This window comes from Pseudomonas huaxiensis, from assembly GCF_003231275.1.
Taxonomy (GTDB): domain Bacteria; phylum Pseudomonadota; class Gammaproteobacteria; order Pseudomonadales; family Pseudomonadaceae; genus Aquipseudomonas; species Aquipseudomonas huaxiensis.
In genome coordinates this window covers 1-56292 of the sequence record NZ_QKVL01000015.1, presented here as the reverse complement: position 1 = coordinate 56292, position 56292 = coordinate 1, and the positions used below count along the sequence as shown (strand labels likewise).

Annotated in this window: 52 protein-coding genes, 1 tRNA gene and 1 pseudogene (1 of these 54 only partly in view); 32 read left to right on the top strand and 22 right to left on the bottom strand. The window is 63.3% G+C overall.

The window, feature by feature from the left end; all coding sequences use genetic code 11:
- Both DM374_RS17340 and DM374_RS17335 read right to left on the bottom strand, forming a co-directional pair.
- Positions 1–1296: the 5' portion of an Lnb N-terminal periplasmic domain-containing protein gene (locus DM374_RS17340; protein ID WP_110970969.1), read on the bottom strand. Its footprint begins 558 nt before the window's first position; 1296 of the gene's 1854 nt are visible here — the first part of the coding sequence; the start codon lies at positions 1294–1296; its stop codon lies beyond the left edge, outside the window.
- 73 nt (positions 1297–1369) lie between these two features.
- The gene (locus tag DM374_RS17335; RefSeq protein WP_095158717.1) at positions 1370–1858 is read right to left on the bottom strand and encodes a DUF3015 domain-containing protein; all 489 of its coding nucleotides are present in this window, start codon (positions 1856–1858) and stop codon (positions 1370–1372) included.
- Positions 1859–2131: 273 nt separating this feature from the next.
- Between DM374_RS17335 and DM374_RS17330 the strand changes: the two genes are divergently transcribed.
- The 5 genes from DM374_RS17330 to DM374_RS17310 all read left to right on the top strand — a co-directional run bounded on the left by DM374_RS17330 (position 2132) and on the right by DM374_RS17310 (position 6825).
- The gene (locus DM374_RS17330) at positions 2132–4570 is read left to right on the top strand and encodes a Lon protease family protein (RefSeq protein ID WP_095158716.1); all 2439 of its coding nucleotides are present in this window, start codon (positions 2132–2134) and stop codon (positions 4568–4570) included.
- Between the two features lie 169 nt (positions 4571–4739).
- Positions 4740–5057, top strand: a complete 318-nt coding sequence (locus DM374_RS17325; RefSeq protein WP_110970968.1) for a PA4575 family protein — start codon at positions 4740–4742, stop codon at positions 5055–5057.
- Positions 5058–5190: 133 nt separating this feature from the next.
- Entirely contained in the window at positions 5191–5679 is a 489-nt protein-coding gene (locus DM374_RS17320; RefSeq protein WP_095158714.1) for a TIGR00645 family protein, read from the top strand.
- 136 nt (positions 5680–5815) lie between these two features.
- A complete protein-coding gene (locus DM374_RS17315; protein ID WP_110971022.1) occupies positions 5816–6121 on the top strand; it encodes a DUF6482 family protein in 306 nt (101 codons plus the stop codon).
- 86 nt (positions 6122–6207) lie between these two features.
- Positions 6208–6825, top strand: a complete 618-nt coding sequence (locus DM374_RS17310) for an FKBP-type peptidyl-prolyl cis-trans isomerase (protein WP_110970967.1) — start codon at positions 6208–6210, stop codon at positions 6823–6825.
- Positions 6826–6882: 57 nt separating this feature from the next.
- Here DM374_RS17310 and DM374_RS17305 read toward each other — a convergent pair whose 3' ends face one another.
- From DM374_RS17305 to DM374_RS17295, 3 genes are all read right to left on the bottom strand, one after another.
- Positions 6883–7131 (bottom strand): PA4570 family protein, encoded by a 249-nt coding sequence (locus DM374_RS17305; protein ID WP_042124780.1) that lies wholly within the window; start codon positions 7129–7131, stop codon positions 6883–6885.
- 132 nt (positions 7132–7263) lie between these two features.
- Positions 7264–7605, bottom strand: a complete 342-nt coding sequence (locus DM374_RS17300) for a zinc ribbon domain-containing protein YjdM (protein ID WP_110970966.1) — start codon at positions 7603–7605, stop codon at positions 7264–7266.
- A gap of 99 nt (positions 7606–7704) precedes the next feature.
- Positions 7705–8673 (bottom strand): polyprenyl synthetase family protein, encoded by a 969-nt coding sequence (locus DM374_RS17295; protein WP_110970965.1) that lies wholly within the window; start codon positions 8671–8673, stop codon positions 7705–7707.
- A gap of 251 nt (positions 8674–8924) precedes the next feature.
- Between DM374_RS17295 and rplU the strand changes: the two genes are divergently transcribed.
- The 5 genes from rplU to DM374_RS17270 all read left to right on the top strand — a co-directional run bounded on the left by rplU (position 8925) and on the right by DM374_RS17270 (position 12629).
- On the top strand, positions 8925–9239 hold the full coding sequence (rplU, locus tag DM374_RS17290; RefSeq protein ID WP_009398990.1) for a 50S ribosomal protein L21: 315 nt from the start codon (positions 8925–8927) through the stop codon (positions 9237–9239).
- Positions 9240–9274: 35 nt separating this feature from the next.
- Positions 9275–9532 carry a 50S ribosomal protein L27 gene (rpmA, locus tag DM374_RS17285; protein WP_010225698.1) on the top strand — a complete coding sequence of 86 codons (258 nt, stop codon included), beginning with the start codon at positions 9275–9277 and terminating at the stop codon, positions 9530–9532.
- 194 nt (positions 9533–9726) lie between these two features.
- Positions 9727–10950 carry an Obg family GTPase CgtA gene (gene cgtA / locus DM374_RS17280; protein WP_110970964.1) on the top strand — a complete coding sequence of 408 codons (1224 nt, stop codon included), beginning with the start codon at positions 9727–9729 and terminating at the stop codon, positions 10948–10950.
- A 93-nt stretch (positions 10951–11043) separates the two neighbouring features.
- Positions 11044–12162 carry a glutamate 5-kinase gene (gene proB, locus DM374_RS17275; protein ID WP_110970963.1) on the top strand — a complete coding sequence of 373 codons (1119 nt, stop codon included), beginning with the start codon at positions 11044–11046 and terminating at the stop codon, positions 12160–12162.
- Positions 12163–12167: 5 nt separating this feature from the next.
- Entirely contained in the window at positions 12168–12629 is a 462-nt protein-coding gene (locus DM374_RS17270) for a CreA family protein (RefSeq protein WP_110970962.1), read from the top strand.
- A gap of 30 nt (positions 12630–12659) precedes the next feature.
- On the opposite strand, the pseudogene DM374_RS34640 reads toward DM374_RS17270, so the two are convergent.
- The 4 genes and pseudogenes from DM374_RS34640 to mksB all read right to left on the bottom strand — a co-directional run.
- Positions 12660–12851: pseudogene (locus DM374_RS34640) on the bottom strand (Fic family protein); the annotation flags it as partial.
- Positions 12852–13482: 631 nt separating this feature from the next.
- A complete protein-coding gene (gene mksF / locus DM374_RS17260) occupies positions 13483–16314 on the bottom strand; it encodes an Mks condensin complex protein MksF (protein WP_110970961.1) in 2832 nt (943 codons plus the stop codon).
- Positions 16311–17012, bottom strand: coding sequence for an Mks condensin complex protein MksE (gene mksE / locus DM374_RS17255; protein ID WP_095158706.1), 702 nt, complete (start codon positions 17010–17012; stop codon positions 16311–16313). The genes mksF and mksE overlap by 4 nt, the downstream gene beginning before the upstream one ends.
- Positions 17002–18279, bottom strand: a complete 1278-nt coding sequence (gene mksB / locus DM374_RS17250; RefSeq protein WP_095158705.1) for an Mks condensin complex protein MksB — start codon at positions 18277–18279, stop codon at positions 17002–17004. The genes mksE and mksB overlap by 11 nt, the downstream gene beginning before the upstream one ends.
- 176 nt (positions 18280–18455) lie before the next feature.
- Between mksB and DM374_RS17245 the strand changes: the two genes are divergently transcribed.
- From DM374_RS17245 to can, 3 genes are all read left to right on the top strand, one after another.
- Positions 18456–19256, top strand: coding sequence for an energy transducer TonB (locus DM374_RS17245; RefSeq protein ID WP_110971021.1), 801 nt, complete (start codon positions 18456–18458; stop codon positions 19254–19256).
- Positions 19249–19701 (top strand): ribosomal protein S18-alanine N-acetyltransferase, encoded by a 453-nt coding sequence (gene rimI / locus DM374_RS17240; RefSeq protein ID WP_095158704.1) that lies wholly within the window; start codon positions 19249–19251, stop codon positions 19699–19701. The genes DM374_RS17245 and rimI overlap by 8 nt, the downstream gene beginning before the upstream one ends.
- 65 nt (positions 19702–19766) lie before the next feature.
- Positions 19767–20405, top strand: coding sequence for a carbonate dehydratase (can, locus tag DM374_RS17235; protein WP_110970960.1), 639 nt, complete (start codon positions 19767–19769; stop codon positions 20403–20405).
- A gap of 106 nt (positions 20406–20511) precedes the next feature.
- On the opposite strand, the gene DM374_RS17230 is transcribed toward can, so the two are convergent.
- Positions 20512–21663, bottom strand: a complete 1152-nt coding sequence (locus DM374_RS17230; protein WP_110970959.1) for a hypothetical protein — start codon at positions 21661–21663, stop codon at positions 20512–20514.
- Between the two features lie 83 nt (positions 21664–21746).
- Between DM374_RS17230 and DM374_RS17225 the strand changes: the two genes are divergently transcribed.
- A complete protein-coding gene (locus DM374_RS17225) occupies positions 21747–22340 on the top strand; it encodes a YcbK family protein (RefSeq protein ID WP_110970958.1) in 594 nt (197 codons plus the stop codon).
- Here DM374_RS17225 and DM374_RS17220 read toward each other — a convergent pair.
- Together DM374_RS17220 and DM374_RS17215 are read right to left on the bottom strand one after the other, a co-directional pair.
- Entirely contained in the window at positions 22288–22623 is a 336-nt protein-coding gene (locus DM374_RS17220) for a DUF2834 domain-containing protein (protein WP_110970957.1), read from the bottom strand. The genes DM374_RS17225 and DM374_RS17220 overlap by 53 nt on opposite strands.
- Before the next feature lie 44 nt (positions 22624–22667).
- A complete protein-coding gene (locus DM374_RS17215) occupies positions 22668–23537 on the bottom strand; it encodes a LysR substrate-binding domain-containing protein (RefSeq protein ID WP_110970956.1) in 870 nt (289 codons plus the stop codon).
- Positions 23538–23667: 130 nt separating this feature from the next.
- Here DM374_RS17215 and DM374_RS17210 point away from each other — a divergent pair, with 130 nt between their 5' ends.
- The 11 genes from DM374_RS17210 to DM374_RS17165 all read left to right on the top strand — a co-directional run bounded on the left by DM374_RS17210 (position 23668) and on the right by DM374_RS17165 (position 35329).
- On the top strand, positions 23668–24273 hold the full coding sequence (locus tag DM374_RS17210) for a LysE family translocator (RefSeq protein WP_110970955.1): 606 nt from the start codon (positions 23668–23670) through the stop codon (positions 24271–24273).
- Positions 24274–24337: 64 nt separating this feature from the next.
- A complete protein-coding gene (locus DM374_RS17205; protein WP_110970954.1) occupies positions 24338–24850 on the top strand; it encodes a sigma-70 family RNA polymerase sigma factor in 513 nt (170 codons plus the stop codon).
- Positions 24847–25794 (top strand): FecR family protein, encoded by a 948-nt coding sequence (locus tag DM374_RS17200; RefSeq protein ID WP_225422527.1) that lies wholly within the window; start codon positions 24847–24849, stop codon positions 25792–25794. The genes DM374_RS17205 and DM374_RS17200 overlap by 4 nt, the downstream gene beginning before the upstream one ends.
- A gap of 74 nt (positions 25795–25868) precedes the next feature.
- On the top strand, positions 25869–27122 hold the full coding sequence (locus tag DM374_RS33765) for a TonB-dependent siderophore receptor (RefSeq protein ID WP_225422526.1): 1254 nt from the start codon (positions 25869–25871) through the stop codon (positions 27120–27122).
- Between the two features lie 6 nt (positions 27123–27128).
- Positions 27129–28352, top strand: coding sequence for a TonB-dependent siderophore receptor (locus tag DM374_RS33760; RefSeq protein WP_225422525.1), 1224 nt, complete (start codon positions 27129–27131; stop codon positions 28350–28352).
- Positions 28353–28506: 154 nt separating this feature from the next.
- Positions 28507–29232: a response regulator transcription factor gene (locus DM374_RS17190; RefSeq protein WP_110970952.1), complete on the top strand. Its 726-nt coding sequence runs from the start codon at positions 28507–28509 to the stop codon at positions 29230–29232.
- The gene (locus tag DM374_RS17185; RefSeq protein WP_110970951.1) at positions 29229–30572 is read left to right on the top strand and encodes a sensor histidine kinase; all 1344 of its coding nucleotides are present in this window, start codon (positions 29229–29231) and stop codon (positions 30570–30572) included. Before DM374_RS17190 ends, DM374_RS17185 begins: the two co-directional genes overlap by 4 nt.
- A 136-nt stretch (positions 30573–30708) precedes the next feature.
- Entirely contained in the window at positions 30709–32928 is a 2220-nt protein-coding gene (locus DM374_RS17180) for a TonB-dependent siderophore receptor (RefSeq protein ID WP_110970950.1), read from the top strand.
- 184 nt (positions 32929–33112) lie between these two features.
- A complete protein-coding gene (locus DM374_RS17175) occupies positions 33113–33400 on the top strand; it encodes an iron transporter (RefSeq protein WP_110970949.1) in 288 nt (95 codons plus the stop codon).
- Positions 33397–34995 carry a PepSY-associated TM helix domain-containing protein gene (locus tag DM374_RS17170; protein ID WP_110970948.1) on the top strand — a complete coding sequence of 533 codons (1599 nt, stop codon included), beginning with the start codon at positions 33397–33399 and terminating at the stop codon, positions 34993–34995. The genes DM374_RS17175 and DM374_RS17170 overlap by 4 nt, the downstream gene beginning before the upstream one ends.
- Position 34996: 1 nt before the next feature.
- On the top strand, positions 34997–35329 hold the full coding sequence (locus DM374_RS17165; protein WP_110970947.1) for a DUF3325 domain-containing protein: 333 nt from the start codon (positions 34997–34999) through the stop codon (positions 35327–35329).
- Between the two features lie 101 nt (positions 35330–35430).
- Here the strand turns inward: DM374_RS17165 and DM374_RS17160 are convergent, their stop codons facing one another.
- Positions 35431–36906 (bottom strand): methylenetetrahydrofolate reductase C-terminal domain-containing protein, encoded by a 1476-nt coding sequence (locus tag DM374_RS17160; RefSeq protein ID WP_110970946.1) that lies wholly within the window; start codon positions 36904–36906, stop codon positions 35431–35433.
- 218 nt (positions 36907–37124) lie between these two features.
- Between DM374_RS17160 and metE the strand changes: the two genes are divergently transcribed.
- A complete protein-coding gene (metE, locus tag DM374_RS17155) occupies positions 37125–39422 on the top strand; it encodes a 5-methyltetrahydropteroyltriglutamate--homocysteine S-methyltransferase (RefSeq protein ID WP_110970945.1) in 2298 nt (765 codons plus the stop codon).
- Between the two features lie 260 nt (positions 39423–39682).
- Here metE and DM374_RS17150 read toward each other — a convergent pair whose 3' ends face one another.
- The 7 genes from DM374_RS17150 to DM374_RS17120 all read right to left on the bottom strand — a co-directional run bounded on the left by DM374_RS17150 (position 39683) and on the right by DM374_RS17120 (position 48070).
- Positions 39683–42151, bottom strand: a complete 2469-nt coding sequence (locus DM374_RS17150) for a TonB-dependent siderophore receptor (protein WP_110970944.1) — start codon at positions 42149–42151, stop codon at positions 39683–39685.
- Between the two features lie 118 nt (positions 42152–42269).
- A complete protein-coding gene (locus DM374_RS17145; protein WP_110970943.1) occupies positions 42270–43238 on the bottom strand; it encodes a FecR domain-containing protein in 969 nt (322 codons plus the stop codon).
- Positions 43214–43726 carry a sigma-70 family RNA polymerase sigma factor gene (locus DM374_RS17140; protein ID WP_110970942.1) on the bottom strand — a complete coding sequence of 171 codons (513 nt, stop codon included), beginning with the start codon at positions 43724–43726 and terminating at the stop codon, positions 43214–43216. The genes DM374_RS17145 and DM374_RS17140 overlap by 25 nt, the downstream gene beginning before the upstream one ends.
- A 205-nt stretch (positions 43727–43931) precedes the next feature.
- Positions 43932–44008 (bottom strand) — tRNA-Met (locus tag DM374_RS17135).
- 93 nt (positions 44009–44101) lie between these two features.
- Positions 44102–46525: a TonB-dependent siderophore receptor gene (locus DM374_RS17130; RefSeq protein ID WP_110970941.1), complete on the bottom strand. Its 2424-nt coding sequence runs from the start codon at positions 46523–46525 to the stop codon at positions 44102–44104.
- Positions 46526–46619: 94 nt separating this feature from the next.
- The gene (locus tag DM374_RS17125; RefSeq protein WP_110970940.1) at positions 46620–47552 is read right to left on the bottom strand and encodes a FecR family protein; all 933 of its coding nucleotides are present in this window, start codon (positions 47550–47552) and stop codon (positions 46620–46622) included.
- Positions 47549–48070 carry an RNA polymerase sigma factor gene (locus tag DM374_RS17120; protein WP_110970939.1) on the bottom strand — a complete coding sequence of 174 codons (522 nt, stop codon included), beginning with the start codon at positions 48068–48070 and terminating at the stop codon, positions 47549–47551. The genes DM374_RS17125 and DM374_RS17120 overlap by 4 nt, the downstream gene beginning before the upstream one ends.
- Positions 48071–48216: 146 nt before the next feature.
- On the opposite strand from DM374_RS17120, the gene DM374_RS17115 reads away from it, so the two are divergent.
- The 4 genes from DM374_RS17115 to DM374_RS17105 all read left to right on the top strand — a co-directional run bounded on the left by DM374_RS17115 (position 48217) and on the right by DM374_RS17105 (position 52392).
- The gene (locus DM374_RS17115) at positions 48217–49425 is read left to right on the top strand and encodes an MFS transporter (protein ID WP_110970938.1); all 1209 of its coding nucleotides are present in this window, start codon (positions 48217–48219) and stop codon (positions 49423–49425) included.
- A gap of 100 nt (positions 49426–49525) precedes the next feature.
- On the top strand, positions 49526–50890 hold the full coding sequence (locus tag DM374_RS17110) for a sensor domain-containing diguanylate cyclase (RefSeq protein ID WP_110970937.1): 1365 nt from the start codon (positions 49526–49528) through the stop codon (positions 50888–50890).
- A gap of 105 nt (positions 50891–50995) precedes the next feature.
- Complete coding sequence (locus DM374_RS34100) at positions 50996–51130, top strand: hypothetical protein (RefSeq protein WP_263854289.1); 135 nt, start codon at positions 50996–50998, stop codon at positions 51128–51130.
- Between the two features lie 104 nt (positions 51131–51234).
- Positions 51235–52392: an MFS transporter gene (locus DM374_RS17105; RefSeq protein ID WP_110970936.1), complete on the top strand. Its 1158-nt coding sequence runs from the start codon at positions 51235–51237 to the stop codon at positions 52390–52392.
- A 335-nt stretch (positions 52393–52727) separates the two neighbouring features.
- On the opposite strand, the gene DM374_RS17100 is transcribed toward DM374_RS17105, so the two are convergent.
- A complete protein-coding gene (locus DM374_RS17100; protein ID WP_110970935.1) occupies positions 52728–53312 on the bottom strand; it encodes a TetR/AcrR family transcriptional regulator in 585 nt (194 codons plus the stop codon).
- Between the two features lie 126 nt (positions 53313–53438).
- Here DM374_RS17100 and DM374_RS17095 point away from each other — a divergent pair, with 126 nt between their 5' ends.
- A complete protein-coding gene (locus DM374_RS17095; RefSeq protein ID WP_110970934.1) occupies positions 53439–54638 on the top strand; it encodes an MFS transporter in 1200 nt (399 codons plus the stop codon).
- Between the two features lie 7 nt (positions 54639–54645).
- Here DM374_RS17095 and DM374_RS17090 read toward each other — a convergent pair whose 3' ends face one another.
- The gene (locus DM374_RS17090; protein WP_110970933.1) at positions 54646–54981 is read right to left on the bottom strand and encodes an ArsR/SmtB family transcription factor; all 336 of its coding nucleotides are present in this window, start codon (positions 54979–54981) and stop codon (positions 54646–54648) included.
- Between the two features lie 50 nt (positions 54982–55031).
- Between DM374_RS17090 and DM374_RS17085 the strand changes: the two genes are divergently transcribed.
- Entirely contained in the window at positions 55032–56123 is a 1092-nt protein-coding gene (locus tag DM374_RS17085; protein WP_110970932.1) for an NADH:flavin oxidoreductase/NADH oxidase, read from the top strand.
- Positions 56124–56292: the final 169 nt, after the last annotated feature.

Genomic DNA, 56292 nt, shown 5'->3' with positions numbered 1-56292 from the left:
GTCGTTGAGGTCGTGGTAGGCCATGCGCAGGCCATATTCGGCGAAGGCGCGGTCTTCGCGGGTGCCGACGCCGAGTTGCCAGGTCCGCGACTGATGGCCGTCCTCCGGAAGTCCGGGGCGTTCAACCTGCAACGGCGGTGGTGGATTGCGGTTGATTGCGCGCAGCAGTTCGAAACTGCGTTTGGCTTGTGCCGGATCACGCTCCTGGCCGTTGGCGCGGTAACGCTCCAGGCGGTAGGCGGCATCCTGTACCAGCGCTTGACGTTCACGGGGCAGGGCGGTGAATTCATTGTTTTGCAGATGGCCGGTATCGGCGGCGAGGGCCAACACCTGCTGTTGCTCGGTTTCTTCCAGAGGTGCGGCGCGTTCCAGTAGTTCGCGCTCGCGGGACGGACGGTAGTCGGTGCGCTCCACCAGCCCGGCGTGTTTGACCGCCTTGACTGTGTCGGTCGGGATCGCCGTCAGCGGGAACTGCGACGTCAGGTCCAGGCTCGGGCGTGCCACCTGCAGCAGTTCCAGCAGGCGGTAGGAGCAGTTTTCGTCGAAGAAGAAGTAGTCGAAGCGGATCTGCTTGAGCTCCCAGATGTGTTCGACCATTCGCCCGGTTTCCTCGGGCGTGAGGTTCAGCCGGTACTCCCAGAGGTCACGGTTTTCCAGGCTACGGTACTCGGACAGTTTTTCCTGGTAGGGCACCAGCGCGAACAGCCCGGGGTAGCCGCCCATCAGGCCCTTCCAGGCATAAAGAATGCTGTTGTCGTTGCCTTCGATATAGGCACCGAAGTTGACCGCGTAGCTGAGCAGGGCGGTCTCGTTGCTTTGCACATCAGCCTGGTCGATGCGCAGCAGGGTGTGGCCGAACATCGACGACGGGCTGTTCAGGTAGGCGGCGGGGAAAATCAGCACCGCGCTGTGCGGCGAGACGTCCTTGAACCACTGCCGATACTCCTTGCAGTCCGGCGCTGGCAGGTCATTGAGTTGCAGTTGCTCGCGCAGCCAGCGGGTGCGTGCCGGGAAGACGCACTGCGCGTGCTGCTCGCCCTTGCTGACGGGGTCATAGAGCGCCTTGTACGTGGCCGCCAGTTCCCGGTCGGGGTGGTGGGCGCCGTCTTCGGCGAGGAAGAAACGCTTGTCGTCGACATAGCTGCGCCAGCCTCCGAGCTTGCCTGTTTCGTAGTGGCCAAGGCTGATCCAGTAGGGATCAGCGGCCAGCCGTTGCAGGCGCGAATCGTCCATGAAAGGTGCGGCGTGCAGCGGGGCGCAGGCACAGAGCGCCAGGTAGGCAAGGCGTTTGAGCATGTCGGGCAACTACGTCTGAATGAAGCCGAATGGGATGAACAACCCGCCCCGGTGAGGGGCGGGGTGACGCTGCTTAGGCCGGGGTAGCGTACTTGGCCAGGCGAGTGTCGGACTTGAGTACGGCGAGGGTGTTGGTGTGGACGTCTTCGGCGGTGGCGTCCGCGGTCTTGAAGATGTCCTGGAAGTGTTGATGGGTGACTGCGGCGAAGTGCGCGCGGTCTTCCGGTGCTACACCGAGAACCACGGCGTAGGTGGTCAGGGCTTCGCCCTGGCCCTTGGCCATGTCTTCGGAGAGCTCGTTCATCATGCCGTTCATGGCAATCCAGGATTTGCCGCCGTAGGTCAGCGCAGCGTTGGTCGAGCAGCCGTTGGTGCCCGAGGTCATGCCGAAGGTTGCGTTGCCGGAAGTGCCGTTGGTGGTGGATGCGAGGAAGTGAGCGGGAGTGCCGCGTTGGCCTTCGAACAGCATGTTGCCCCAACCGCAGTCCGGACCGCCTGGCGCCTGGGCCATGGCGTTGATCGAAACCGCGGTGAACAGAGTACCCAGAAGAATCCGTTTCATAGCTTTGTTCTCTTTTTGATGTGCAAACCAAAGGTCAGGGTTGTCTGGCCTGCCAGCACTGGCGGTGCCAGATCGGGTCCGGTTATCTACCCGGCCGCGCAGTGTAGAGTTTAGGCACGATCCCGCGGTTCCGTGATTAATTGCGAAATATTGCTTTAACACACGTGTGCACGGCTCATTCAGCCCTGTAGGCAAATGCGCCAAGAGCCTTGCAACGCGGGCGCGGGCGGCGCCAGAATGCTGACATCTGCCCCGCCGAAGTAAGGAAGCCCGATGCCCGATCCTGTCGCTGCGAGCCTGCGTCTTGCGCCAGAAGCCCTGACCCGGCCGTTTTCCGCTGAACAGTTCGCCTTCTCCACAACCAATGATCTGGAGCCATTTCGCGGTGTGCTGGGCCAGGAACGTGCGGTCGAAGCCTTGCAGTTCGGCGTCGCCATGCCACGTCCGGGATACAACGTATTTGTCATGGGCGAGCCGGGTACCGGCCGCTTCTCGTTCGTCAAACGCTACCTGAAAGCCGAAGGCAAGCGCCTGCACACGCCGTCGGACTGGGTCTACGTCAGCAACTTCGACGAACTGCGCGAGCCGCGCGCGGTGGAACTGCCCGCCGGCAGCGCGAACACCTTCATCGCCGACATCGGCGGCCTGATCGACAACCTGCTGGCGACCTTCCCGGCGGTCTTCGAGCACCCGTCCTACCAGCAGAAGAAAAGCGCCATCGACCGTGCGTTCAACCAGCGTTATGACCGTGCGCTGGACGTGATCGAGCGCGCTTCGCTGGAGAAGGATGTGGCGCTGTACCGCGACAGCACCAACGTCGCTTTCACCCCGATGAGCGACGGCAAGGCGCTGGACGAAGCGGAGTTCGCCCAGTTGCCGGAAGCCGAGCGCGAGCGTTTCCACGAAGACATCGCAATCCTCGAAGAGCGCTTGAACGAAGAACTCGCCAGCCTCCCGCAGTGGAAACGCGAATCGAACAACCAACTGCGCCAGCTCAACGAAGAAACCATCACCCTGGCGCTGCAGCCATTGCTGGCGCCGCTGTCGGAAAAGTACTCGGAAAACGCTGAGGTCTGCGCCTACCTGCAGGCCATGCAGGTCAACCTGCTGCGCACCGTGGTCGAGCAACTGGTGGATGACGCCAAGACCGACGCCGTGGCGCGCAAGCTGCTCGAAGAGCAATACGCACCGAGCCTGGTGGTGGGGCATCCGGCCAGCGGCGGCGCGCCGGTGGTGTTCGAGCCGCACCCGACCTACGACAACCTGTTCGGCCGCATCGAATACAGCACCGACCAAGGCGCGCTGTACACCACCTACCGGCAACTGCGTCCGGGCGCGCTGCACCGGGCCAATGGCGGTTTCCTGATTCTCGAAGCGGAGAAAATGCTCGGCGAGCCCTTCGTCTGGGATGCCCTCAAGCGCGCCCTGCAATCGCGCAAGCTGAAGATGGAATCGCCGCTGGGCGAGCTGGGCCGCATCGCCACGGTGACGCTGACGCCGCAGATGATCCCGCTGCAGGTCAAGGTCATCATCATCGGTTCTCGCCAGCTCTACTACGCGCTGCAGGACCATGATCCGGACTTCCAGGAGATGTTCCGCGTGCTGGTGGATTTCGACGAAGAGATCCCGATGCACAACGAGAGCCTGGAACAGTTCGCCCAGTTGCTGAAAACCCGTACCAGTGAAGAAGGCATGGCGCCGCTGACCGCCGATGCGGTGGCCCGCCTGGCGACCTACAGCGCGCGCCTGGCGGAAAACCAGAAGCGTCTGTCGGCGCGGATCGGTGACCTGTTCCAGCTGGTCAGCGAAGCGGATTTCATTCGCCACCTGGCCAATGACGAGATGACCGACGTCGGCCACATCGAACGCGCGCTCAAGGCCAAGGCTACGCGTACCGGGCGGGTCTCGGCGCGGATTCTCGACGACATGCTGGCCGGCATCATCCTGATCGACACCGAAGGCGCGGCGGTAGGCAAGTGCAACGGCCTGACCGTGCTGGAAGTGGGCGATTCGGCCTTCGGTGTGCCGGCGCGGATTTCCGCCACGGTGTACCCGGGCGGCAGCGGCATTGTCGACATCGAGCGTGAGGTCAATCTCGGCCAGCCGATCCACTCCAAGGGTGTGATGATCCTTACCGGTTACCTGGGCAGTCGTTACGCCCAGGAATTCCCGCTGGCGATTTCGGCGAGCATCGCCCTGGAACAGTCCTACGGCTATGTCGACGGTGACAGCGCTTCGCTGGGCGAGGCCTGCACGCTGATTTCGGCGCTGTCGAAGACCCCGCTCAAGCAGTGCTTCGCCATTACCGGCTCGATCAACCAGTTCGGTGAAGTCCAGGCGGTGGGCGGGGTCAACGAGAAGATCGAAGGCTTCTTCCGACTCTGCGAGGCCCGCGGTCTGACCGGAGAGCAGGGCGCGATCATTCCGAAAGCCAACGTCGTCACCCTGATGCTGGATGAGCGGGTGCTGCAGGCTGTGCGCAACGGCCAGTTCCACATCTACGCCGTCAGCCAGGCCGATGAAGCCCTGAGCCTGTTGGTGGGTGAGCCGGCGGGCGAGCCGGATGCCGATGGCCAGTTCCCGGAAGGCAGCGTCAACGCCCGGGTGGTCGAGCGTCTGCGGGTGATCGCCGAAATGATCAGCGAAGACGACCTCAAGGAAGCCGAAAAAGAGCTGGCTGAACAGGCGCTTGCGGAGGTCAAACCCGCCTGAGGGAAACATTGCGGGCGCCGTGTTGTCATGACCATTCGGCGCCCGCTTGCCGGCACTCGCTTGCCGGCGGCGGTTTTCTTCTATTCTTCAGGGCATGGATAGTCGTCGGTGCAGGACGGAACAGCCTTGTGGTCGAAGGTTGAACGAGATCTTTCCGAGGGTCGTCGCCATGCCGCGCAGCCTCAGCCTTACCCGCCAATGCCTGGGCCTGGTGACCCGCATTGAGTGCAGCATTCGTCCGCTGGCCGGAGACAATGGCATGTGGACGCTGCTTTTCGCCGCCGGCATGGCTGGCGAACAGCCTTCCGCCATCAAGGCCCAAGGGCCGTTTCACGGTCCGTTCGTGGCCGAGTCGGTGCTCGATGCGATTGTCGACAGTCTGACCCTCCACGGTTACACGGTGGCGAACGATCCGCAGATCTGGTGCGTTCACCTCCAGGCACAGTTACGACGCGTCAACGGCGGGCACGTGCATCACGTTGGCTGACGTCTGATCCTTCCAGATCCCGAATCCTTCGGGATCTTTCCCGTGCCTGCGGCAGCGCGTCGCGGGCTTTTTCCCACACGTCTGGCTGATATACTCCCGCTCGATTTTCCCCCGCCTTCAGGTGACTAGCTCAATGGAACGCTTTATCGAAAATGCGATGTACGCCTCGCGCTGGCTGCTCGCACCGATCTACTTTGGATTGTCGCTGGGCTTGCTGGCGCTGGCATTGAAGTTCTTCCAGGAGATCTTCCACGTTCTGCCGAATGTCTTTTCCCTGGCCGAATCCGACCTGATCCTGGTGCTGCTGTCGCTGATCGACATGGCGCTGGTGGGCGGTCTGCTGGTGATGGTGATGATCTCCGGCTACGAGAACTTCGTCTCGCAACTGGACATCGATGAAAGCAAGGAAAAGCTCAGCTGGCTCGGCAAGATGGACTCGTCTTCGCTGAAGATGAAAGTGGCTGCGTCAATCGTGGCAATTTCCTCGATCCACCTGCTGCGGGTGTTCATGGACGCCCAGAACATCAAGTCCGACTACCTGATGTGGTATGTGATCATCCACATGACCTTCGTGATTTCGGCCTTCGCCATGGGTTACCTGGACAAGCTCACCAAGCACTGATTGCTGCTGGTAAGCGCGTCATCCACCGCCCGTCCGTTGCAAAACGGACGGGCGGTTGCGTTTTTGGCTTGTACTTTGTGGCGTGCTGTACAAAAAATGAACGGTCGCTCGAATGTTCCAGTTGCGAGGTAGTGTCATGAACCTGTACGAATTGAACACGCAGGCCCGCGCGGGCCGTGTCGAGGAACTCAACCTGATCGCCATCGAAGGCGGTGATTTCCTGCTTGAAGCGCGATGCAGTGGTCACGCGCACCCGCTGACCAACATCCAGGGCACCCGTTTGAAAGTGCATTCGATGGTCGAGGCGCACCACCTGCTGGAGGGCTTGCCAGCGTTGCCGCTGAACCTCGTGCATTGGTCGGTGCAGGACGAAATGTGCGGCATGGCCGATCTCGCCGAAGAAGACCTCAAGCTGCCCCTGCCGCGTCGTTCCGCCTGGTAGCTGAACTGCTTCGCCGCAGTGTGCTAGGCTGCTGGCCCTTTTCATAAAGGGCGCAGTGGTTATGCGCCCTCCTGCGGAGCAAGCCAATGTCCGAAATCAACCTGTCCACCGACGAAACCCGCGTCAGCTACGGCATCGGCCGTCAACTGGGCGGTCAACTGCGTGACAACCCGCCACCGGGCGTCAGCCTGGAAGCCATCCTCGCCGGCCTGACCGACGCCTTCTCTGGCCAGGCCAGCCGCGTCAGCGAAGAAGAGCTGTCCGCCAGCTTCAAGGTTATCCGTGACGTCATGCAGGCCGAAGCTGCTGCCAAGGCAGAAGCTGCCGCTGCATCCGGCAAGGAATTCCTGGTTGAGAACGCCAAGCGTGACGGCATCACCACCCTGGCCTCGGGCCTGCAGTTCGAAGTCCTGACCGCTGGTGAAGGCGCCAAGCCGACCCGTGAAGACAACGTGCGCACCCACTACCACGGCACCCTGATCGACGGCACTGTCTTCGACAGCTCCTACGATCGTGGTCAGCCGGCAGAATTCCCGGTTGGCGGCGTGATCGCCGGCTGGACCGAAGCCCTGCAACTGATGAACGCGGGCAGCAAATGGCGCCTGTACGTGCCGAGCGAGCTGGCTTACGGCGCCCAGGGCGTTGGCAGCATCCCGCCGCACAGCGTTCTGGTCTTCGACGTCGAGCTGCTGGACGTTCTGTAAGCCACACCCTGATCGCGACGGTTCGGGGCCCGAACCGTCGCGATTTTCGTATTTCGATCAGAACCCGGTATGCGGGGTGTTCGGGCGCAAGGCCCGTGCATAACAGAACAGGAACAGGTTCCTCACCAGTTCCTTGAGCACGATCGGCTCACTTGAATTCAGACCATTGAGATCCAGGTCGCCCTGGTCGCGCAGTTCGTCCAGTGCCGCTTCTTCGAGCACGGCACAGACTTCACCGGTCTCGCGGTGGAGGATGCGCAGGTAAGGTTGGGGGCGGTCAAGCCAGGCGTCGATCAGATAAGTCATGGCTATTCTCCTTGAAAGCGTTCAATGAGAATAATTCTTATTATCAAAATAGCAAGTGACAATTGGGAATTTTTTGCATTTTCTGCCGGGGTGCGCGCCTTTGTCGCGGCGCGCCTCCGGATTTGCAGGGGGTCAGACCTTGCGCACGAATTCCGATTTCAGCTTCATCGGACCGATGCCGTCGATCTTGCAATCGATGTCGTGATCGCCATCGCACAGGCGGATGTTCTTCACCTTGGTGCCGACCTTGACCACCAGCGAGGTGCCTTTGACCTTCAGGTCCTTGATCACGGTGATGGTGTCGCCGTCCTGCAGGACGTTGCCGACGGAGTCCTTCTTCACCACATCGTCGTTGGCCGCTTCGGCATCGCCGCTGGCGGACCACTCGTGGGCGCACTCGGGGCAGATCAGTTGAGCGCCATCTTCATAGGTGTATTCGGAATTGCATTTGGGGCAGGGTGGCAAGGTGCTCACTAAGTTTCCTCAGGTCATGCGTGCAGAAAGCCCACATTGTATAGGGTTTTGCCTGACAGAGGAAAATCGGGCCCGTCGGACGACGGGCCGGGAGGGGTATCAGTGGGTGCGGGCTACGGCGAATTCGCTGAGCTCGACCAGGGCGTCGCGGTATTCGCTGGCCGGCAAGACGTCCAGGCAGGCGATGGCGCGAGCCACGTATTCGCGGGCCAGTTGTGCGGTGTAGTCCAGGGCGCCGGCAGCGTCGACCGCGTCGCGGATGCGCTCCAGGTCCTCGATCCCGCCTTTCTGGATCGCCTGGCGAACCAGGGCAGCCTGTTCCGGGGTGCCTTCACGCATGGTGTAGATCAGCGGCAGGGTTGGCTTGCCTTCGGCCAGGTCGTCGCCGACGTTCTTGCCCAGCTCCTGTGCGTCGCCCTTGTAGTCGAGCAGGTCGTCGACCAGTTGGAAGGCCACACCCAGGTGGTCACCGAAGGTGCGCAGGGCTTCACGCTGGTCTTCGCTGGCGCCGGCCAGGGCGGCGGCGCTGTGGGTCGAGGCTTCGAACAGCATCGCGGTCTTGCCGCGGATGACGTCCATGTAGATCTCTTCGGTGGTGCTGGCGTCGCGGATCCGCGACAGTTGCAGCACTTCGCCCTCAGCAATCACGCGGGTGGCCTTGGAGAGGATCTGCATGACCGGCATCGAGCCCAGCTCGACCATCATTTCGAAGGAGCGGGAATAAAGGAAGTCGCCCACCAGCACGCTTGGCGCGTTACCCCACAGGGCGTTGGCGGTGGAGCGGCCACGGCGCATGCCGGACATGTCGACCACGTCGTCGTGCAGCAGGGTGGCGGTGTGCAGGAACTCGATGGTCGCAGCCAGCAGGCGCAGGTCATCGCCTTCACGGCCCAGAGCCTTGCCGCAGAGCAGCACCAGCAGCGGACGCAGGCGCTTGCCGCCGGCCGAGGTGATGTAGTCGCCGATTTTCGATACCAGCGGGACGCGGGAAGTCAGCTGTTTCTTGATGATCTCGTCAACGGCGCTGAAGTCGTCCGCTACCGCGCGGTAGAAAGCTTGGGGTTGCATCGGCCACAGGTGCTCCATATAGGTTGCGCGGCATGCTAGGTCGCGGGTCCCGGCCTGTCAAGGCGCGCTGCCCGGGCCACTGGGGCGGGACTTGCAAGGCCGGATGGGCTTGCGTACAATCGCGCACCCTAACTTCCTGGGCAGCACCTGCCTTACGCAATTGCACTGGGCCGTTCCAGCCCTATGCAGCCATGCCAGCCAATATTCTTACTATAAAGAGCTGGGTGAGCAGGATTATTGGAGAAATACCCATGTCTTACGCAGTAATTGTTACCGGTGGCAAGCAGTACAAAGTCGCCGAAGGTGAATACCTGAAGATCGAAAAACTGGAAGTCGCTACTGGCGAATCCGTTACTTTCGACCGCGTTCTGCTGGTCGCCAATGGCGACGACGTGAACATCGGCGCTCCAGTCGTTGCTGGTGCCAAGGTTGTCGCTGAAGTGATCTCGCAAGGTCGTCACGACAAAGTGCGCATCATCAAGTTCCGCCGCCGTAAGCACCACATGAAGCGTATGGGCCACCGCCAGTGGTTCACCGAGATCAAAATCACCGGTATTCAGGCTTAATTTCAGCCTAATCCCCCTTCAGGAGAATTGAACTCATGGCACACAAAAAAGCTGGTGGTAGTACCCGTAACGGTCGCGACTCAGAAGCCAAACGCCTTGGCGTGAAGATGTATGGCGGCCAGGCTATCATCCCTGGCAACATCATCGTCCGTCAGCGCGGCACCCAATTCCACGCTGGCTACGGCGTTGGCATGGGCAAGGATCACACCCTGTTCGCCAAGATCGCGGGTAAGATCAAGTTCGAAGTAAAAGGCGCCTTCGGTCGTCGTTACGTGAGCGTTGTCGCCGAGTAATCGTGCGATCGCTGGAAAAGCCCTGTCTCGCGACGGGGCTTTTTCGTTTTTGGGGTGAGTCTCTTGCAAAGCTGTTTGTATGGGCTGCCGGCGCTGGTTGTTACGGTCGTTGACGGGGGCCGCCGCGCTCATTTTTGCAAGAGCCTTATGTCTTTGTGTCATTCAACTCGTCCGACTGACGAGAGGCGGTTTTTATGAAGTTTGTTGACGAAGTATCGATCCGGGTCAAAGCCGGTGACGGCGGTAACGGTTGCATGAGCTTCCGCCGCGAAAAATTCATCGAGAACGGCGGTCCCAACGGCGGTGACGGTGGCGACGGCGGTTCGGTCTACATGGTTGCCGACGAAAACCTCAACACCCTGGTCGACTACCGCTACACCCGTCATTTCGATGCCCAGCGCGGTTCGAACGGCGGCAGCACCGACTGCACCGGCAAGAAGGGCGATGATCTGGTCCTGCGCGTGCCGGTCGGCACCACGGTGATCGACGCCGCTACCCAGGAAATCATCGGCGACCTGGTCAAGCCAGGGCAGAAACTGATGGTGGTCCAGGGCGGCTGGCACGGTCTGGGCAACACCCGTTTCAAATCCAGTACCAACCGTGCGCCACGCCAGACCACTCCGGGTAAACCGGGTGAGCAGCGTGACCTGAAACTGGAAATGAAAGTCCTCGCCGACGTCGGTCTGCTGGGCCTGCCAAACGCCGGCAAGAGCACCTTCATCCGCGCAGTCTCGGCCGCCAAGCCGAAAGTCGCCGACTACCCGTTCACCACCCTGGTGCCGAACCTGGGCGTAGTCAGCGTCGACCGCTGGAAGAGCTTCGTCATCGCCGACATCCCCGGCCTGATCGAAGGCGCTTCCGACGGTGCCGGCCTGGGTATTCGTTTCCTCAAGCACCTGGCGCGTACCCGCGTGCTGTTGCACCTGGTCGATCTGGCGCCGCTGGACGAAAGCAGCCCGGCCGATGCCGCGGAAGTCATCGTCAACGAGCTCGAGCGCTTCAGCCCGTCGCTGGGCGAGCGTGAGCGCTGGCTGGTACTGAACAAGTCGGACATGATCCCTGACGACCAACGCGATGAGCGGGTCAAGGAAGTGGTCGATCGCCTGCAGTGGGAAGGCCCGGTCTACGTGATCTCGGCCATTTCCCGCCAGGGCACCGAAAAGCTTAGCCATGACCTCATGCGCTACCTTGAAGACCGCGCCGACCGCCTGGCCAACGACCCGGCCTACGCCGCGGAACTGGCTGATCTCGATCAGCGTATCGAAGACGAAGCCCGCGCCCAGTTGCAGGCTCTGGACGACGCCCGTACCTTGCGCCGCACTGGCGTCAAGAGCGTGGACGATGTCAGTGACGACGATGACTTCTGGGGCGAAGAGGACGACGAAGACGGTCCGGAAATCATTTACGTGCGCGACTGATCCGTTGCAGTACACTGAACGCCGCTTTTTCAAGCGGCGTTTTGTTATCTAAAAAATCTACAGAATCCACACAGATCGATAGGTTGGAAGAAGATGCGGAGCAAGGTGACAGGTGCCCAGCGCTGGGTCGTGAAGATTGGCAGTGCCCTGCTGACAGCGGATGGCAAGGGCCTGGATCGCGCGGCCATGGGTGTCTGGGTCGAGCAGATGGTGGCCCTGCGTGAAGCGGGCGTCGAGTTGGTGCTGGTCTCCTCCGGGGCCGTGGCTGCCGGCATGAGCCGTCTGGGCTGGACCAAGCGACCGAGTGCGATGAACGAGTTGCAGGCGGCCGCTTCCATCGGCCAGATGGGCCTGGTGCAGGCCTGGGAGTCGAGCTTCGGCGAACACGGCAAGCACACCGCGCAGATCCTCCTGACCCACGACGACCTGTCCGACCGCAAGCGTTACCTCAACGCCCGCAGCACCCTGCGCACCCTGGTGGAGCTGGGCGTAGTGCCGGTGATCAACGAGAACGACACGGTAGTCACCGACGAAATCCGCTTCGGCGACAACGACACCCTCGCTGCGCTGGTCGCCAACCTGGTCGAAGCCGACCTGCTGGTGATTCTTACCGACCGCGACGGCATGTTCGATGCCGATCCGCGCAACAACCCCGATGCCAAGCTGATCTACGAAGCCCGTGCCGACGACCCGAGCCTCGATGCCGTGGCGGGCGGTACCGGCGGTGCACTGGGCCGTGGCGGCATGCAGACCAAGCTGCGCGCGGCACGCCTCGCGGCCCGTTCTGGCGCCCACACCATCATCATCGGCGGGCGCCTGGAGCGCGTGCTGGATCGCCTCAAGGCCGGCGAGCGCATCGGCACGCTGCTGTCGCCTGAGCGCGGCATGCTGGCGGCGCGCAAGCAGTGGCTGGCGGGCCACTTGCAGACTCGCGGCACTCTGGTGCTGGACGCTGGTGCCGTGCAAGCGCTGCGCCAAGCGAACAAGAGTTTGCTGCCGGTGGGTGTGAAGACCGTGCAAGGCAGCTTCCGCCGTGGCGAGATGGTGGTTTGCGTCGGCCCGGACGGCCTGGAAGTGGCCCGCGGCCTGGCCAACTACAGCGCCCTGGAAGCGCAGAAAATCATCGGCCAGCCGTCGGATGCCATCGAGAGCCTGCTGGGCTACAGCGCCGAGCCGGAGCTGGTGCACCGCGACAACCTGATTCTGGTTTGAGGAACATGAGCGTGATCAAAGGACTGTTTGTCGCTGCGTTGCTGGCCTTGCCGGCACTGGTATCGGCTGAAGAAATCGGCCAGGTGTCCACCGTGTTCAAGCTGGTCGGGCCGAATGACCGGATCGTCGTCGAAGCGTTCGACGACCCGAAGGTCGAGGGCGTGACCTGCTACCTGTCGCGGGCCAAGACTGGCGGCGTGAAGGGCGGACTGGGGTTGGCAGAAGATCGCGCGGAAGCGTCGATCGCCTGCCGTCAGGTCGGCCCGATCAACTTCAAGGGTCAGCTCAAGGATGGCGAGGAAGTGTTCAAGGAGCGCACCTCGCTGGTGTTCAAGACCATGCAGGTGGTGCGCTTCCTCGACAAGAAGCGCAACACGCTGGTGTACCTGGTGTACAGCGACCGCCTGATCGAAGGCAGCCCGCAGAATGCGGTGACGGCGATTCCGATTTTGCCTTGGGCGCAGTGATCACTCCGGCCCAAGGCTTCCTTGGGCTTACCGATAGGTGTTCGCATACCGTCGTATGAGCGGACGAGAGAACACCTCCAATGCGCGGTCATAGCCTGCACGGAATTCGGCTGAGCTGGTGATGGTGGCCGAGACGGTCAAGATCACGCCGTCTGGTATGGCCTTGTCGCGAGCGAGGGTGTCGTTGATCAGGAAGCGATGGATCCGTCCGTTACCGTCCCTCCTGAGTAATGGCCGACAGGTGTATGTCGGAAGTTTCTCTGCGCCGTTGAGATCGAGCGCCGCCCGCGCATCGCGAGCAAGCTCGCTCCTACAGTTGTTGCAACGTGCCTCTGCCTGCCCGGCTATGGTTGAGCGCCTTGTTTGTACGACGCGGTATCGAATCAACCTCAGCAGCCTTCCCGCTAATCCTCGCCAAACGCCAAGGGCGGGCAACACCCTTCTGACAGGCCACGGCACGTTGCAACCACTGTAGGAGCGAGCTTGCTCGCGATGCGCGGGCGGCTCGATCTCTAGGGGCTGAAGACGTGTGGACTAGCACATGGCGGCCACTACATGACCAGAAGTTGTGTAGATGCCCCTGTCTGGATATGGCCGCAGTGGTGGGCGATGACGTGGGCAAATGGTTGGATGCGGGCTGCCTGGTCCGCCCGAAAAACGCTAATCCCTGATCAAAATCGTTAATAAAACAGATCTTGTATCTCAAAACGCTAATTTTCCTTCCTGCCTCAATGACCCCCGCAGGCTATCTATCGGCAGGCAGCAACCCATCTCTGGCCGAGGAAGGATCGTGCCCGGCCGAATACGCCCGGGCATCCTGGCAACTATGGGGCTCAATAAAGGCCCCATGCTGTCAGACCGAAGCCTCTTCCTCTTCTTCCCGCACCACCGCCTTAACCACATCCAGCCGGCTGATGTACTTCCAGTCCGACTCGTCGATGTAGATGCCGTTCGGCCCGCTACCGCCTTCCAGATCGATCGCCACGTGTGCCGACACCTGCGGCTTCACGCTCGCCAGGATTGGTACGAAGCCCAGTTGCAGGCTGGTTTCCAGCAGGGCGGCCTGGTTGCGTTCGTCGATGTCTGCGGCCTCGTCGAGGTAGTACGGCAGGCGCACGCGGCCGGCGAGGTCGCGGTCCATCAGGTGCAGCAACAAGTACATGTTGGTCAGCGCCTTGATGGTCATCGTGGTGCCGTTGGAGGCGGCGCCGTCGATGTCGGTGTGGATGACCGGCTGGCCGTTGACCTTGGTGATCTCGAACGCGAGTTCGAACAGGTCCTTGAGGCCAAGCTGGTTGTGGTTCGCCGCAACAAGGCGGGCCAGATACTCCTTGGCTTCCTCGTTCTTGTTGTCCTGCTCGGCACTCTGGCTCAGGTCGAACACCGACAGGGTCTCGCCTTCCTCGTACTGGCCGGCGCTGTGGATGATCTGGTCGATGTGCTTGAGGGCTTCCTTGTTCGGCGCGAGGACGATGCGGAAGCTCTGCAGGTTGGAGACCTGACGGCGGTTGATCTCGCGGTTGAACAGCGCCAGTTGATGCTCGAGGCTGTCGTAGTCGCTGCGGATGTTGCGCAAGGTCCGGGCGATGTCGGTGACCGCAGCGCGGCGTGCCTTGCCCAAGGTCAGCGCTTCGTCGGTACGGTGCGCGTAGGCGTTGATCAGCAGTTGCAGGCGGCGCTCCATATCGTCTTCGCTGTCGAACTTGGCCACGCCCTTGAGGCGTACCTGGGCGTACAGCGCTTCGATCTGGTTGTCGACTCGCAGCAGGCCCTGCCAGCTGTCCTGATAGTCGTTGAGCAGCGGCAGCAGGTTGTCCATCGAGTCGTCCACCGGCTCCATGAACGGCGTGCCGAACGGCAGGTCTGACGGCAGCAGTTGGCGGCGGCGCAGGGCGTCGTCGAGGGTGCGCTGCTTGGCTTCCATGTCGGCGATCTGCCGGCCGACCAGTTGCAGCTTGGCGGACAGTTGCTGGACGCGTTCGGTGAAGGCGTCGCTGGAGCGCTTGAGTTCGTCCTGGGCGGCTTCCAGTTGTGCCAGTTGCTCCAGCTTGTCGCCTTCTTCGACGCTCAGGGTCTGGGTGCGGCGGAAGTCTTCCAGTGCTTTCTGCGCGTCCAGCACCTGTTGGTACAGGGCTTCGGTCTGGGTCTTGCTCGCGGCGCGGTCGGCGGTCACCGACTGCTGGGTCTTGAGCTGCTTGAGCTCCTTTTCCAGGCGCTCCTTCTGGTCGCGCAGCGCGGCGCGGTCGGCCAGAGCCTGCAGGGCGGGCGGCTCGATATGGGACAGGTCGATGGACAGGCCGGGCACTTCGAAGCGCTCGCCCTTGAAGCCGTCCAGTACCGCTTCCAGTGACTTGACCCAGACGTCGCTGTCATCCAGCTCGATGCCGCGCTCGCCCAGCGGCAGGCTGAACAGCGCGCCGTTGAACAGGCGCATCAGGCGCTCGACGTCCTGTTGCGAGAACTCTTCGCGCAGACGGGCGTAGCTGTTGTTGTCGGCGTGATCGAGTTGCTGTTTCACCGACTTCAGGCGTTTTTCCAGATCCCGCAGACGCTCTTCGAGGTCTTCGGCGCTGAACTGACGGGATTGCGCCAGGGCGCCGGCCAGTTCGTCGTGGGCATCCTTGGCGGCCAGCAGTTGCTGTTCCAGCACTTTCACGTCGTCCACCAGGGCGAAGCGGTTCTTCAGCACCGACAGTTCGCCAAGCCAGCGCTGAATGCCGCTGATTTCACGCTCCAGGCGCATCAGCTCCTGGGTGCCGCTGCGCTGGTCGTTCTGCAGTGCGTCCTGCTCGCCACGGTAGTGTTCGGCCTGGATGACCAGTTCTTCCTTGCGGGCGCCGGAGTAATCCTGCCAGGTGCCCAACAGCGAATCGAGCAGCGGCGACAGGCGATGCAGCTTGCCGCGCAGGATGTCGCGCTGCGCCACGCCGTTGGCCAGGGCCTCGACCAGCGGGCCGGCGGCGACGAGCGAGTTGTAGTCCTGCTCCATGCGGCGGACGTCGCGGAAGGCTTCTTCGCACGCGGCGATATAGTCGACGCTGCCGGAGCGCAGGCTGTGCTCGAAGGCGTCGAGGAACAGTTGCTTGAGCTTGGCCGCGGTGATCTCGCGCATGTGCAGCAGGTTGATGAACAGTGCGCGGAAGGTCTTCAGGCTCTGCTCGCTGGTGGAGCGCAGCGGTATCAGGGTCAGGTCCAGCGGAATCGAGGTATGTCCGCCGACCAGCAGCCGACGCAGTTCGTCAGGCTTGAGTTCATAGGCTTTCAGGCCGTTGCGCTCGAGGTTGGCGAACAGCTCTTTCTGGCGCAGGCAGGTGTCGTTGCGCTGGTAGTGGGCCAGGTCCAGCTCGCCGGCGTAGGCGAAGAACTGGTGGCCGAAGCCGCCGCCCGGGCCGCGGCCGACCACGCCGATCACGTGCGGGCCGTGGGGCAGGTTCACTTCGCAGAGGATGTAGCTGGTGTCGCTGGCAAAGTAGAAGCGTCGCGATTGCTCCAGGCTGTATTTGCCGAAGCTCATGTCCGACATGCGCGCCAGAATCGGGAATTGCAGGGCGTTGATCGAGGCGCTCTTGCCGAGGTTGTTCGCGCCGTAAACCGACAGCGGGTGTTCCAGCGGGAACAGGCCGAGGCTGTAGCCGGCGGTGTTGAGCAATGCGAAGCGGCGGATGCCGTAGCGTTCCTGGCTCATGCGTCAATCTCCTGTTGCTCTTCGGCGATGGCCCGGGCCAGGGCGTCTTCTTCGCTTTCTTCGAACGGCGCCAGATCGAGCGGGTCGTCGGTGCTGTTGAGTTGTTCGGGGCTTTCTTCTTCCACCAGTACGGGCGTGGGCAGCGGCAGGTTGCTGTGCAGGCTGGCGGCCAGGTCGCGGTCCTGCTGGACCGACAGGCAGACATCGAGGAAGCGGTGCATCGGTGGCAGGAAGCGGTAGATGCCGTTTTCTTCGTGGGCGAAGCCGAGCTGGGTCATGCGGCGCATGATCTTTTCTTCCAACTCGTCGGGGGTCTGTACTTCGGCCTGGAGGAACAGGTCGCGGTACTTGTCCAGCAGCGAGGGCAGTTCGTCGCGGCCGAGGCTGCCGCCGTCGAGCACCGACATCGGGTCGCGGCCCTGGTCGGCCAGGTGCTCCACCAGGATGAAGGTGAACAGCGACAGGCGCTGCGCGGTCTTGTTGACCTGCGCGGCAGCCAGCTCGGGGACGAAGTAGTAGAAGCCGCGGGTATCGCAGACCAGCTCGTAGCCCAGGGCCTTGAACAGGCCGCGGTACTGGTCCTGGAAGTTCGACAGTTGGGTGTACAGCTCCGGGTCGCGCCGGCTGATGTGGAAGCCCTTGAACAGCTCGCGGAAGATCGGTGCGAGCTGGGACAGTTCGGAAAGATCAAGATGCATGGGTAGGGCTCGCTGTAGGCTCTGGCGAAGTTTCGCGGCTGGATGTCAGGGCGAAGGAGCGCAGGCTGACCAGGTGTTCGCGGGTGGTGTAGTCACGGCGGTCGAGGCGTTCGCGGGCGAAGCGTTTTTCCCGCGAGAGGCGCGAGAACCAGTAGAGCAGCTCGTCGGTGGCGCCTTCGGGTTCCTGCTCCAGCAGCCAGACCATCAGGTCCGGCAGCGGCAGGGCGTCTTCGCAGCGTTCGAGCATTTCCTTGACCGTGCGCGGGGCCCGGGTCGGCTCGCCCTTGTGGCTCTTGTGCGCCTTGGGGAACTGCGCCGGCTTGGGTTCGAAACGGGCCAGGGCGTAGACGTAGGCCTCGACCTGGCTGGCACTGCCGAGAAAGGTGCTCTGCGGCCGGGTGAACAGCGGCATGGCCGCCTGTGGTACGGCGTCGATGCCTTTGCGGCGGATCACCGACAGGGCCAGGGCGGCGCCGCGGGTCACGGCGTTGTGCCGGCGCGCTTCTTCGCGCAGTGGCAGCAGCAGTTCGCGGGCGTGGCGCAGGGTCAACTGGGCACTGGTCTGCATTTCGAGGATGCGCGCGTGGGTACGCAGCAGCATGTCGTCGTCCACCAGTTGCCCGAGCCGGGCCTGCTCGCTGAGCAGGCGCAGCAGCACGGTCTCGACCTTGCGCACGCCTTGTTCGAAGGCGCCGTCGGCATTGACCAACTGGATCATCGGCTCGACGTACTCGTCCCAGGTTGCCAGTACCTCGGCATAGCGCTGGCGCAGGGGAATCTGGCGGTCGCTGGTCTTGGCCCGCTCGGCCACCCCGACCAATGCCTGCTCGTCGTTGTCGAGCTTCTTCAGGACATCGCGCACGCGCATGTCCAGCAGGCGTAACTGGCGGGCCAGGTCGTGGCCGTCGCGGATGTCGAAGGCATCCTGGATATGCCCGGCCAGGCGCTCGAGGTGGCGCAGGTAGGCTTCGATTTCCAGGCACAGGCCGAGGCGGTGTTCGCGCCGCAGGTAGGCGAGGAAATCGTGGATCTGGGCGTTCAGCTCGAAGCGGTTGGGGCTTTTCGCCACCGGGACCAGAATGTCCAGGCGGATCCATACGTCGAGCAGGTTGGTGATGTCCTGGACCGTGCTTTCAAGCTGCTGGGCAGCCAGTTGCTGGCGCAGTTCGCCCAGACTGAGGGTACCTCCGTCGAACCGCTCGCACAGCGGTTCCAACAGGTTCCAGTGTTCAGCCAGGGCGCGCAGGACGCGCTTGGGTTCGATCATTGGCGGTTCGACTCGCTGCCAAATAAAAGCGCCGATTGTACTGCATTGGGGGGGATTGGCTTCACCCTTGATCGTTTGCAGGGGGTGTCCGGCGTTTTTCCGCCGATCGACTGCGGCGCCCGGCGCGCAACGGCGTTAGAATGTGCGCCCTGACTTATCCACAGATGGCCGCTTCCTTGCTGACCGAGTCCCGCCGCCGCGCTTACCTGAACGCCATGCAAGTGGTGCACTGGCTGCCGCGTGCCGAACTGCCGTTCGCCGCGCCGTCGCGCCCGGAGCTGCTGTTGCCGCTCGAGCCGCTGGTCGAGGAACTGCCACCGGAAGTGCCGGCCCGGGCAGTTCCCGCTGTTGCCCAGTCTGTTGTTAAGCCCGTGGTGAAGCCGGCAGAGCGGCCGAAAATCGAGATTCCCCGCCCGAGCGTCACCGCCAAGGCGACTGTCAAACCGGTCGAGACGCCGGAAGACGCGCCCGCGCCGGTCAAGGCCGTGGTCGTGCCGCCACCGCGTTTCGCCTTGCAGTTGCTGCGTGCCGGCAACTGCCTGCTGCTGGTCGAACTGGCAACTGGCGAGGCCTTCCAGAGTCGCGATCCGTCCTACCTGCTGCTCAAAGACATGCTGCGTGCCGCCGGCCTTCCCGACAGCCCGCAGATCGTCGGCGAGCCGGTGCGCTGGCCGCTGCTGGTGCGCGGCAGCCTCGACCAGGGCCCGGATGCCGCACGGGACTTCGTCCAGGGCTTCATTCAGGCCCGGCTCGAAGAGGTGCCGTGCGCCTGTCTGTGGTTGATCGGCCTGCCGGCCATCCGCTTTGCCGGCGAAGGCGACGAAGCGTCTTATACCCGTGAATGGGCGGTGCAAGGCCTGGGCACTGCCTGGGGGCTGCCGTCCCTTGAATTGTTGATGGACGAGCCGCCGCGCAAGGCGGACGTCTGGAAAGCCATGCGCCGGCTGATGGCGCGCTGGAAACCGCACAATGAGTGACACCCTCAGCTTCCGTCGGATGACCGAGGCGGATCTGGATAGCGTACTGAAGATCGAATACGCCGCCTTCAGTCACCCCTGGACCCGCGGGATCTTCCTCGACGCGCTGAAAAGCTATGAAGTCTGGTTGATGTTCGAAGGTGAGCAACAGGTCGGTCATGGCGTGATCAATGTGATCATCGACGAGGCGCACCTGCTCAACATCACCGTCAAGCCGGAGAGCCAGGGCCGCGGCCTGGGCCTGGCGCTGCTGGAACAGTTGATGAAGCGCGCCTATGAGTCGAACGGTCGTGAGTGCTTCCTTGAAGTCCGCGCCAGCAACCAGTCGGCCTACCGCTTGTATGAGCGCTATGGTTTCAACGAAGTGGGTCGGCGCCGCGATTACTACCCGGCGCCGGGTGGCCGCGAAGATGCGCTGGTGATGGCCTGCACCCTCATCGAATAAAGGGCGCGTGACCCGCTCGGGTCGCGGCCTGTCATAACAAGGCATCATTTCCGTGAGGCTTGAACATGCACGACCTGCAAGAACTGATCGATAACAATGCGCGTTGGGCGGACAGCATCACCCAGAAGGACCCTGATTTCTTCGCCAAGCTGGCGAACCAGCAGACGCCTGAATTCCTCTGGATCGGCTGCTCGGATGCGCGGGTTCCGGCCAACGAGATCGTCGGCATGCTGCCGGGCGACCTGTTCGTCCACCGCAACGTTGCCAACGTGGTGCTGCACACTGACCTGAACTGCCTGTCGGTGATCCAGTACGCGGTGGATGTGCTCAAGGTGCGGCATATTCTGGTGACCGGCCACTACGGTTGTGGTGGTGTACGGGCGTCGATGCAGGACCGCCAGTTCGGCCTGATCGACGGCTGGCTGCGTTCGATCCGCGACCTGTATTACGAGCACCGCGTCGAGCTGTCGAAGCTGCCCACCGAGGAAGAGCAGGTGGACCGGCTGTGCGAGCTGAACGTGATCCAGCAAGTGGCCAACGTCGGCCATACCACCATCGTCCAGAACGCTTGGCATCGCGGCCAGGAGCTGTCGGTGCATGGCTGCATCTACGGTATCAAGGATGGTCGCTGGAAGAGTCTGGACGTGACCATCAGCGGGCTTGACCAGTTGCCGCCGCAGTATCGGTTGCGACCGCAGGAGTAAACCTGTTTCGGAGCCACATGGTCCCTTGTGGGAGCTGGCTTGCCAGCGATGGCGTCAGTCCGGGCAACATCGCTGGCAAGCCAGCTCCCACAGGGTCAGGTTATCCTCAGATTTCTTCGACCGGCTTCTGCAACTCGCGCAGCTTGCGCGTCACCGCGCCGGTATTGCACTTCGCGCTCGCCTGTTCTGGCGTCATCTCGCGAATGGTCCGGTAGAACAATTCACACGTCTGCTTCTTCGCGGTCACCTGCCACTTCTGCGTGCAGGCGTTCAGTGTCGCCTGCGGGTCGGCGTTCGGATTGCGGCCCACGCCAGCCTGCCAGCAGGCGGCGCTGAGGTCCTGGCCCATCATCTTCAGGCCTGCCGCATCGGCCTTGTCCTGATCACCACCGTTGTTGGCCGGGTCCGCTGCATACCAGATCGCGCTCGGGTGGTTCGAGCCCAGCACCGGCACTTGCTGTCCGGGCGTCGGGCTGATGGTCACCAGGCCCAGCACTTTCAGGGTCGGGCCGTACTGCTGCTGGATCCAGGTACGTACCGGCGAGCCGAAGGCCACCATCGGCAGCGAGGCACCACTCTGGGTGCGGGTGACTTCCTTGACCATGCGCACCTGGTAGTCCTGGAAGTAGCTGTAGACGCCTTCCAGGTCCTTGCCGGCGCTGGCCGGCGCGGCGATCGGGGCGATATCGACGATGGTCTGGTAAGCCGGGGTTTCTGTGGCGGGGATGCCGTTGAAGGTCAGCAGGCTGGCCCAGCGATCAGTGGTGTTGGAGCGTAGGTAGTCCTGGGCCTGGGTCAGCGAATAATCCGGGGGGAAGTGCAGCAGCTCGATGCTGCGGCGGTTTTCCAGGGCCATGCCCAGCGGCAGGAACAGGTACCAGCTATAAGCCCATTTACCATCGGCGTTGAGCTTTTTCGCACCGTTGTAGGCCAGCTCGCCGGTGTCGAGCAGGGCGGTCAGCGGCTTGCCGTAGTCCGCCGGGACGCCGCCGATTTCGGCATGCAGCTTGTCGTTGTCACGCCGTACCTTCACCGTCGCGGCCGGGTAGCCGTCGCGTTGCACGCTCTGAGTCAGGTAGTGCTCGACGGTCTTTTCCAGCGACCAGTCGCGAAAGCAGATCACGCTGCAGTTGTTGGGGTAGGCGAACAGCCGGGTCACGCGCTCCTGGCTGCCCAACTCCACCCGGGTGTCGGCCACTGCCTGGCTGGCAGCGGCGAGAGCGATCAGGCCCAAAGCGATCGGTGCAATCTTATGCATGCTTAACTCCTTGTCAGGTTTCTCCCTCCGATCGGGAGGATTGCCATACTGGGGGAGTTGCCGTGGCCATGGGAAGAGGGCGGATGAACGAATGGAAACGGGCGATTACGGTCTTGTTGATCAGCACTGCGGCCCAGGCGGACGAGCGCGATCTCAGCCTGTTTGCCCAATGGACGGCGGACCATCAGACCCGGCCCTTCCGCGAAATGCTGGTGGATGCACGCCTGTACGGTGTAGTGCCGCTGTATCAATTGTTGCGTTCGGCCAGCGACTGGCGCCAGTGCCGCGCCGAGCCTTTCGCGGTGCCGCCCGCGGCGCAATGGCCAGATGTACGCAGCACCTTGCGGTTGCTGGACCTGCTCAGTGATGAACGGATCCTCGGACCCTATGAAGTGGTGTCGGCCTACCGTGCCCCGGCACTCAACCGTTGCGCCGGCGGCGCGGTCGGCAGTGCCCACACCCGCGCCTTCGCCGTCGATCTGCTGCTGGCCAAGGGCAGCGACCCGCAAGCGTTGTGCCGTTTCTGGCAGCGCTATGGAAAGGTCTGGAATATGGGCCTGGGGCGTTACCCGTCAGGGCGGATTCATATCGACACCGCCGGCTATCGCACCTGGGGTGGCGACTTCAGCCCGGATTCGTCGTTCTGTGTACGGCTGGCGAATGACGAAACCCGTTGATCACCAGATACAGCAATGGACCGATGGACACGAATACCGCCGTCAGCAGGAAATACGGCAGCACGCTGAGCAGCGAGCGACCTTTGGCTCGCGCGTCCTGAGCCATCCAGGCGCAAGCGAGGCCGGCCATGATGTAAAGGTCGATCACCACCTGCGCGGTGTCAGTGCTGGACATCAGTTGCAGACCGAACTGCAGCAGTGATTGTTCGGCAATGCTCATGCTGTAGAGCGTGTAGCCGGTGAAAGCGAGGAGGGTGATCAGGGCCAGCCAGGGCTTGTTCATCGTGCAGTCCTTGCGTCGGAAAATTCTGAGGGCCGAGTGTAACTTCACGCCGGGTTGCTGTGGGTCTGCTCAATCACCCAGTCGGCAAAGCGCTGGCATGTCTGCGATTCCTCCAAGGGCTGCGGGCACAGCAGCACATACGCCGAGCCGTCGCGAACAAAGCCGTGGGGCGCCTGCAACTGGCCGCTGGCGAGTTCATCGCCGACCATCATTCGCGACGCCATGGCCACGCCGAGGCCCGCCACCGCGGCCTGAATGCACAGGTAGAAATGTTCGTAATCGGCGCGGCTTTCGCTGTTGTCCGGCTGTCCGCTCAGGCGCAGCCAGGTGGCCCAGGCGCCAGGGCGAGTGGTGCTGTGCAGCAGACGCTGGCCGGTGAATCCCTGCGCGGGCAACGACCGCGAAGGGCTGACGACCGGCCCGACCCACTCGTCGCAGATTTTCCGCACGTGCAGCCCGTCTTCCCACTGAAAGTCGTCGCGGCGCAGCGCCAGGTCGATGCCGCTGCGGGCGAAGTCCACCGGGCCGCCAGCCGCCATCAGGTGCAACTGGATATCCGGGTGCGCGGCCTGGAACGCCGGCAGCCGCGGGATCAGCCACTTCATCGCCAGGGTAGGCTCGCAGGACAACACCAGCACGTTTTCCCTGGTCTGTTGTTGCAGGCGGTAGACCGTGCCTTCGAGCTGTTCGAACACCGACTGGGTGGTTGCCAGCAAGGCTCTGCCGGCGGCATTGAGGAAGATCGCGCGGTTGCGGCGTTCGAACAGTTCCACCCCCAGCGACGCTTCCAGCAAGCGCACCTGGCGGCTGACCGCGCCATGGGTAACGTGCAACTGTTCAGCGGCGCGGACGAAGCTGCCGGTGCGTGCGGCAACGTCGAAATAGCGAAAAGCGGTGAGCGCGGGCAATTTCATATCTGTGAGGAAAACTAGCGGATTTGTCGCACTATAAATCGCTTTTTAAGCGATAGGCAGGCTTTCGATAATGTCGGCCCGCGTAGTCGATCTGCGCTATTTTCTCGCGTATCCAGAAAGGAAGCCTGTTGTGAACGAACTCATCGCCGTTGCCCTGTTCACCGTGTTGGCGGTCATCAGCCCCGGGCCGGATTTCGCCATGGTCACCCGGGCCAGCTACGCCTTCGGCCGGCGCAGCGGCCTGTTCGCCGCGCTCGGCATCGCCTGTGGCGTACAGGTGCATGTGTTGTACACCGTGCTCGGGGTGTCCGTGCTGGTGCAGCATTCGCCGACGCTGTTCCTGTTGATGAAAGTGCTCGGCGCCGGCTACCTGATCTACCTCGGCTACAGCTCGCTGACCAACACCCGTCGCCTGTCACTGGATGGCGAAGCGCCCGCAGCCAGAGGCACCTTCGTCGCGGGTTTTCTCACCAACGCGCTCAATCCCAAGACGCTGCTGTTCGTGGTCAGCGCTTACACCCAGGTGGTCGGACCGGGCAGCTCGCTGGCGCAGCAATTCGGCTACGGCCTGTTCATGTCCGTGGCCCACTGGCTGTGGTTCAGCCTGGTGGCGTTGGGCTTTTCCAGTGCGCCGCTGCGCCGGGTGATGATCGAGCGTCAACTGCTTGTGGACCGGGTGATCGGCATGGCGCTGCTCGGGCTGGGCGTGACGGTGCTGTTCGCCAGTGTGCGTTGAGCGGATTGCAACTTTCTGTGTCAGCGCCGTAAGATAGAATCATTCCCATTTAGTCCTGTGTCCCATGAAAGCCACTCCGCCAGCAGACAGTCTCGATGCGTTGTACAAGGGCTATCACGGCTGGCTGTTGAGCTGGCTGCGGCGGCGCCTGGATTGTCCGCACAATGCCGCGGACACGGCCCAGGACACCTTCATCCGTTTGCTGGGCGCGGGCGCCTATGTCACGCCGCGTGAGCCGCGGGCGTTTCTCGCCACCGTGGCGCGGCGCCTGTTGGTGGATCGCAGCCGGCGACACAAGCTCGAGCAGGCTTACCGCGATGAGCTGGCGCGGCATGCCGAATTCATGGAACAGGTACCGTCTGCGGAACAGGTGATGGCTGCGGTGCAGGCCTTGGAACATATCGCCCGGGCGCTGGAAAACATGTCGCCGCGTATGCGCCAGGTGTTCGTCCTGCGCCATCTGGATGGCTTGAGCCATGCGCAGATCGCCGAGCAATTGAACGTCTCGACCAAGACCGTGCAGAACGATCTGGTCCAGGCACTGCTGCAATGCCACGCCGCCGGCGGTGTGCTGTGAAGCTCCCGGCGGCGGTGCTGCGTCAGGCGGCCAAATGGCTGGTGCGTATGGATGACGAACCGGATGCCGAGGCGCGGGAAGCCTTCCGCGTCTGGTTGACTGCCGATCCTGCCCATCTGAAGGCCGTTCAGGCGCTACAGGGTAGTCTGGCGCCACTGCATGATCTGCCGAGCGCGCCGGTGCGCGCGGCGCTGGGCACCGTGGTCCCGCGTTCCCGGGCGCGGCGCAGCCTCAAGGTGCTGGCCATCGCGGCGCTGCTGGCGATTCCCGCCGGGCTGACGCTGCAGCAATTTCCGCCGGCCTATCTGTTGGCCGATATCCGCACGGGCGTAGGCCAATGGAGCAGCCAGCAACTGCCCGACGGCAGCCGTATCCAGCTTGATGGCCGTTCGGCGGTGGACCTGCAATTCGATGGGCAAACCCGCACCCTGCGCCTGGTCAGCGGCGAAATCCTCGTCGATGTGGCCAAGGATGCCAGCCGGCCCTTCCTGGTGCTCACCGAACACGGCAGCGTGCGCGCCCTGGGCACGCGCTTCGTGGTGGAGCGCCTGGGTGAGTCCACGCGGTTGGCGATGATCGAATCCAGCACCGAAGTGAAGAGCGCCGGCGACAGCGTCACCGTGCCGGCCGGTCAGCAGGTGCAGTTCGACGGTCATGGCATCCAGCCGGCGCAACCGGTGGACGGTGTCGGGCTGGAGCAGGCGTGGAACGCTCATCAACTGGTGATTCGCGAGCAGCCGCTGAACCAGGTGCTGGAGCGTCTGGCCCGTCATCATGGCGGTTACCTGAGCTATGACGCGAAGGCGCTGGCCGGCCTGAAAGTGTCCGCAGTGCTGCCCGCCGATGACAGCGAGCGTGCATTGCGTTTGCTGGCGCGCAGCTTGCCGATTCAGGTCGAGCACTACACCCCGTGGCTGACCCGGGTGCGTCTCGAACAGAAATAGTTCTCAAACCTTTTTCCACTAATCGTTTGCCGTGCGTCCTTGTACTAGCCAACACCTAACGAGGACTACGCAAGATGTCTGTATCGCTACGCCCCCGCAACGCCAGCAGTGCCCTGGCGCTGGCCATCCACTTCGCCATCGTCGGCGCCCCTTTGTTCGCGACCTTGCCGGCCCAGGCCCAGCAACAGGTGCAGCGCTACGACATCCCGGCCGGCGCGCTGGGTGATGTGCTGAGCCGTTATGCCCGCGAATCCGGCGTGGCGATTTCCTTCAATGCCGAGCAGGTGGCGCGCAAGCGCAGCACTGGTCTGCAAGGCAGTTATGGCGTGCCGGAAGGCTTCGCCACGCTGCTGCGCGGTCAGGGCCTGCAAGCCCAGTCCAGCCCGGACGGCTATGTGTTGATCGACATTCCACAGGTCAACGGCGCGCTGGAACTGGGCGCGACCAGTGTCACCGGCGTGGGGCTGGGGAGCACCACCGAAGGCACGGGTTCCTACACCACCGGTGCCACCAACACCGCCACCAAATTGAACATGAGCCTGCGCGAAACCCCGCAGTCGGTGAGCGTGCTGACCCGCCAGCGCATCGACGACCAGAACCTGCGCAGCATCGGCCAGGTGTTGGAACAGGCGCCGGGGCTCAACGTGCAGAGCCCGGGCAGCGACCGGCTCTACGTGTTCTCCCGCGGCCTGGCCATCGACAACTATCAGTTCGATGGCATGCCCACCACGTCCTTCGCCTTCAGCCAGGCGCTGCCCCATGCGCTGGCGGACATGGCGATCTACGACCGGGTCGAAGTGGTGCGCGGCGCCACCGGCCTGCTCTCTGGCGCAGGCGACCCCTCTGGCACCGTCAACCTGGTGCGCAAGCGTCCCACCGACACCTTCAAGGGCTATGTCAGCGCCGGCCTCGGCTCCTGGGACCTGTACCGCACTGAAGTGGACGTCTCCGGCCCGCTGACCGACAGCGGTAACGTGCGTGGCCGGGCAGTGGCGGCGTATCAACAGGGCAACAGCTTCACCGACCACCTGCAGCAGGAAAAAACCATCCTCTACGGGATCACCGAATTCGACCTGAGCGACAGCACCTTGCTCACCGTCGGCGTGGACTATCTGGACAGCGACCCGCGCGGGTTCTCCACCACCGGCCTGCCGCTACTTGATCGCTACGGCAACAAACTGCGCACCTCGCGCTCCGACAACCCGGCCAGCCGCGACAGCAGCAACCATCAGGAAATCATCAACAGCTTCGCCTCCATCGAGCAAAAGCTGGCCAATGACTGGACCCTGAAACTGTCCACCAGCTACCTCTACGGTACCCGCGACTAGGATTCGGTGATCGCCGGCACCTCCACCGGCTTCGTTGATCCGGTTACTGGCAGCGGCCTGAAATACACCGCCACCAAAGGCGAGAACTGGCAGAAGCAAAAAGGCCTCGACCTGATGCTCTCCGGCCCGTTCCAGGCCTTCGGCCGCGAACATGAACTGGTCATGGGCTTCAACTATCAGGACTACGAAAACCGCCGCAACGGCTTCGGCCATCCCACCGCGTCCGGTGGCAGCAACAACCTCGTCAGCGGCCTGCCGGTGAATATCCGCACCTGGGACAACTACGGCCCGCGCCCGACCTACAGCATCAACCGCGAAGACGACAATCTGCAGCAGCGGCAGAACGGCGCCTACCTGGCGACCCGCCTCAAGCCCACCGACGACCTTTCGCTGGTGCTCGGTGCGCGGGTGAGCAACTACAAATACGGTGCCAGCTACCACTACAACGTGCCGTCGATGGTTTACCTGAACACCGACGATTCGGTGCGGGTCAGCGGCGAGGTCACGCCCTATGCCGGCGTCGTCTACGACCTCGACGACAACCACTCGCTCTACGCCAGCTACACCAGCATCTTCAAGCCGCAAACCTACAAGGACCAGAGCGGCAAACTGCTCGACCCGCGAGAAGGCGACAACTACGAAATCGGCCTCAAGGGCGAGTACTTCGACGGTCGCCTGAACACCGCCATCGCGCTGTTCGAGGTGAAGCTGGAAAACGACAACGTGGCTGACGGCATCATCATCGGCACCGACTACGACACCGCCTACGCCGCGAAGAAAACCACCACCCGTGGTTTCGAAATGGAAGTCAGCGGCGAGATCCTCCCGGGCTGGAACGTCGATGCCAGCTACAGCCACTCGCGGGTCAAAGACAGCGAAGGCGAGCGGATCAAGACCATCATCCCGACAGACATCTTCAAACTCTGGACCACCTACCGCCTGCCCGGCGCGCTGGAGCGCCTGACCGTTGGCGGCGGTGTGAACTGGCAGAGCAGCATCCACTTCACCTCCGAAAGCTGGATGTTGCCATCGCCGTCGACCTACAAGCAGGACGACTACGCCACGGTCGGCCTGATGGCCCGCTACCAGCTCACCTCCCAATGGTCGGCGACCGCGACGGTCAACAACCTGTTCGACAAGAAGTACGTGAGTTCGCTGGATGAGAACTTCTATAGCGGAAGTTATGGAGAACCGCGGAATGTGATGGTGACGACGAAGTGGGAGTTTTGAGAATGTAGGCTTGTCCCCCCTCATGCACTGAGGGGGGCTGTTTTAATCAGTACCGGATCAGCGAATAAAAAATAGACATCACCCTGTGGGCATCTTCCCCATCTTTAGTCAGAATGCGCGACAAAGAAACATTCTCATTTGCAAGGTGTCCCCCATGCAGCCCGCTGCTTCCCCACGCGCTCCGATCCGTATCCTCGCCATCGAGGACGACCCGGTGTTGTCCGCCCATATCGACAGCCACCTGGGCCAACGCGGGTTTGCCGTGACGGTGCGGCATGACGCCAGTGACGTGGTCGAGCTAGTGCGCGACGGCGCCTATGACCTGGTGCTGCTGGATATCCTGCTGCCGGACAGCAATGGCCTGGAGATGCTCGCCGAATTGCGCCGGCGCCAGCGGGTGCCGGTGATTCTGATGTCGGCGCTGGGGGCCGAGCAGGACCGTATCGTCGGGTTCAGCCAGGGCGCCGACGACTACCTCCCCAAGCCGTTCAGCATGGGCGAGATGGATGTGCGCATCGACGCGATCCTGCGTCGCGTGGCCTACGAGCGGGCAGATCACAGCGGCCATGAGGCGCTGGGCCAGGCGCTTGACCTGACCTTCGATCCGCTGCGCAGCGATGTGTGCAACAACGGTGTCTGGGCGGATCTCACCAGCACCGAATACCGCATCCTCGAAACCCTGCTGCACTCGCCCAACGAAGTGCTGAGCAAGACCTTCCTTTACCAGCAGGCGCTGCACCGGGCCTACTCGATCCACGATCGCAGCCTCGACATGCACGTCAGCCATATTCGCCGCAAATTGCAGTCCATCGGCTACAGCGCCGGCCGGGTGGAGACGGTGCGCGGCGCCGGTTATGTGCTCAAACGCGTGACGCCATGACGCTGCCCGATCGCCATTCGCTGTTCTGGAAACTGGTGGGTGGCATTGCCCTGTTGAGCCTGTTGATCATCAGCCTGCACGTGGATGTCAGCCAGCGCATCGAGACCTCGACCGCCAAATTGCCTGAGCCGACCCGACAGATTCTCGCCGACTACGCACACGAGGCAGAGAGCGCCTGGACCGAAAACGGCACGCCCGGTGTGGATGAGTTTCTGGCGTCGTTAAGGGAACGAGAGGGCGTCTGGGCGGCGGTGGTCGGGCAGCATGACATGTCGTTGTCGTCACGCCCGTTACGCGGGCGCGAGCGCAAGAAACTCAACTTCATGCGAACTCTGGACTGGTCAGTGGGCCGGCCCGGTGGCACGCCGACGTTCTACATCCCGTTCAGTGACAGCGAAGCCCGGCTGGTGATGGACCTGCCGCCGCGGCTGGACCCGCGCAAGTACAACCATCTGTGGCGACTGTTGCTGGAGCGGCTGTTGCCGGCCTGCCTGGCGCTGGGTCTGGGCGTGTTGCTGTACCGCACGGTGATCGCGCCCATGGTGATTCTGCGCCGCCAGGCCAACGCCCTGAGTACCGGCAATCTCTCGGCCCGGGTCGGCACGCAACTCACTCGCCGGCGTGATGAATTGGGCGAGCTGGCGAGGGCGTTCGACCACATGGCCGGGCGCCTGGAAAACACCGTCGGCTTCCAGCGCCAGTTGCTCCGCGACCTGTCCCACGAACTGCGTACACCCTTGAGTCGTCTGCGCGTCACCGGCGAGCGCGAGCAGGACACCGTCGCGCTGCGTCAGCGTCTTGAGCGGGAAGTGCAGAGCATGGAGCGGCTGATCAACGACACCCTTGAGCTGGTCTGGCTCGACACCGAACGCCCGCTGCTGCCGCTGGAACCTGTGGATATCGGGCGCTTGTGGGAGGTGTTGTGTGAGGACGTCTGCTACGAAAGCGGCTGGCCCGCCGAGCAGTTGCACAACGACCTGCCTGCGGGCTGCGCCGTGCTCGGCAACCTCAACAGCCTGGCCCAGGCGATGGAAAACATCCTGCGCAACGCCGTGCGCCACTCGCCGCCCGGCGGGATCGTGCGCCTGGGTGGCAACCGCGATGGCGATGACTGGCACCTGTGGATCGAAGACCAGGGCCCGGGTGTGGCACCGGCCAAGCTGGAAAGCATTTTCCAGCCCTTCACCCGGCTCAACGCCGCGCGTCCCGGCGGCGACGGTTTCGGCCTGGGGCTGTCGATCGCGCGCAGTGTGGTGCAGTTGCAGGGCGGTGAAGTCTGGGCGCAAAACCGCACGCCAGGGCTGCGCGTAAACCTCAGGCTGAAAATGTATGAAATGTAAAAAAGATTTACTCTCATTTACGAATCTATAGCATTCGCGCTCGTCCCGGGCAGACTTGGGGCGAGTCGGATGTCATCGTTTTTCCATTCCTCTCGCTCCTTTTCTGCATGCCCTCATTGCGAAAGGAGCGTCGTCGATGCAACCCCGATTCAAGCTCAACCATCTTTGCCTGGCCCTGTTGGCCGCATCCCCTTCGACCCTGCTGGCCGCGCCCGACGCGCAGACCGCAGAGGCGCTGGAGCTGAGCGACACCCATGTGGTGGCCACTGCCGCGGAAGAGCTGAAGCAGGCGCCCGGCGTCTCTCTGATTACCGCTGAAGACATCAAGAAACGCCCGCCGGTCAACGACCTGTCCGAGATCGTCCGCAAGATGCCCGGCGTCAACCTCACTGGCAACAGCGCCAGCGGTACCCGTGGCAACAACCGGCAGATCGACCTGCGCGGCATGGGCCCGGAAAACACCCTCATCCTGATCGATGGCAAGCCGGTCACGTCACGCAACTCGGTGCGCTACACCCGCTCCGGCGAACGCGACACCCGTGGCGACAGCAACTGGGTGCCGGCCAACGAAGTCGAGAGCATCGAAGTCCTGCGCGGCCCGGCCGCGGCGCGTTACGGTTCCGGCTCCATGGGCGGCGTGGTCAACATCATCACCAAGCGTCCGACCCAGGCCCTGACCGGCAGCATCTCGGCCTTCACCAATCTGCCCGAAGACGACGCCGAGGGCGTGACCAAGCGCACCACCTTCAGCCTCGCCGGCCCGCTGACCGACTCGCTGACCTTCCGCGTCTACGGCAACCTGAACAAGACCGATGCCGACGACGCCGACATCAACCAGGCTCACACCGACACTGCTTCCGGTGCGTCCCTCGCCGCAGGCCGCGAAGGCGTACGCAACAAGGACGTCAACGCGCTGCTGAGCTGGGCGCTGGACAACCAGCAGACCCTCGATTTCGAAACCGGCTTCAGCCGCCAGGGCAACATCTACACCGGTGACGTCGGCACCGGCGGCACTGATTCGTTGACCCCGGGCAGCACGGTCAACCAGTGGCTCGGTCGCGAAACCAACACGATGTACCGGCAGAACTTCTCCGTCACCCACCGTGGTGACTGGGAATTCGGCACCTCGCGCCTGCTCGCGCAGTACGAGAAGACCCGCAACGATCGCCTGCTGGAAGGCCAGACCGGTTCGGTCGACGGCGATATCAGTGGCAACGACAAGTCCCTGAGCACCTACGACAGCTACCTGGTCCAGGGCCAACTGGACATCCCGCTGCAGGTGCTGGTGGCGCAGACCCTGACCCTCGGTGCCGAGTGGAATTACCAGGAACTGGACGACCCGAGCACCATGAACCGCGCCATCGGCACCACCCTGCCGAACTCCGCTGCGGGCGCGCGGGCCACCGACATGGACTCCACCATCATGGCGGTGTATGCCGAAGACAACATCGAGCTCACACCCAACTGGTACCTGACGCCGGGCCTGCGCCTGGACCACCACGACCAGTTCGGCGCCAACTGGAGCCCGAGCCTGAACACCTCGTACAAGCTCACCGATGACATCACCCTCAAAGGTGGCGTCGCCCGGGCCTTCAAGGCGCCGAACCTGTACCAGTCCAACCCCAACTACCTGTACCGCAGCAATGGCAACGGCTGTGCGCCGAGCCTGAGTTCGACGGGCTGCTACGTGGTGGGCAACGCCAACCTCGACCCGGAAATCAGCATCAACAAAGAGCTGGGCATCAGCTTTGCCCGCGACGGTTGGAGCGCCGGCCTGACCTACTTCCGCAACGACTACGAGAACAAGATCGTCTCGTCCAACGACCTCGCCGGACGCACCTCGGCCAACGAAGCGATCCTGCGCTGGGACAACGCCAAGGATGCCGTGGTCAAGGGCTGGGAAGGCAACATCGGCGTGCCGCTGCTGGGCGAGGCCGGCGAGATCCTGAGCTGGAACAGCAACCTCACCTACATGGATTCCAACGAAGACAGCGACGGCAACCCGCTGTCGGTGGTGCCGGAATACACCGTCAACACCATGCTCGACTGGCAGGTGACCCAGGCCCTGGCCCTGAGCCTGACCGGCACCTACTACGGCAAGCAGGAACCGCGCCGCTTCAACCCGACCCGTGACGTCGACGTCACCGCGCAGAACGAGCTGAAGACCCTCGATCCGTACCATGTCTGGGGTGTTGGCGGCACGTATGAAGTGAACAAGAACCTGTCGTTCGGTGCGGGCATCAACAACCTGTTCGACAAGCGCGTGTACCGCGAAGGCGCCGGCACCAGCTCGGGGGCGAGCACGTACAACGAACCGGGTCGTGCGTTCTATGCGTCGGTGACGACCAGCTTCTGATGTGACCTGCCTCCCTGGCCGCCGTGATGGTCAGGGAGGGGCATCGGGGTCGCCTGTGCTGGCCCCATCGCTGGCAAGCCAGCTCCCACAGGATCGGTGTGCGCCGGCCTGTGGGAGCTGGCTTGCCAGCGATGAGGCCAGCACAAAGCGGCCCGGCTCCGTCCTCTTTTTGATGAGGCCCCCCATGAAAACAACAACCTTCTCCTGGCCGATGCTCTCCCGCATCGTCGCCGCGATTCTGGGCGGTTACGCCTTCACCTACGCCTTCACCGCCGCCCTGGCCCGGCTGTTGCCGCTGGACAAGGTCGATGCCCTGATCAGCGCCAGCCTGCTGTCCTTCGCCGTCTACACCGCCTTTATCCTCTGGGCCTTCGCCTGCCGCAGCGCCGCCCGCGTCTGGGCCGGGCTGGCGCTGGCAGTGCCGTTGGCGGTGATCGGCTTCTGGCCGCAACTGATGGAGACCCTGAGATGAAACCGAAGACCATCACCCAATCGCTCTCGTGGATGCACACCTGGAGCGGGCTGATCTTCGGCTGGGTCCTGTTTGCGATTTTCCTGACCGGTACCCTCGCGGTGTTCGACAAGGAAATCGACGGCTGGATGCGCCCGGAAATCCCGACCCACAATCTGAGTCAGGACGAGGCCGTGCAGCGCGGGCTGGATTACCTGCAACGCAATCATCCCGGCGCCAGCGCCTGGAATATCGGCCTGCCTGGCGAGCGTTCGCCGAACCTCACCGTTTCCGCCGGCGAGCAGCGCCGTGGCGGCGGCACCGCGCTCGACCCACACACCGGCGAGCCGCTGGACGTGCGCGAAACCGCGGGCGGCGGTTTCTTCTTCCGCTTCCACTTTACCCTCAACCTACCGCGCAACATCGGCATCTGGGTGGTCGGGCTGGCGGCCATGGCGATGCTCGCGGCGCTGATCAGCGGCATCGTTATCCACAAGAAATTCTTCAAGGAGTTCTTCACCTTCCGCCCGGCCAAGGGCCAGCGCTCCTGGCTCGACGCGCACAACGCCACGGCCGTGCTGGTGCTGCCCTTCCACCTGATGATCACCTACACCGGGCTGGTGATTTTCTACCTGATCTATATGCCGGCGGCGTCCGACGCGCTGTTCGATGGCGATCGCGATGCGCTGAACCGGGCCTTGCGCGGCATGCCGGCGGCGCAACATGCGGCGCCGGCAAACGCTGCTCAGCAGGGGCAGTCGCGCGGCGAACATGCGGGCGGCGGACGCGGCGGTGAGGCGGGCAGGGCCCGTGGTGAAGCGGCACCGTTGACCCCCTTGGCGCCGCTACTCGCCGAGGCGGAAAAGGCCATGGGCCCGTTGTCCGGGTTGTCGATCCAGAACCCTGGGCGCAGCGACGCGCGTATCGAAGTACGGCCGATCCTCGGCAACCGCATCGAACTGACCAAGGGTCAGAGCATGGTCTTCGACGGCGTCAGCGGCAAAGTGCTGCGCGCGCCCGCCGAGAGCCGCCCGAGCCTGCTGACCCAGCGTGTGATGTCCGGCATGCACTTCGCCCAGTTCGGCGGTTATCCGATGCGCTGGCTGTACTTCCTTTGTGGCCTGGCGAGTTGCGCGATGATCGCGACCGGACTGGTGCTGTTCACCGTCAAGCGCCGCCGCCGACACGACAGCGAAGGCGCCCTCGGCGCGCTGCTCTACCATGTTGCCGAGCGGCTCAACGTCGCCGTGGTGGCCGGCCTGTCGCTGGCCTGCATCGGCCTGCTCTGGGCCAACCGCCTGCTGCCGGTGGAACTGGCGCAGCGCGGCGGCTGGGAGGTGCGGGTGTTCTTCCTGATCTGGCTGGCGACCCTCGGCCACGCCATCGTCCGGCCATGGCTGCGTGCCTGGCAGGAACAGCTCGGCCTGGCGGCGCTGCTGTGCCTGACCCTGCCGTTGCTGAACTTCCATACCGTCAACCGTGGCGACTTCATCCTCCTGGAAATCACCACCGTACTGATCGGCGCCTTGCTCGGCGGGTGTTGCTGGAAACTCGGCCAGCCGCCCAAGGAACGCCCCGCCCGGCGCGCCGCGAGCGCCAGCCTGGAGGTGAATTGAGATGAGCATCGCGTTATCTACAGGCTGGCTGCTGGCCTACAGCGGCATGCTGGGTTTGTGCCTGGGGCTGGAACGGCACTTCAAGCAGGTCTGGCAGCGCGTCCCCTCGCTGATGCTGAGTCGTGCGCTGCGGGTTGGCGGCTGGTTGGCGCTGTTGGCCAGCTTCGCCGCGAGTGTCGCGGCCTGGGGCTGGGCGATGGGACCGATTGGCTGGTTCGGGCTGATCTCGTTGGCAGGGCTGGCGCTGGTGCTGTTGTTGCCGTATCGGGCGCGAACGGCGGTGTGGCTGGCTGTTGCGGGGTGGCCGTTGTTGGGAGGTGTGGTTGTCTTCTAACGAAGCATTTTCTAATGATCACTAATCTAGTCAGAAAGCCGTTTTTATCGACTCTTTGACCAGGTTTCTGGTCATTCGAACCTGCTGGCTGACCACACTGATCACGGTGCCATGGTTGTCACGGATTCCCGAGAAGGCACTGCCGGCGTCTGCACCTCGAACCACTGCGGCCACGAACTCTGATGCCGTCCACCCACTTCCACGCAGGGAATCAGCCGCTCGCTCAATACCGTTGTCTGCCCGACGGCTTTGGCGATGCGGTACTTGATGCTGTGAATGCACTCCCGGTCGCCAAACTCGCAACGGTTCAGCTGGGTGCCGCCGCAAGGCCCGTTGGCCAGGCCTTTCGGGCAGGTTTCCGGGCAGGTGTAGAGGGTGTCTTCAAGGCGACAGCGGCCGCAGGTGTCGCACCCCACCAAGGGCCTTTTCAGGCTGCGTTCGATGCGGTGCAGCCAGCGTGCTCCCGTGGCTGTTGACCACAGCGGTCGCTGCACCGCCCAGCCGAAGGCGCGGCTCAGCAGGGTGGTGCGACTGAACAGTTGCGCGTGAAAACCGGACAGCAAGTGATAGCGGAGCTTTTCCGTGGGCGAGGCGCTGACCCGCGATTCGCCCGCGCGCCAGTCCATGCCGGGCGGATGGAACGTCACTGGCGGTACGCCCGGCATTTGCCAACTGGCGGCCCAGGCCTGTGCCCATTGCTCCGAGGTGTGGACCTTCGTTTCCCAGTGATCGAGCGCCTGTTCCAGCGCCTGCAACTGTCGCTCCTCATGGATGCCGGAGAGGTGGATGCCGGCATAGCCGATCAACCGCAGCCCGATGATCTGCAGCGCCAGCCGCTCGACGCTGCGGGCCTGGGCATGGTCTTTCGAGACGGCTTCTTCCGCCGCCATCAGCGCGTGCATCGACGGCGAAACGGTGACCCCGGCGACCTGTTCGAGCATGCTCGCCCGCCCGCGGGTGAGGCTCATGATGCAGGCCAGCAGCGGCTTGGGTGAGGGTTGTCGGCTCATCCAGTCGAAGGCTTCGCGGAACTTGTCCATGTCGAAACCCAGTTGCAGGGTCATGAAGTCCGCGCCTGCGGCCAGCTTCTTTTCGGCCTTGAAATACTGCGCGCCGCCTTCTTCCTCGCGGTACTTGAACGGGTTGAGGGCGGCGCCGAGCAGCCAGTCCGGCCGCGCCTGACGAACGATCTGCAACGCCGGTACCGATTCCAGGTAGCGCACCGACTGTTGGCCGGGTTCGTGGCCCGGCAGGCGGTCGCCGGTGAGCATCAGCAACTGGTCGAGGCCGAGGGCGTCCATCCGTTCCAGTTGCGCCAGCAGGTCCTGGCGCTCGCGGTTCTTGCCGGAGAAGTGCAGCAGGGCGGGGATGGGCCGGGTGAGGGTGGTGAAGGCTTCTTCGGGCGACAGGTCGAACGCGCTGCCCACGCGATCGCCGATGGCCGCGATCATTGGCCAGCCGCGGAACTCGCTACGCGCCATCACCTGTTCGAACGCGGCAAAACGCTGCGGCTTGGGCACGAACTCCATGACGCACACGAACTGCTTTTGCCGTAGCGCCTGTTTCAACACATTCATGATTTCTCGTTACCCGCGCGGGCTGACCGTGCGGCCATTCTGGACCATGTTGGCGGCGAGTCCATGCCCGAGACCGTACGAAACTGATTTGAAAAAGACATCCCCGGAAAAACAGAACATGAGTGAATCTCTAGATCATCGTTAAGAAAATGAGTTTGTCTCATTTAATGCGAATCCCGACAATTCCCTCATTCATTTTTAGGGTGAGGGAACTACACATGGCTTTGGCACATAACCTGGGCTTTCCACGCATCGGACGCGACCGTGAACTGAAAAAGGCACAGGAAGCGTTCTGGAAAGGCGAACTGGATGAAGCCGGTCTGCGCGCTGTTGGCCGCGATCTGCGCGCCAGCCATTGGCAGGCACAGAAAGACGCCGGTATCGAGCTGCTGCCGGTCGGCGACTTCGCCTGGTACGACCAGGTGCTGACCCACTCGCTGACCTTCGGCGTGATCCCCGAGCGCTTCCGCAGCCACGGCGATGCCAAGCCGACCCTGCAGACCCTGTTCGCCATGGCCCGTGGCGTCAGTGGCGGTTGTTGCGGCGGCGCCCATGCCCAGGAAATGACCAAGTGGTTCGACACCAACTACCACTATCTGGTGCCTGAGTTCAGCGACGATCAGCAGTTCGAACTGAGCTGGGAGCAACTGTTCGATGAAGTCGAAGAAGCCAAGGCCCTGGGCCATGCGGTCAAGCCGGTGGTGATCGGCCCGCTGACCTACCTGTGGCTGGGCAAGACCAAGGGCGTCGAGTTCGACAAGCTCGATCTGGTCGATCGCCTGTTGCCGCTGTACGACCAGATTTTCAATCGCCTGGCCGAACAGGGCGTAGAGTGGGTGCAGATCGATGAGCCGATTCTGGTCCTCGACCTGCCGCAGGATTGGAAGAATGCCTACGAGCGCGTTTACAACATCCTGCAGCGGGCGCCGCTGAAGAAGATGATCGCCACCTACTTCGGTGGCCTGGAAGACAACCTCGGCCTGGCCGCCAATCTGCCGGTGGAGGGCCTGCACATCGATCTGGTCCGCGCGCCGGAGCAGTACCCGACCATCCTCGATCGTCTGCCGGCTTACAAAGTGTTGTCCCTGGGTGTGGTCAACGGCCGTAACGTCTGGCGCTGCGACCTGGAAAAAGCACTGGACGTCCTGCGCCACGCTGCGGCTCGCTTGGGTGACCGTCTCTGGGTCGCGCCGTCCTGCTCGCTGCTGCACAGCCCGGTGGACCTGGGCCGCGAAGACAAGCTGGATACCGAGCTGAAAAGCTGGCTGGCCTTCGCCGTGCAGAAATGCCAGGAAGTCGCTGTGCTGACCAAGGCCATCAACGAGCCGGAAGCTGCTGACGTGATTACTGCCCTGGCACAGAGCCATGCCGTGCAGGCCAGCCGCGCCGCCTCGCCCCGTATTCACAAGCCAGCGGTACAGGCGCGTCTGGCGGCGATCAAACCTGCTGACAGCCAGCGCCTTTCCGCTTTCGAACAGCGCATCGCCAAGCAACGTGCCGGCCTCGATCTGCCCGCGTTCCCGACCACCACTATCGGTTCTTTCCCACAGACTTCGGCGATCCGCCTGGCGCGGCAGTCCTTCAAGCAGGGCAAGCTGACCGAGTCCGATTACGTCGAAGCGATGCAGAGCGAGATCCGCCACGCCGTGCAGATCCAGGAGCAACTGGGCCTCGACGTGCTGGTGCACGGTGAAGCCGAGCGCAACGACATGGTCGAGTACTTCGCCGAGCAGATCGACGGCTATGTCTTCACCCGTTTTGGCTGGGTGCAGAGCTACGGTTCGCGCTGCGTGAAACCGGCAGTGATCTTCGGTGACCTGAGCCGTCCGAAAGCCATGACCGTCGAGTGGATTCGCTACGCTCAGGGCCTGACCGACAAAGTGATGAAGGGCATGCTGACCGGCCCGGTGACTATGCTGATGTGGTCATTCCCGCGGGAAGACGTGAGCCGTGAAGTCCAGGCGCGGCAGTTGGCGCTGGCGATCCGCGACGAAGTGGTGGACCTGGAAGCCGCCGGCATCAAGATCGTGCAGATTGACGAAGCCGCCTTCCGCGAAGGCCTGCCGCTGCGCCAGAGCGCGTGGGGACATTATCTGGATTGGGCGACCGAAGCCTTCCGCCTGTGCGCCTCAGGTGTGCGTGACGAAACCCAGATCCACACCCATATGTGCTACAGCGAGTTCAACGACGTGATTGAGTCGATCGCCGCGATGGACGCCGACGTCATCACCATCGAGACCTCACGTTCGGACATGGAGTTGCTGGAGGCCTTCGAGAAGTTCGACTACCCGAACGAGATCGGCCCGGGCGTCTACGACATCCACTCGCCACGCGTGCCGGCCAAGGAAGAGATCGTCAAACTGCTGCGCAAGGCGGCGAAGCGGATTCCGGCGGAGCGTCTGTGGGTCAACCCGGACTGCGGGCTGAAGACGCGGGGCTGGCCAGAGACCGAGGCGGCGCTGGTGAACATGGTGGCGGCGGCGCGGGAGTTGCGGGGGGATAAGTCGTTGGTCTGATTGGCTTTGTTGTACCGAAAAGGTCTCATCGCTGGCAAATACCGCTCAAACCGCATAATGCCTGTCAGTTAAACCCATTGGGGCCGCTTTGCAGCCCTTCGCGAGCAAGCTCGCTCCTACAGTGTAGGAGCGAGCTTGCTCGCGAAGGGCCTCAACAGGTTTAACTGACTGGCATTACCCAAACCGCCGGCTTTTTTGTTTGTTACTTCTCAGCCACCTGCAGCACCTTGAACGATTCGATTAGCCACTGGACGCTGGCCTCAAAGTGACCAGCGCACCGTCATCATCGCGTTGCGTGGGTCGCCATAGACGTTGAAACCGTTCCACGTATTGCTGTTGATGCTCTGGTAATACTTCTTGTCGAACACGTTGTTGACGTTCAGGCGCAGGTCGACGTTCTCCGAGACTTTGTACCCCGCCATCAGATCGACAATGCGGTACGCCTTCTGCTCGATGCGGTAGCCACTGCCCTGGTTGTAGATGGTGTTCTGGGCCGTGATGCCGCCACCGATCCGCCAGCGCTCGAACTCACCCGGCAGCTGGTACGTGGTGCTGGCCTTGAACAGATGGCGGGGCAAGTCGCTGGCGAACAGCCGGCCTTCGTTATCCGCGTTGGCATCCTTGCGGTATTTGGCCGAGTTGTAGGTGTAGCCGGCTGCCATTTGCCAGCGCTCGGTCAGCGCTCCGGTGACTTCCAGTTCTATACCTTCGCTGCGCACCTCGCCTGATGCCTGGTAGCAGGAAACGCCGGCCGGTGACTGGCAGACCCCCGGGGTATTGATTACAGAGGCGCGGTTTTCCTGGTCGATACGGAAGATCGCGGCACTGGCGTTCAAAGCCCCATTGAGGTACTCGGCCTTGATGCCGGCTTCGTAGTTCTTGCCAACGATCGGCTTGATCGCCTTGTTATCGGCATCCACTACACCCTGGGGGGTGAAGATGTCGGTGTAGCTGACATACACCGAGTAGGTGTCGTTGAGGTCGTAGATCAGGCCGGCGTACTTGGTCAGGTTGCGTGTGACGTCGTACTGGCTGGATGTCGGGTTGACGCCGGCGATGTTGCTGGCGTTCTTGATCTCGTAGTCGTACCAGTCCAGGCGTCCGCCAAGGATCAGGTGCAGCGGGTCGGCCAGGCTGAAACGGCCAGTGATGTAAGTACCGGTCTGTTCGGTTTCGCTCTGCTGTTGCCAGGCGCCCATGTTGAACATGGGGATGGGCGTGACGTGGGGGTTCCAGTTGTAGATGTCGATATTCGACGCCGACCGTACCGTGGTGCCATTGCCGTTGAAGTTCTCTTTGCGGCGGCTTGCGCCGACTACCAGTTCATGTTCCCGGTCGAACAACTGGAAAGGCCCGCTGGCAAACATGTCGTAGCTGGTCTGGTCGTTGGTGTATTTGAACTTGCCCGTCATCTGGTCGAAGCTGCCGTCGACCGCGCCCGCAGTGACATAGGACGCCAGCAGATCAACCTTCGACCACATCTTGGTGGCGGCTATGCGCAGTTTCCAGCCGTTGTCGAAGCGGTGTTCCAGCTCGCTGAAGAGGCTGTTGTTGTCCTGGTCCCAGCGGCCCCAATCGTTGCCCAGGTAGGTGGAGCGCGACAGGTTCAGATCACCGCCATCGCTGGCCGTGGGAACGCCGCCCCATGAAGTGTTGTTGTTCAGGTTCTGGTTCGAGGCGCCCAAGGTCAGGGTGGTGCTATCGCTCAGGTCAGCCTCGCCAATGGCGTAGAACAGGGCATGTTCTTTGTTCACCACATCCTGGAAGCTGTCTTTGACCTGATAGCTTGTCACCGCACGGCCGCGCAGGCTGCCGCTGTCGTTGAGGGCGCCGGAGGCATCCAGTTCGCCACGGTAGTCATCCCAGGTTCCGGCAGAGCCGGTAACGCTGACCTGGGCGTCGCGGGTTGGCCGCTTGCGCACCAGGTTGATGGCAGCTGAAGGGCTACCGGAACCGGTCATCAAGCCAGTGGCACCCCGCACCACTTCGACCCGATCGAGCATGGCAGTGTCGGCGGCGGCAATGGTGTCGCGGGCCGTGTAACTGGACACCGTGGTCGGCAGGCCGTCGTACATGATGTTGTCGACCTGAAAGCCACGGGCGTAGTAGGTCGGGCGCTCGGGGCCGTCTTTTTCCACGGTGATTCCGGGGACGTCTCTGATCACATCGTGCAAGTCCTGCATGCCCCGGTCATCCATGCGCTGGCGGGTGACGACCGACACCGATTGTGGCGTCTCGCGCATCGTCAGGCCCAGCTTGGTGGCGGAGTGCATCGGACCGGTCGTGTAAGAGCCGGTATTTTCCGTCGTGGCGCCCAGGACTACGCCGTTGATGTTGGTGGCGCCGAGTTCCAGCGTCGAACCGCTTTGCGTTTTGACCAGGCTGTAGCGTCCCGTCCCCTCCTGGCGTGCCTGCATCCCGCTGTTGGCCAGCAGCCGTGCGATGCCTTCATCGAAGGAATATCGACCTTTGATGCCCGCCGTCACCAACCCTTCAGTTTGCGTTGAGCCAAACGACAAGGTCACGCCGCTGGCCGCCGCGAACTGGGTGAGCGCTGCATCCAGTGGCCCTGCAGCAATGTTGTACTCGATTTGCTCACTGGCCTGTTGCGCCCAGGCGGGGAGGGCAAGGGTGGTGGCGCACAGGGCCCCGCCGAGGCTGATGCTCAACAACCTGGAATGAAGGCCCAGCCGCAAAGCGGTTTTATTCAGGGGACGTGGGTGGCTCATGCATGACTTCCTATGCCGTTGCAGTAAAGGCGGCTGATGGACCGCTCTACTGATGAGCCGAACGAAAAATGGAATCGGCAAGATGAATCATTCGCTTGTCTGCACGCCGGTTTTGCGCCTACGGCTCGACCCGCGCCCAGTACCTCGAAACATGGCGCACCTTCACGGGCAGCGAAACCGGCAAGTTGGCCAGGACACCCTCGATATCGTCCAGGCGGAACGCACCGGAAATTCTTAAATCGGCGACTTCAGCAGCGCACCCCAGATAGCCGGGGCGGTAACGCGCCAGTTCGCGGATGAAGTCCTCAAGGCGCCAATTGAGGGCCACCAGCAAGCCTTGTGTCCAGGCGCTGCTGCCCGTGGTGGAGGGGCGCAAGTTGCCGATCTGGGATGCGCCGAAGGTCAGTGCCCAGCCTTCTTCTACCCGCTGCACGAGGTGTGGTGCGTCGCGGGTGCTGACTTCTACCGCGTGTTTTTCAACTTCGACGGTGCTGAAGCCTGGCAACAGACGCACATCGAAGCGGGTACCCAGGGCGAGCACCTTGCCGTGGGGCGTCTGGACTGACAAAGGGCGCGAGGGTGACGGGTCGGATGCGGTGGTCAGCAGGATTTCGCCCTGGCGCAGAAGAATCAGCCGCTCTCGTTCGGTGTAGGCGATATCGACTTGGGTGTCGGTGTTCAATTCCAGGCTGCTGCCATCAGGCAGCGTCACTTGCCGTCGCTGCCCGGTGCGGGTAGCGAAGTCTGCGCTGTAGGGGGAGCTGCGATAGCCTGCGAAGGTTGCCGCGCCAGCAGCCAGCAACACCAGCAGCTTGAGACCCTGGCGTCTCTGTACGCCCATCTGGGACAGCACGGGCAAGGCGACATCCCGGGGAACGCCGCGTAGTTGTTGCTGGAGTTTTTCGACCTTGGCCCAGGCGCTGGCATGCTCGGGGTCGGCGGCGAGCCATTCTTGCCACGCGAGGTGCTGGGCGGGGCTGACGTCGCTATCGTTGAGCGTCAGGTACCACTGCACCGCCGCTTGCAAGTGTGCCTTGGCGGGTGGACGTGCAGAGGGCGCGCTCAATCGTCCATCAGCAGAATGCATTGCATCAGCGCCTTGCCCAGGTGGTTCTTTACCGTGGTCACTGACAGGCCCAACTGCTTGCCGACCTGCACATAGCTAAGGCCTTCGAGTTGGACCATGAGGAAGATCTGCCGGGTTCGCATGCCCAGGCCGTCGAGCAGACGGTCGATGGCCAACAACGATTCGATAATCATGTGGTAGGTTTCCGGGGAAACCTGAAGTGATTCCGGCCGCGCGGCCAGCACTTCCAGATACGCCAGCTCAAGGGCTTTGCGCCGTGCCTTGTCAATCAGCAGGCCGCGAGCGATGGTCACCAGATAATGGCGTGGTTCGCGCAGAACGGGTAGTTGGCGCAGGGTCAGCATACGCATGAAGGTATCTTGGGCCAGGTCCGCTGCGTCGGCGCTATTGCCGGTGCGGGTGCGTAACCAGCCCTTTAGCCAGCCGTGGTGCTCGCCGTAAAGATGCTCGATATCCAGTGGTGCTGACGTGTTGATCCCGGCGTCCATAAGAACGATCGCTACAAATGATAATATCTCTCATTATTATCCATGTAACGATTTATGACAATCGGGCATCCGTTTCTGGGGAGCGCAGCGCTTTCACCGCAATGGCTCGGGCAAGGAGGGGCTGACAGTCAGGCACAAAAAAGCCCGCGCAAGGCGGGCTTTTCTGTTTGCCTCAAAATTGCTTTCGCAACTTCAGGGCGGGGTATGGTGGCTACACAGGGACTTGAACCCCGGACCCCAGCATTATGAATGCTATGCTCTAACCAACTGAGCTATGTAGCCAAGTGGCGCGCATTATTCGCCTGAAACGAATATCTGTCAACACTCTATTTCAAAAAATTTTGCGCGCTATCAACCGCTTAGCCGAATGCGGCGTCAGAAGTCGTATTTGAAGCCGGTCATGAGGCTGCGCGGCGTGCCGTAGTTGCCGTAGCTGCTGGTCATGCTGAAGTATTTTCGGTCGAACACGTTGTCCAGGTTCACCGTCGCACTCAGGTTCTGGCTGATCTGGTAGCGCGCCATCAGGTTGGTCACGGCGTAGCTGCCTTGGGTGAAGGTGTGCAGGTCGTTGCCCACCTTGCTCTGCCAGTTCACGCCGCCCCCCACCGTCAGTTTGTCCAGCGCGCCCGGCAGGCGGTAGCTGGTGTAGGTCTTCAGGCTGTGTCGCGGCAGGATGGTGTAGATGCGCTGGTCATCCTTGTCCGTGGTGGTGGTGTAGACGTAACCTGCCGCCGCTTGCCAGCCTTCTGCCAATTCGCCGCTGAGCTCGAGTTCCACACCTCTGGAGGTGGTGTCCTGCTCGGCCGAGTACACGTTGTCATGCTGCCAGATGGCGAGGTTGTCTTGCTCCAGCTTGAACACGGCCAGGCTGGAGTTCAGCTTGCCGTCCAGGTGGCTGCCCTTGATGCCGATCTCGTAGCCCACGCCTTCCATCGGGTCGAACGGTTTGTTGTCTTCGTCGCGTACCCACGAACCCTGCGGGCTGAAGATCTTGGTGTAGCTGGCGTAGACCGACCAGGTGTCGTCCAGGTCGTAGACCACCCCGGTGTACGGGATGAACACGCCGGTTTCCTTGCGATTGACCTCGGTCTTGGGCGCGTCGTAGGGGGTGTCCTCGGTGTCGCGTTTCCAGTCGATCACCCGGCTGCCGAGGATCAGTTTCAGGTCGTCGGTCAGGTTCAGGCGCGTGGTGGCGTAGGCGGCGTACTGGTTTTCTTCCATGCGCGACTTGCCGGATTCGGTGAACTCCGGTTTGAGCTGCCTGCCATCCCAATCAAAGATATTGCCCACCGCCGCATCCGGCGTGGCGTTGTAGTCATAGCGCCAGCCGCCCCAGCTCGGCACGTGCTCGCGGTACTGCGACAGGGTCACGCCGGTGATCAGCTCATGCTCGCGCCCCAGCAGGCTGAACGGGCCGGTCAGGTAGGCGTCGAGGTTGTTCTGGCGCGGGGTGCCGGAAAAACGCACCGGCAATTGCGACAGGCCGCTGCCATCGGTGTTGAGGTTGCCCATCAGGAAGCCGAACAGCTCGTCGAACTGGTTTTCCGAATGGCTGAATTCGACCTTGCCGCTCCAGCCGTTGCCCAGTTGATGTTCGATCGAGGCGAAGAAGCTGGTCTGCACGTGGTCGTTGTAGGACCAGGTCGGCGCGCTGTTGATCGACCGGCTCAGGTTGGTTCGCTCGCCCGTGGCGAAGCGGGTGGGCAGGCCGGTGCGCAGGGGCGAGTCGACGTCGGTGCGCTGGTAGCTGAAGCCCGCGGTCAGCAGGGTGTCTTCGCTCAGGTCGAATTCGGTGATGCCGTAGAGCGTCTGGGCATCGAGCTTGTAGCGATCGACCCAGGCGTGCTCGCTCTTGATGTCCGCCACCAGCCGCCCGCGCACGTTGCCGCTTTCATTCAGCGGGCCGGAAACATCGAAGCCGCCGCCGTAGCGATCCCAGTTACCGACCGAGCCGGTGATGCTGGCCTGGCTTTCATAGGTCGGACGCTTGCGGATCAGGTTGATGGTCGCCGACGGGTTGCCCATGCCGCTGATCAGGCCGCTGGCGCCACGGACCACTTCGACGCGGTCGTACATGGCCATGCTCTGGGTGTAGTTGTCCATGCGTGCGACGGTGGGCACGCCGTCGATTTCGTAGTTCTGCACCGCAAAGCCACGGGACCAGTAGGCGTCGCTTTCCGCGCCGAGCCCGTCACGGGTGACGATGATCCCGGGGGTGGCTTCCAGTGCGTCGGACAGGTTGGTCAGGCGCTGGTCATCCAGGCGCTGGCGGGTCATCACGGTCAGCGACTGCGGGGTTTCCTTCGGGCTGAGGTTGAGCCGCGTCGAGCTGCTGGAGGAATAAGTGGTGTACAGCCCGGTGCCTTCGGTGGTCGAACCCGGCGCCTTGCCGGAAATGCTCAGGGCATCCAGTTGCAGGCTGCCGCCGCCGAGGTTTATCGGCAGGTCGAGGAGGAAGCTGTTGGCGTTGGGTTGGGTCAGCCGCGCGCCGGTGCCTTCGGTGAGGCGCTGGATGGCCTCGTCGGCGCTGAGCCGGCCTTGCACGCCGGGCGAACGCAGGCCGCCGACCTGGCTGCTCTGGTAGATCACCTGATAGCCGCTCTGCGCGCTGAACTGGTCGAGCGCATCCGCCAGCGGCTGGGCGCCGATGGTGAAGTCGAAACGCTGGGCCTGGGCTTCGCGGGTGCTGGTCTCGGCGGCCAGCAGGGTGCCGGCCGGCAACGCGGTGACCAGGGTCGCGGCCAGGATGGCGCGGGCCAATGGCAAGCGTTTGAAGGTGAAATCGAATGGGTACTGCATAGGTCTTCCCCCAAGAATACAAATGGTAATGCTTCTTATGTGGAGGTGTGACGCAGCAGGTTCTGGAATTACCGGACGCCCGCGAAAAAAATTCTCAGCGCACGATCAGCCAGCGTCCGGCGAGGGCGTCAGCGCGTAATTTCTGACTGCTGAGCAGAGCGTCGAGGGCGTTGTCGGCCTGGTCGAGGTTGAAGCTGCCGCTGACCAGACGCTGGCCGGCAGTGGCGTCGAGCAACAGCAAGGATTGCCCCTGATAATCGGCCAGCCGCTGAAGGACGTCGCGCAGCGGTACATCACGAACGCGCAACTGACCGTCGCGCCAGGCCAGCAGGCGTTCGGCATCCACCGCTTGCGGCGGATCGATCTGCTCGCCGTGCACCGTCAGGCGCTGGCCAGGAATGAGGACCTGGGTCTGGGTGCCGGCGAGCACTTGCACCTTGCCGCTTTCCAGCACCACTTCATCGACCCCGTCGCTGCGCGCGACCGAGAAACGGGTGCCGAGCACCCGCACCTGGGCGTCATCGACGTTGACCACGAACGGCCGGCCATCGTGTTTCACCTCCAGGAACAGCCGCCCCTGACGCAGGTGCAGCGTTCGAATCGCGCCGTTCAGTTCGACATCCACGGCGCTGTTGCTGTCCAGGCGCAGTTGCGAGCCATCGGCCAGGGTGAAGCTGCCGCGTTCCCCGGCGCGGGTGGCGTAGTCGCTGTTCAGGCGTTGCAGGGCCGGCCATTGCAGCCAGGCAACACCCGCCGCCAGCAGCAGGCAGGCGGCGGTCGCCAACTGAGGCCAGCGCTTGCCGCGCACGCGCTCGGCTTTACGCACTCGCCGGGCCGGCAGCTCAAGCACCTGCCACAGCGATTCGACCTCGGCGAACGCCCGCGCGTTTTCCGGCGTCTCGCGCCACTGCTCGAACGCTTGTCGCTCGGCCGAGCTCAGGTCCTCGGCGCGCAGCCGGGTGAACCAGTCCAGCGCTTGTTGCGCGGGATCGGCGGCGAGGTCGGCGGAAGAGGGCGAGACGGTCATGACGATTCGGTCTGGTTGCGCGCATGCAAGGCGGCGGCTGCGCAGTGGCTCAAGGCTTTGTTCAAGTGACGCTCGACGGCGCGGGGCTCCAGGCCCAGCTTCGCGGCGATGTCCTTGTAGCTCATTTGCTCGACCCGGGCCAGCAGAAAAACCTCGCGAGTCGGTGAGGGCAGGCCGTCGATCAGCCGCTCCAGATGCGCCAGGGTGTTGCCCGCCACGGCGCTGCGCTCCGGGCTGGTTTCGGTGAGCAATTGTTCCAGCGCCTGTTCGTCATTGACCCCGCGGACCTGATTGCGGCGGGCGTGGTCGATGCTCAGGTTGCTGGCGATGCGGTACAGGAAGGCGCGCAGGTTGCCGACGTCGCCGCGCTCGCTGTGCATCAGACGGATAAAGGCATCCTGCAGCAGGTCGCTGGCGGTCTCGCGGCAGCGCGTGCGGCGGGTGAGAAAGGCCATCAGCTCGCTGCGGTGGCGCTGGTAGAGGCCCGCCAGGCTTCGGTCTTCCTGATCCTCGGACATGCTGGGCGCCGCGCAGGTGAAGTGAGCGGCGATGCTAACGTTATTGAGAATTGTTCACAAGCAGGTGCTCGGTAAAAAGAATAGTGCGCTTGCTAACGATTTCGCCATAATCGGATCCTTTCCTGCCCTCCGATGGATGTTGTCCCATGTCCTCAAGTACCGCCGCGCCAACCGCGTCCGCTGCCAGCCAGAGCAGCCCGCTGGTGATGCGCATCATCGCCGCCTGCGCCCTGGCGCACCTGATCAACGACCTGATCCAGGCGGTGCTGCCGTCGATCTATCCGCTGCTCAAGGCCAACTATGACCTGAGCTTCGCCCAGGTCGGCCTGATCACCCTGACCTTCCAGATCACTGCCTCGCTGCTGCAACCGGCGGTGGGTTTCTACACCGACCGCAAGCCCATGCCCAACCTGCTGCCGCTCGGCACCTTGTGCACCCTGGTGGGCATCGTGATGCTGGCCTATGTCGGCAGCTTCCCGATGATTCTGCTGGCCGCCGGGCTGGTGGGCATCGGCTCATCGACCTTCCATCCAGAAACCTCGCGCATCGCCCGGCTTGCCTCGGGCGGGCGCTATGGCCTGGCCCAGTCGACCTTCCAGGTCGGCGGCAACGCCGGTTCGGCGTTCGGCCCGCTGCTGGCGGCGGCGATCATCATTCCGTTCGGCCAGGGCAATGTCGCCTGGTTCGGCCTGTTCGCCGTGGCGGCAGTGATCGTGACCTACGGCCTGAGCCGCTGGTACCGCGAGCACCTCAACCTGTTCAAGGCCAAGGCCGGCCAGGCCGCGACCCACGGCCTGTCCCGCGGGCGGGTGATCGGCGCGCTGGTGGTACTGGGGCTGCTGGTGTTCTCCAAGTACTTCTACATGTCCAGCCTGACCAGCTACTACACCTTCTACCTGATCGAGAAGTTCGACCTCTCGGTGGGCAGTTCGCAATTGCACCTGTTCCTGTTCCTCGGGGCAGTGGCGGCCGGCACCTTCTTTGGCGGGCCGATCGGCGACCGCATCGGCCGCAAGGCGGTGATCTGGTTCTCCATCCTCGGCGTGGCGCCGTTCACCCTGGCGCTGCCGTACGCGGACCTGTTCTGGACCAGCGTGCTCAGCGTGATCATCGGCTTCATCCTCGCCTCGGCGTTCTCGGCGATCGTGGTGTACGCGCAAGAGCTGGTGCCGGGTAATGTCGGCATGATCGCCGGGGTGTTCTTCGGCCTTATGTTCGGCTTCGGCGGCATCGGCGCGGCGCTATTGGGTTACCTCGCGGACATCCACGGCATCGAGTACGTCTACTACCTGTGCTCGTTCCTGCCGCTGCTGGGGATTCTGGCGATCCTGCTGCCGTCCACGAAGAAGCGCTGACAGGCCTGAAGCGCCACGTTACGTCGGATTTGCCGGGTGAGGCTCCGATCCAGTAACGTGGCGCTTTGCAATCGCCCGGTTGTTCTCCGAAGTAGCCCCTATGCCCAACGCCCCCGATCCTGAGCCACTCCCCGAAGCACAGGAAGTCCTGCGCCTGCGGGAAATCATCGCGCACAACTCCGACTGGCTCTGGGAAGTGGACAGCCAGGGGCGCTACACCTTCTGCTCCGAGCACAGCCGGCAGATGCTCGGCTTCGCGCCGAGCGAGGTGCTGGGCAAGACACCGTTCGATTTCATGCCACCGGACGAAGCCGCGCGGGTCGGGGCGATCTTCGGCGGGATCGTTGCCGAGCAGCGTCCTTTCGCCGGGTTGATCAACCGCAATATCCGTTCCGATGGCCGCCTGGTGGTGCTGGAAACCAGCGGCGTGCCGCTGTTCGACGCGCAGGGCAACTTCACCGGCTACCGCGGCATCGACCGTGACGTCACGCCCGGCATCGGCCCGCTGGACCGCCGCGAAGTGCAGCTCGAAGCGCTGTACGCCGCAGCGTCCGTGGCGTTGGGGCTGGTGGACCGGCAGGGCGTGCTGGTCAACGTCAACCGGGCTCTGGGCCAACTGCTCGGCGGCGATGCCGCGCAACTGGTCGGTCAGCCGCTGCCCGCGCTTTTGCCCGTCGAGCAACTGGACCTGGCGCAGTGCCTGGCTGATCTGGAGCGCGACCAGGTGCTGGCCGACCGTGAAGTGAACTGGCAGGGCCGCACCTACCTGATGAAAGTCGGTGCGGTGCGCGACCTCGACAACGAAGTCCTCGGCCTGACCCTGGCCCTCAGTGACATCACCGAACAATGCCTGATGCGCCAGGCCCTGGCCGAAACCAATGCGCAACTGGCCGAGGCCAACGCGCGCCTGCAGGCGCTGGCCAGCGAAGACTTCCTCACCGGCTTGCCCAACCGCCGTCGCTTCGACGAGGCGCTGCTGCAGGAAAAGGCCCGCTCTCGCCGCGAAAGCCGGCCGCTGTCGCTGCTGATGGTGGACGTCGACCACTTCAAGGTGTTCAACGATCACTACGGCCATCAGGCGGGCGATGAATGCCTGCGCAAAATCGCCATGCTGCTCGGCCAGTCCTTGCTGCGCCCGGGGGATCAGGTCTGCCGTTATGGCGGCGAAGAGTTCGCGGTGATCCTTCCCGACACCGACGCCCATGGCGCGCGCACTGTCGCTCGCGAGCTGTGCCAGGAAATCTATGACGCCAATCTCAGCCACGTCGACAGCCCGCTGGGCCGGGTTACCCTGAGCATCGGCAGTGCCAGCCACGACCCTGGCCGCCCGGGCCAGAGCGTGGCGCTCACGGCACTGCTGCGGGTGGCGGATCTGGCGCTGTACCGCGCCAAGCAGGAGGGCCGTAATCGCCTGGTGGTGGGCATGGCGCCTGACGAAGATGCCATGCCGTCGCGGCTTTCGTGACCGGGTCGACCGCTCGACCAGTGGCCGATTGACGGCACCGAAGCCCATGGCCTAGAGTGCCGGCCCTCTCCAGTCCTTCATCGCTGTAGCCGAACCATGATCTGCGTGACTTCTCCCTTCACCGCTCAACTGCCCGTCGTCCGGGCCGTTCGTCGTGACTGGCCGAGTGACACGGTGCTCAAGCGCCGGCGCAGCGTGCTGTTCGCCTTCACCTTCTCGCCACACCGCACCCTCCGCTGACCTCTCGCGGGCCGCTTCCGGTCCGTCCGTGTTTTTGTCATCGAGCGTGCCTGTGCCCGCGCGTGAGCCCTTTGCCTCATGCGTTGGTGGTTGTGGAGTGAGTTGTGAACAAGCGTTTTCTTTGCGGTCTGTTGTTTGTCGTTTCCATCATCGGTTTCAGCCTCGGCGCTACCTTGCCGCTGGTCTCCCTGCGCCTGCTGGAGTCCGGCGCCAGCAGCCTGCGCATCGGCATCCTCTCGGCGATGCCGGCTGCGGGCATGATGCTCTCGGCGTTTCTCGTCGATGCCTGCTGTCGCCACCTGACCCGGCGCACCCTCTACCTGCTCTGTTTCAGCATCTGCGCCCTTAGCGTGGTGTTGATCGAGTGGGCGTTTTCCTCGATCTACCTGCTGGCCGCGTTGCGCGTCGGGCTGGGCATCGGCATGGGCGTGGCGATCATCCTTGGCGAGTCGTGGGTCAACGAGTTGAGCGAAGAACACAACCGCGGCAAGGTCATGGCGCTGTACGCCACGGCGTTCACCGGTTGCCAGATGCTCGGTCCGGCCATGCTGTCGCTGCTGGGTGCGCAGGGGCCATGGCTGATCGTCATGGTGTCGGTGGGGTATGCGCTGGCGCTGGCGTGCATCGTCTGGACGGTGCCGAACGATCATGTCGAGCATGGTGAGGACGGTGAAAAGAGTTTCTCTCTCGCGGGCTTCTTCCGCGTCGCCCCTGCGCTGTGCATGGGCGTGCTGTTCTTCTCCTTCTTCGACGCGGTGATCCTCTCGCTGCTACCGGTCTACGCCACCAACCACGCTTACGCGGTGGGCGTGGCGGCGTTGATGGTGACGGTGATTCTGACGGGCGACATGCTCTTCCAGTTGCCTATCGGCTGGCTCGCCGACCGTTGCGAGCGGACCCTGGTGCATCTGGTGTGCGGCGTGGTGGCGATGCTGATCGGTTTGGCGCTGCCCTGGTTGATCCAGGTGCAGTGGCTGTTGTGGCCGGCGCTGGTGTTGCTCGGCGCGGTGGCGGGCGGGGTTTATACCTTGGCGCTGGTGCTGATCGGGCAGCAGTTCAAGGGACAGGATCTGGTGACGGCCAACGCCAGTGTTGGTTTGCTGTGGGGCGTGGGTAGCCTGATCGGGCCGCTGCTCAGCGGCGCGGCGATGGACGTGGCGCCGCATGGGTTGCCGATGGCGCTGGCGGTGATGGCGGCGTTGTTCGTGTGCTTTGCGCGGTCGGCGAATAGGAAGGCGTATCGGGTGTCGGTGGCGGAGTGAGGGTTGGGGGGGGCGGTTCGGGGCCTCCAGGCGCTAGCCGATAGATCTTTAGCGCTCTCAAGATCGAGCGCCGCCCGCGCGGCGCATCGCGAGCGAGCTCGCTCCTACAGTGGTTGCAACGTGCCTATGCCTGTCAGGCCATGGTTGATCGCTCTGGTAGCACAGCTCGATTTTGAGGTTGGCGCCTCAGCCGCCTCGCACTCTGCGGCCATGCACCAAGGCTGGCACCGCCAATCTCACAGGCCATGGCACGTTGCAACCACTGTAGGAGCGAGCTCGCTCGCGATGCGCCGCGCGGGCGGCGCTCGATCTAGAGGGCGCTGCAAATCTGTCGACTAGCGACTCAAAATACCCCGCAACAACACCCCTAACGCCTCGCTCGCCTGAGCCAGGCGCTCATCGCCCGCTTCAGTTTCAGCGATCCACACCGCCGCTTCCGCCAGGCTGCCGTAGATCAGCCGCGCCAGCGCTTGTGGGTCCAGCGCCACGACGGTTTTCTCCGCGATCAATTGCTCGATCAGCGCCTGCATCGACGCGATGCAGTGCTGCTGTGACTCCGCCGACGCACCGCCCAGCACGGCGCGGGCATCGCGCAGAACGATGCGCTGGATTTCCGGTTCCAGGGCCATTTGCAGATACACCTCACAACGCGTGCGGAAGCCGTCCCAAGTGTTTTCGGCAGTGTCGGAAATAGCGTTCAGGCGCTCGTCCATTTCCCCGTCGATCTGCTCGACCACCGCCGCCAGCAAACCCTTCTTGTCGCCGAAATGATGGTAAAGCGCGCCGCGGGTCAGGCCGGCCTGTGCGGTGAGTTCGTCCATCGAAGCCGCTGCGTAGCCGGTTTCGCTGAACGCCTTGCGGGCCGTGGCCAGCAGGGCAGCACGGGTTTGTTCCATTTCGGCACGGGTGCGGCGAGCCATCGGTTTCTCCTGGGTGAGGGGTTTACATACGGCTCGTATGTAAATAGGCTTTTATTCATACGAGCCGTATGTATTTTTCCCGCAGCCTGCCGCGATGGCAAGCGCGAGATGCCAAGGAGCGCGAAATTGAACAACCCTTATCGATCACTTTTTGACCACCCCGGTACCCGGAGCTTTGTCCTGGCCGGGCTGCTGGCTCGCCTTGCTCTGCCCATGACCAGCATCGGCATCATCACGATGCTGGCGCAACTGCGCGGTAGCTATGCGCTGGCCGGTGCGGTGTCGGCGACTTTCGTGCTGACCTACGCGCTGCTGTCGCCGCAGATTTCCCGGCTGGTGGACCGCCATGGGCAGCGCCGGGTATTGCCGCTGGCGACCGCGATCAGCGTGCTGGGCATGGCCTTGCTGCTGCTCGGCAGCGGCGGACCGGCGGGCGACTGGAGCCTGTTTCTCGGCGCCACGCTCAGCGGTTTCATGCCGAGCCTGTCGGCGATGGTGCGGGCGCGCTGGACGGCGCTCTATCGCGGGCAGCCGCAGTTGCAGACAGCGTATTCGCTGGAGACCGTGCTGGATGAAGTGAGCTTTATCGCCGGGCCGCCGCTGTCAGTGGGGTTGTGCGTGACGTGGTTCCCCCAGGCCGGGCCTTTGGCGGCAGCGTTGTTGCTGGTGATCGGTGTGCTGGCGCTGGTGGCGCAGCGCAGCAGCGAGCCGCCGGTGTTGGCGACGGGGGAGGCGGGGCGCGACGGCGGTTCGGTGATTGGCCTGGGCGAGGTGCGCTTGTTGACGCTGCTGATGGTGGCCATGGGCGTGATCGTCGGCACCGTCGATATCGTCAGCGTGGCCTTCGCCGCAGCACTCGGACAACCGGCCGCCGCGAGCCTGGTGCTGTCGGCCTATGCGTTGGGCTCGTGTGTGGCGGGGCTGGTATTCGGCGCGCTGCGCTTGAATCAGCCGCTGCATCGCCTGTTGTTGTTGGGCGGTCTGGCGACGGCGGCGACGACGGTGCCGTTGTCGCTGGTTGGCGGTATTGCCGGGTTGATGGCGGCGGTGCTGGTGGCAGGAGCGTTCTTCGCGCCGACGATGATCGTGGCGATGTCGCTGGTGGAGCGGGTGGTGCCGGAACAGCGGCTGACCGAAGGCATGACCTGGCTGCTGGCCGGGTTGAATGTCGGCGTGGCGGCGGGCGCGGCGTTGTCCGGGCAGGTGCTGGACGAGGGCGGAGCGCAGGCTGGATTCGCGGTGGCGCTGGCGGCCGGCGGCGCGGTGCTGCTGGTGGCGGTGTTGGGCTACTGGCGGTTGCGCGAGCGTCAGTCGGCGCCGGCCTGAGCCCGCCTCATTTGTGCGACAGGATCGCGCCGATCAACCCCGGAAAGCGTCCGTCCAGCGCGTCGAGGCGCAAGGAGTTCATGTGCGTGGTGCCGACCGAGCGGGTCTGCACCAGACCGGCGTCACGCAGTACACGGAAGTGATGGGACATGCTCGACTTCGGTCGCCCGCCGTCGAGTTCGCCGCAGGTGGCTTCGGCGACACCGGCCAGGCAGCGAACGATTTCCATGCGAACAGGGTCACTCAGAGCGTAGAGGATACGTTCGAGTACGAAGTCTTTGGGGTCGGGGTGTTTGTAGGCGCGCATGGTGCTGATGATAACGGAGGCTTCACTAAATGCCATAGTTCGAATACTATCGAACAATCGTATCAAAACCTGTCGGAGCCTCCTGCATGTCCAAACTCTTCCAACCCTACACCTTGAAAGACCTCACCCTGCGCAATCGCATCGCCATCCCGCCGATGTGCCAGTACATGGCCGAAGACGGCATCGTCAACGATTGGCACCACGTTCACTACGCCAGCATGGCCCGTGGCGGTGCCGGTCTGGTGGTGGTCGAGGCGACTGCCGTGGCGCCTGAAGGCCGCATCAGCCCCGGTTGCGCCGGTATCTGGAGCGACGCGCATGCCCAGGCGTTCGTGCCGGTGGTGAAGGCCATCAAGGCCGCGGGTTCGGTGCCGGGCATCCAGATCGCCCACGCCGGCCGCAAGGCCAGTGCCAACCGCCCTTGGGAAGGTGACGACCATATCGCCGAAGACGACGCCGGTGGCTGGCAGACCATCGCGCCGTCGGCCATCGCCTTCGGTCACCACCTGCCGAAAGTGCCGCGGGAAATGACCCTGGACGACATCGCCCGGGTCAAGCAAGAGTTCGTCGATGGTGCCCGTCGCGCCCTTGAAGCCGGCTTCGAGTGGATCGAACTGCACTTCGCCCACGGTTATCTGGCGCAAAGCTTCTTCTCCGAGCACTCCAACAAACGTACCGATGCCTACGGCGGCAGCTTCGACAACCGCAGCCGTTTCCTGCTGGAAACCCTCGCCGCCGTGCGTGAAGTCTGGCCTGAGCACCTGCCGCTGACCGCGCGTTTCGGCGTGATCGAATACGACGGTCGCGACGAGCAGACCCTCAGCGAATCCATCGAACTGGCCCGCCGCTTCAAGGCCGGTGGCCTCGATCTGCTGAGCGTCAGCGTCGGCTTCACCATCGCTGAAACCAACATTCCGTGGGGCCCTGCCTTCCTCGGTGAAATCTCCCGCCGTGTGCGTGACGAAAGCGGTCTGGCGGTCACCTCCGCGTGGGGCTTCGGCACGCCGCAACTGGCGGAAGAGGCCGTGAGTTCGCGCCAACTGGACATCGTCTCGGTGGGCCGCGCCCATCTGGCCGATCCGCACTGGGCGTATTTCGCGGCGAAGGAATTGGGTGTGGATAAAGCATCGTGGGTTCTGCCGGCGCCTTACGCGCACTGGCTTGAGCGTTATCGCTGAGTCATAGCGAGCTGCACTCTCTGTACGCCGGCCTCATTCGTAGGCCGGCTTTTTTTATGGTCTTGGGCTTGGGCGCTGGGAGCTTATCCATTCGATGTGGCGAGGCTGCCGGCCCCTTCCGCCTCTACGGCGGGTCTATTTTTTCTTGGCAAAATAGACGAAAACCGCC

Excerpts from the sequence above, each read along its gene's own strand:
- DM374_RS17100 (WP_110970935.1), bottom strand. The coding sequence starts at position 53,312 with ATGGCTCGCCGCACCCGTGCCGAAATGGAACAAACCCGTGCTGCCCTG.
- DM374_RS17160 (WP_110970946.1), bottom strand. The coding sequence starts at position 36,906 with ATGAATGTGTTGAAACAGGCGCTACGGCAAAAGCAGTTCGTGTGCGTC.
- DM374_RS17325 (WP_110970968.1), top strand. The coding sequence starts at position 4,740 with ATGCCGCGCAGCCTCAGCCTTACCCGCCAATGCCTGGGCCTGGTGACC.
- DM374_RS17225 (WP_110970958.1), top strand. The coding sequence starts at position 21,747 with ATGAACGAATGGAAACGGGCGATTACGGTCTTGTTGATCAGCACTGCG.
- DM374_RS17205 (WP_110970954.1), top strand. The coding sequence starts at position 24,338 with ATGAAAGCCACTCCGCCAGCAGACAGTCTCGATGCGTTGTACAAGGGC.
- DM374_RS17310 (WP_110970967.1), top strand. The coding sequence starts at position 6,208 with ATGTCCGAAATCAACCTGTCCACCGACGAAACCCGCGTCAGCTACGGC.
- DM374_RS17215 (WP_110970956.1), bottom strand. The coding sequence starts at position 23,537 with ATGAAATTGCCCGCGCTCACCGCTTTTCGCTATTTCGACGTTGCCGCA.
- DM374_RS17145 (WP_110970943.1), bottom strand. The coding sequence starts at position 43,238 with ATGCATTCTGCTGATGGACGATTGAGCGCGCCCTCTGCACGTCCACCC.
- mksB (WP_095158705.1), bottom strand. The coding sequence starts at position 18,279 with ATGATCGAACCCAAGCGCGTCCTGCGCGCCCTGGCTGAACACTGGAAC.
- DM374_RS17315 (WP_110971022.1), top strand. The coding sequence starts at position 5,816 with ATGAACCTGTACGAATTGAACACGCAGGCCCGCGCGGGCCGTGTCGAG.
- DM374_RS17175 (WP_110970949.1), top strand. The coding sequence starts at position 33,113 with ATGAAAACAACAACCTTCTCCTGGCCGATGCTCTCCCGCATCGTCGCC.
- rpmA (WP_010225698.1), top strand. The coding sequence starts at position 9,275 with ATGGCACACAAAAAAGCTGGTGGTAGTACCCGTAACGGTCGCGACTCA.
- rplU (WP_009398990.1), top strand. The coding sequence starts at position 8,925 with ATGTCTTACGCAGTAATTGTTACCGGTGGCAAGCAGTACAAAGTCGCC.
- DM374_RS17090 (WP_110970933.1), bottom strand. The coding sequence starts at position 54,981 with ATGGCATTTAGTGAAGCCTCCGTTATCATCAGCACCATGCGCGCCTAC.
- DM374_RS17120 (WP_110970939.1), bottom strand. The coding sequence starts at position 48,070 with ATGTCCGAGGATCAGGAAGACCGAAGCCTGGCGGGCCTCTACCAGCGC.
- DM374_RS17085 (WP_110970932.1), top strand. The coding sequence starts at position 55,032 with ATGTCCAAACTCTTCCAACCCTACACCTTGAAAGACCTCACCCTGCGC.
- DM374_RS17295 (WP_110970965.1), bottom strand. The coding sequence starts at position 8,673 with ATGCAACCCCAAGCTTTCTACCGCGCGGTAGCGGACGACTTCAGCGCC.
- DM374_RS17230 (WP_110970959.1), bottom strand. The coding sequence starts at position 21,663 with ATGCATAAGATTGCACCGATCGCTTTGGGCCTGATCGCTCTCGCCGCT.
- DM374_RS33765 (WP_225422526.1), top strand. The coding sequence starts at position 25,869 with ATGTCTGTATCGCTACGCCCCCGCAACGCCAGCAGTGCCCTGGCGCTG.
- DM374_RS17165 (WP_110970947.1), top strand. The coding sequence starts at position 34,997 with ATGAGCATCGCGTTATCTACAGGCTGGCTGCTGGCCTACAGCGGCATG.
- metE (WP_110970945.1), top strand. The coding sequence starts at position 37,125 with ATGGCTTTGGCACATAACCTGGGCTTTCCACGCATCGGACGCGACCGT.
- DM374_RS17330 (WP_095158716.1), top strand. The coding sequence starts at position 2,132 with ATGCCCGATCCTGTCGCTGCGAGCCTGCGTCTTGCGCCAGAAGCCCTG.
- DM374_RS17130 (WP_110970941.1), bottom strand. The coding sequence starts at position 46,525 with ATGCAGTACCCATTCGATTTCACCTTCAAACGCTTGCCATTGGCCCGC.
- DM374_RS17220 (WP_110970957.1), bottom strand. The coding sequence starts at position 22,623 with ATGAACAAGCCCTGGCTGGCCCTGATCACCCTCCTCGCTTTCACCGGC.
- DM374_RS17270 (WP_110970962.1), top strand. The coding sequence starts at position 12,168 with ATGAGCGTGATCAAAGGACTGTTTGTCGCTGCGTTGCTGGCCTTGCCG.
- DM374_RS17305 (WP_042124780.1), bottom strand. The coding sequence starts at position 7,131 with ATGACTTATCTGATCGACGCCTGGCTTGACCGCCCCCAACCTTACCTG.
- DM374_RS17180 (WP_110970950.1), top strand. The coding sequence starts at position 30,709 with ATGCAACCCCGATTCAAGCTCAACCATCTTTGCCTGGCCCTGTTGGCC.
- cgtA (WP_110970964.1), top strand. The coding sequence starts at position 9,727 with ATGAAGTTTGTTGACGAAGTATCGATCCGGGTCAAAGCCGGTGACGGC.
- rimI (WP_095158704.1), top strand. The coding sequence starts at position 19,249 with ATGAGTGACACCCTCAGCTTCCGTCGGATGACCGAGGCGGATCTGGAT.
- DM374_RS17140 (WP_110970942.1), bottom strand. The coding sequence starts at position 43,726 with ATGGACGCCGGGATCAACACGTCAGCACCACTGGATATCGAGCATCTT.
- mksE (WP_095158706.1), bottom strand. The coding sequence starts at position 17,012 with ATGCATCTTGATCTTTCCGAACTGTCCCAGCTCGCACCGATCTTCCGC.
- can (WP_110970960.1), top strand. The coding sequence starts at position 19,767 with ATGCACGACCTGCAAGAACTGATCGATAACAATGCGCGTTGGGCGGAC.
- DM374_RS17170 (WP_110970948.1), top strand. The coding sequence starts at position 33,397 with ATGAAACCGAAGACCATCACCCAATCGCTCTCGTGGATGCACACCTGG.
- proB (WP_110970963.1), top strand. The coding sequence starts at position 11,044 with ATGCGGAGCAAGGTGACAGGTGCCCAGCGCTGGGTCGTGAAGATTGGC.
- DM374_RS17185 (WP_110970951.1), top strand. The coding sequence starts at position 29,229 with ATGACGCTGCCCGATCGCCATTCGCTGTTCTGGAAACTGGTGGGTGGC.
- DM374_RS17190 (WP_110970952.1), top strand. The coding sequence starts at position 28,507 with ATGCAGCCCGCTGCTTCCCCACGCGCTCCGATCCGTATCCTCGCCATC.
- DM374_RS17335 (WP_095158717.1), bottom strand. The coding sequence starts at position 1,858 with ATGAAACGGATTCTTCTGGGTACTCTGTTCACCGCGGTTTCGATCAAC.
- DM374_RS17150 (WP_110970944.1), bottom strand. The coding sequence starts at position 42,151 with ATGAGCCACCCACGTCCCCTGAATAAAACCGCTTTGCGGCTGGGCCTT.
- DM374_RS17320 (WP_095158714.1), top strand. The coding sequence starts at position 5,191 with ATGGAACGCTTTATCGAAAATGCGATGTACGCCTCGCGCTGGCTGCTC.
- DM374_RS17115 (WP_110970938.1), top strand. The coding sequence starts at position 48,217 with ATGTCCTCAAGTACCGCCGCGCCAACCGCGTCCGCTGCCAGCCAGAGC.
- DM374_RS17125 (WP_110970940.1), bottom strand. The coding sequence starts at position 47,552 with ATGACCGTCTCGCCCTCTTCCGCCGACCTCGCCGCCGATCCCGCGCAA.
- DM374_RS17110 (WP_110970937.1), top strand. The coding sequence starts at position 49,526 with ATGCCCAACGCCCCCGATCCTGAGCCACTCCCCGAAGCACAGGAAGTC.
- mksF (WP_110970961.1), bottom strand. The coding sequence starts at position 16,314 with ATGAGCCAGGAACGCTACGGCATCCGCCGCTTCGCATTGCTCAACACC.